Origin of the sequence: Flectobacillus rivi, assembly GCF_030056655.1 — a bacterium.
Taxonomy (GTDB): Bacteria; Bacteroidota; Bacteroidia; order Cytophagales; family Spirosomataceae; genus Flectobacillus; species Flectobacillus rivi.
On sequence record NZ_JASHIE010000010.1, the window covers coordinates 1 to 57,671 of the forward strand.

A 57,671-nucleotide genomic window follows, 5' to 3' on the forward strand; every position below is an offset into this window, starting at 1 on the left:
AGCCCAGTACCGTTGATGATACTGCAATCAAATGCGGGAAAGTAAAAAAGCTCCAAAATATTACAAATTAGAAAAGAAGCCACTCCAAAAGAGTGGCTTCTTTCGTTTTACAAGACTCAGTACTGTTGAGGAGACTGCAGGCTACGCGCCCCGGACTACGCGTCGCGACCAATGCGGGAAAGTAAAAAAGCCCCCCAAAAGTATAAATAAAGATGAAAGCGACTCTTATGGAGTGGCTTTTTAAGGTTATAGTTAGCTTTGTACTCATGCTGAGATGGCAAACAATGCATATCTACTAACAGTGAGAAAGTAAAAGCTTTAACATATTATCTCTATGCCATTTTTCTAGTTTGAGATTTAAGGAATGTAAAGTTTTTCTTTACACTTTATTTATTATAAAATATTATCTATACTTTTACTCAAAATAAATCATGTAAATATTTTCTACCCTTAAAAATATGAGAACAGCCCTTTTCTCATTGTTGCTACTATTATCTTTAGCTTCAAAAACATCGTTAGCTCAGAAACGATATGCTCCCAGATATAGCTATTTAGATGGCTATTCTTTGACAGCTACTGCTGGTATTCCATATATTGTTGGAGAACTTCATGGAATTCAAGCTTTTCCAGCTATTTATAACTTATCATTAGAAAAAGGTTTTTCTCCTAAAGTATCTGGACGATTAACTGTAATGTCTGGAACAGCCCAGAGCCGAAATAGTGCAGAATATCATGCCTTTGCTCAAAATAATTATTGGGGAGTATCAATCGCTCCTGTGATAAATTTGACTGCACTATTTGCTAGAGAACAGGAACTTCGCCTAAAATGCTATATGTCGCTAGGCATAGGGATATTGAGGTTTCATACTGATGTTTATAATACAAATGGTCAGTTATTGCGTACTACCTCAAATAATACAAGTCGCCATACACCTTTGTTTCAACAATATGGTGCTGGGTCTGGGACTTCTGGTATATATTATACAAGAGAAGTGTTTGTCCCATTGACTTTTTCCTGCGATTATAAACTCCTTCCTCGACTTTATTTGAATACTTCATTAGGTATTAATTGGATTAGTACTGATAAGTTTGACGGAACTACTCCGTATAATTTAACAGACCCTTATTTTGTGGAAGGACCGAATTCATATAGTAATACGGCAAATGATGGATGGGTAAATGTGAATATTGGCTTGAAATACAAGTTTATTGCACAACGTTTTATACATCAAAGAGGAATTTAGCAATTCATGCTTCTAATAAGTGAGTTAGTAGATTTTCGGACTATCTTTGAGTGGATTTAGTAACTTTTTAAATTATTCTAAACTTTAATAAAAATCAACACCATCTATGATTAAGACATTATTTTTATTTCTACATGGACTCTGGTTTATTCCCACATTGTTCAACCAGCCTATTTCTTCAAAGATTGAAGCTGTTACTGTATATCCCGATGGGGCTCAGATTACTAGAAAGGCTAAAGTGGATTTACCAGTAGGAAAGACCGAGATACTTTTTTCAGGCTTAGGAGCGACGCTAGATGCTAAAAGTTTGCAAATGAGTGTGGATATGCGGGTAAAGGTATTGGAAGTCAATCATCGACTAAAAGATGTGAAAAAGGAAAATCAGGAGGAGATTAAAAAGCATGAAGATCAAAAGACTGCTATCGATACTAAAATAAAGAATTTCAGAGCTATGCTTACCGTTTATAAACGAGAAGAAGAGTTGCTGATTAAGAATCAAACAATAGGTACTACTTCAACAGCAAAAGTGGAAGAGTTGAAACTGCTCGTTGATTTCCAACGCCAACGTATGACTGATGCACTGAACAAGCAACTGGAAATCGAAAGAAGCATTCAAGCATTAGAGAATGAAAAGAAAAAACATAATCAAGAGCTAACAGAGCTTACAGAAAAGCAAACAGCTAATACTTCAGAAGTGCTAGTAACAGTAGAAACAAAAGAAGCTCTACCCGATGTAACATTCAATATTTCGTATTATGTCAAAGAGGCTGGTTGGATTCCGACCTATGATGTGCGTGTTGAAAATGTACTAAAACCATTGAAATTAGCCTACAAAGCTTATGTATATCAATATTCAGGAGAAGATTGGCGAGCAGTGAAGCTACGTTTTTCAACAGCTAATCCTAAAAAAAATGCTACACCTCCTGAATTGCAAAAATGGTTTTGGGGAGAAGCTAACGACTATTCGTCCTATTACAATGCTGTGGAGAGTAATTCAACTGGTTTGACTGAAGTAAAAGGTTCAGTGAAAGACTTCGCAACTCAAAATGGCCTACCAGCAGTATCTATCTCGTTAGCTGGTACAAACTTTGGAACAGCTACAGATGCTAACGGAAACTATCGCTTGGCGATTCCCTTGAATTTACAAAAGAAAGGTATAGAGTTAGTATATTCTTATATTGGCTATAAAACTCAACGTCAAATAGTTTATGGAAATAAACTTGATGTATTATTGCAAGCTGAGTATAATGAATTAAATGAAGTAGTGGTGGCTGGCTATGGTTATGGTAGGCAACAAAAGCAAACTATCATAGGTGGTATGGCAACAGTTGAAAGAAAAAGTAACTATGCTCCAGCAATAACTAATATCGAAGAGAGTGAAGCTCCTACGAGTTTAAGTTTTGATGTTCTCTCGCCAACAACGATTCCTTCAGATGGCGAAACCCATACAATCGATTTGAAAGAAGAAGATATACCTGCTTTGTATGAATATAGAGTAATCCCTAAAATAGATACAGATGTTTTTTTACAAGCGAAAGTAGTAGACTGGGAGAAATACAATTTGGTTGATGGAGAAGTAAATCTTTATTTAGAGGGTACTTATATGGGTAAAAGTGATTTGTCTTTAAAACAAAATGATACACTTACTTTTGCTTTGGGAAGAGATAAAAATGTGATTGTTACTCGAAAAAAACAAAAAGAATTACAGAAAAAGCAATTTTTAAGTAATAGTAAAATCGATCATATAAGCTATGAGATTGAGCTGAAAAATACGAAAAAGTATCCTATCAATATTTTAGTAGAAGATCAATTCCCCGTAACGCGATTGAAGGAAATAGAAATATACGATAAGCTCGCTCCTGAGGCAGGGGTTGACAATGATTCAGGAAAAATTACTTGGCGATTAAACCTCGTTGCCATGCAACAAAAGAAATTAACCTTTCAGTATTCTGTTAAATCTCCCAAGGGGACAAATAATAGCACCGAATAGTTTTAGAGCCGTATCTCAACGATACGGCTTTTTTTACGTAATTTTGCCCCAAATTTTGCTAAACTAGGCTTAGGTCTATTGCTCAACATAATGAATTATCTATCAGCAGAAAATATTTCTAAAAACTTTAATGAGCGTTGGCTTTTTAAAGGTATCAATTTCGGTATTCTTAAAGGTGATAAAGTAGCCTTAGTGGGTCAAAATGGCTCTGGAAAGACTACTTTAATGAATGTCTTGGCAGGGGTTATTCCTGCCGATGAAGGTACCATTAGTATTCGTAAAGGAATTACGGTGGGGTATCTTTCACAAAACCCTGTGTTTAATGAGTCGTTGTCGGTAATGGATTCCCTTTTTGATGGAGACTCCCCAACGGTGCAAGCCATCAAGGCTTATGAAAACGCCATGTTGCATCACAACGATGACGATTTGACGAGAGCGCTTGAGTTGATGGACAAATACCAAGCTTGGGACTATGAAAGTCGTGTTGAACAAGTTTTAGGAAAATTGGGTATTCATGACCTCGATAAGCCTATTACGTCATTGTCGGGTGGGCAGCGTAAGCGTGTAGCTATGGCCAAAATTTTGATTGAAGAGCCAGATTTAATCATCATGGATGAACCGACCAACCACCTTGATTTAGAAACAATCGAGTGGTTGGAGCAAACTCTTTCTTCCCAAAATGTAACCTTGTTACTAGTAACCCACGACCGTTATTTCTTGGATAGAGTTTGTAATAATATTGTCGAACTAGATAATGGTAAAACTTATCCTTACAAAGGAAATTATGGGTATTTCTTGGAGAAAAAAGCGGAACGTGAAGCCATGGAAGCGGCAAGTATCGATAAAGCTAAAAACTTGTTACGTACTGAGCTAGAATGGATGCGTCGTCAACCTAAAGCACGTGGGACGAAAGCACAATATCGTGTTGATGCATTTTATGACTTGAAAGATAAGGCATCACAAACTAAGGACGATTCTAAAGTACAGTTAAATGTAAAAATGGCTCGTCAGGGTAGTAAGATTTTAGAAATTGATGACTTATCAAAAAGCTTTGGCGAACAAAAAATCGTTGCTAATTTTTCGTATGTCTTCAAGAAAAAAGATAGAATCGGTATCATCGGAAAAAATGGAGCTGGGAAGTCAACATTTTTGAATATGATTACGCAAAACCTTAAACCCGATTCAGGAAATATTACCACAGGCGAAACGGTTGTTTATGGTTATTATCAGCAGGGCGATTTAGAATATAGAGATGGGCAAAGAGTTATTGATATAGTGACCGAAATTGCTGAATACGTTACCTTAGGGAATGGACAAAGTATTACAGCGAGCCAATTTTTGACTCACTTTAAGTTTGAGCCTAAGGTTCAATATACGCTTGTTGAAAAGCTGTCTGGGGGCGAAAAACGCCGTTTGGCTTTGATGCGAGTATTGATTAAAAACCCTAACTTCTTGATTCTGGATGAACCTACCAACGACTTGGATATTCAGACATTGAATATTTTGGAGGACTTCTTAATGGAGTTTGGTGGCTGTTTATTGCTAGTATCTCACGACCGTTATTTTATGGACAAATTGGTTGAACACCTTTTTGTGTTTGAGGGAGAAGGACAAATTCGTGATTTCCCAGGAAACTATACCGATTATCGTGAATGGAAAGATGAATTAGATAAGCAAGAAGCTCAAGCTAAATCAGCACCGAAAAAAGTAGAAACACCAAGTGCTCCAGTTGTTCAAGAAGCTCCTGTTGCTACTTCTGCCAAAAAGAAACTTTCTTACAAAGAGCAAAAAGAGTATGAATCTTTGGAAGGGGAAATCGCTAAATTGGGAGACCGTAAAGCTGAATTGACTGAAAAACTCAATGCTGGGGGTTCTTATGAAGAATTGGCGGCTTGGGCTAAGGAGATAGAACAAATTGCAGACCAACTTGACGAAAAAGAACTTCGTTGGTTAGAGCTATCAGAAATGATGTAGTATTCATAATTCTTTCATCATAAAAGCATTACTATATATTCCAGTGCCACAATTTGTATTGTGGCACTTTTTTTTGTTTAACTTTATCTAAAATTATTTCAAGTCAACAAACCTTCACTACTATTATATGAAAAAAACATTACTCTCGTTGATTTTTATCCTATTAGGGACAATGCTCTCGCAGGCACAGAAAACCTGTTTTTATAATGGTAAAGTTTATACAGTTGATACCAAAAGCTCAGTTGCCGAAGCGGTAGTTGTCGAAAATGGTAAAATACTATTTGTAGGCTCAACCCCCGAGGCTCGTGCTGTATGGTCAGATAGTCGAACCAAGATGGTGGACTTGAAAGGAAAACTAATGCTTCCTGGGCTTATCGACAATCACACGCATTTTGCCGACGGAGGAATGTATCTGTTAGGTGTAGATTTGAGAGGAGCTAAAACGATAGCAGAGTTTAAAGGTATTTTGAAAAAGTATGTGGATAACCACCGTGGAGAGTGGATAACTTCAGGTAATTGGGATCATGAATCTTGGGAAGTAAAGGAGTTACCTACCAAAGAAATGATTGATGATTTTTCGCAAGATACCCCCATTTTTGTTGACCGTTTTGATGGGCACATGGGGCTAGCTAATTCAAAAGCCTTGGCTTTAGCAGGTATTACCAAAGATACGCCTTCGCCTGATGGTGGTGAAATTGTCAAAGATCCCAAGACTGGCGAACCGACAGGTGTGCTAAAAGACGCCGCTATGCCTTTGATTTATAAAATTATTCCAGCGGCCAATGCAGCACAAAAAATCAAATTTGTAGAAAGAGCACTCCAAGAAGCACGAGAAAACGGTATTACTTCTGTTCATGATATTACTTTTCAACCAGATTTGATTGCCTATCAAGATTTGGAAAAAGCAGGTAAACTCACATGTCGTTTTTATACAAGATTGCCAATTAGTACTTATCAAAACTTGGTAAATACTGGTATTCAAGCAGGATTTGGTTCTGATAAAATTAAATTAGGCTCGCTCAAGGCGTATGCGGATGGTTCTTTAGGTTCGAGTACAGCTTTGATGTTTAAGCCCTATACACAAAACCCCAATACCAAAGGTTTGGCTTCAGATATTATCATTAATGGGAGCTTGACTAAATGGGCTGTAGACGCCGATAAAAACCATTTGCAGCTTTCTATTCATGCTATTGGGGATTCGGCTAATTATTTAATGCTAAAGCTTTTTGAAAAAATTACACAGGAAAATCCTAAATGGGATCGTCGTTTCCGTATCGAGCACGCACAGCATGTGAGATTTGAAGATATTCAAGCTTTTGCCAAATTGGGTGTTATTGCTTCTGTACAGCCTTATCACTGTATCGACGATGGCGTTTGGGCTGCTAAGCGTATCGGAGACCGAGTGAATTATACGCATCCATACAAGTCATTTTTAGATGCTGGAGTAAAACTCTGTATGGGCTCAGATTGGTCAGTGGCGCCGCTCAATGCTATTTTGGGGATATATGCCGCTGTAACCCGTCAAACAGTAGATGGTGCCAATCCGATGGGTTGGATACCGAAACAGAAAATATCTGTGGAAGAGGCTATCAAAGCCTATACTATCAATAATGCATACGCAGCTTTTGAAGAAAATGTAAAAGGAAGTATAGAAGTCGGTAAACTAGCTGATATGGTGGTACTTTCAGAGGATATTTTAACAATTCAACCTGAAAAAATAAAAAATGTACAGGTATTAATGACTATTTTTGATGGGAAAATTGTTTTCGAAAGAAAGTAAACCTCGAACATAAAAACTAGGGCATGGATTGAATATTTCCTAATGAAGTTTTAATCCATACACAACGAAAAATTGTAAAAATAAGTCTAATTTGTCGAGGCTATTGAACTAGCTAATCAATAGCAGAAACTGGATTTTAAGTGTTGTGTAGGCTTGTTGTAAAAATTATCCATGGATATAACTCAAATAATAAAATATCTCTCCGATTCAAAAGAGATTATTAATGCAGGTTTGTTCGCCATCACCTTTGTGGTATATGCTGAAAATGGGCTTTTCTTCGCTTTCTTTTTACCTGGCGACTATCTTCTGTTTTTGACTGGAATTTTTGTAGGTAGTAAACTATTACTTTATCCTATCACTACAGTGATATTGTATTTGTTTTTGGCGGCTGTAATAGGCTCATTAACAGGATTCTTATTTGGACGGTATTTTGGTACAACCCTCGAAAGCAGACCAGATACATGGTATTTTAAAAGAAAACACCTAGATGCCACAAAGGATTTTTTCGAAAAATATGGTAGCCAAGCCTTAATTATCAGCCGATTCTTACCATATATCCGTACCTTTGCACCGATTTTGGCAGGTATTAGTAAAATGAGTTATCCAAAATATCTTTTCCTGAATATCGTTGGCGGAGCCGTTTGGGTTGTCTCGTTAGTGGGAGGTGGTTATTGGTTTGGTATCAAGTTTCCTTGGATTATCAATTATGTACATTATGTCATTTTGTTTTTCTTGGTTATTACAACTTTTACCGTTGTCAAAGGATATTTTAATATCAGGAATAAGTCATAAATAGGCAATGAGCCTTCGGCTTTTGGTACTCACTTACTGTTTGTTAATACGAGTGTGTTTCAAACGCTTTTCTAATTTGTTATACGATGCTTAGTGAATTTGGTTATATTTTGTTGTTTATCATCACTGCGATTGTTTTTACGGCGGTAATTCTCTTTGTTGCCAAGCTATTGAGACCCAATCGCCCGAATGTTGAGAAGCTAACTACTTACGAGTCTGGAGAGGAGCCTGATGGTAATGCCAACGTCCGTTTTAACATTCGCTTTTATGTAATTGCGTTGTTGTTTGTGTTATTTGATTTAGAATTAGTGTTCTTGTTTCCATGGGCAACAGTTTTTGGCAATGAAACACTAAACAATTCTACTGATGGGCTTTGGGGATGGTTTTCGATGGCCGAAATGTTTATTTTTGTAGGCATTTTAATACTCGGATTAGCCTATGCATGGATAAAAGGACATTTGGATTGGGTACGCCCAGAGGTACAAGAACCACAGTTTAAGTCGCCAGTACCAGTAAGCAAGTATGAGGCTATCAATAAAAAATATTCTTAGGTTTTAGAGGCAAGTATTTGGTGTAAATTCTTCTATTGGTTTGCTTAATGGCTTTACCCAAAATACATATAGATTTTCATTTGCGACAAGGTTATATATTGTTAACAGTGCCATATCTGCAAGTAGCAGGTATGGCACTGTTTCCTTTTATATTAGTTCAGAAAAGCAATCCCTCGAAAATATTAGTCAACCATGAGCGAATTCACTTGCGCCAACAAATCGAATTAGGAATTGTATTTTTCTATATATGGTATCTTATCCATTATTGTATGAATCGTTTGAAAGGAATGCCTCATAATAGAGCATACCATCAAATCATATTTGAAAGAGAGGCTTACCAAGAAGATGGAAACTTACAATATTTGACAAAAAGAAAATGGCTTGCCTTTTTACGATATTAAGCAAGCCACCTTGTTACCATGAGTTTTGAGGACAAAGGATTTTATGCCTATTGTTCAGCATAACCCCAATCACAATCTCATGAGAGCCTCTAGAGCGTTGATTAATGTCAGATAAAGTAAAGTCGTAGGAATACCCAATATTGAGAAGAGAGCTAATATTAAAACCGACTAAGCCTACAAAAGCATCTTTGTTTCGATAAGAGGCACCAATCCAAAAACGATTATCATACATAGCTTTGAGGTTCACATCATACGTCACAGGTGCCAAATTAACTTTTTTAACTAACACCGAAGGCATTACCGTCCAATAATCGGTTGCGTCAAACCTATAACCAGCCGAAAGGAAATAATGAGGGTAAACACTACCAACCCACGAATAAGTAGATGAGTTATCGCCTGTGGGTTTGAGGTTATAGTTTTCAAAAAGTAGTTGATTGGCTGATACCCCAATGTAATAGTTCATCGAATAATACCATGCGCCGACATTGATGGTAGGCTGAATCGCTGTAATTTTGCCACCTCCCATAATTGCAGGGTCTGGATTTACTTTTACCTGTAAATTCGAAAAGTCTAGTGTATATTGTGTCACACCACCCGATGCTCCAATCGCTAATTTTGAATGTCCTGTAACAGGAATATGATAGGCATAACTTCCTAAAAGACTAATTTGGGAGCTAGGACCCATGTTGTCAGATATTAGTGAAATTCCTACGCCCTGATGCCCTGGTACTCGTGGCTTACCGCTATATTGGCGAGAAGGGGTGATAGGACGACGAATAGTTTTGCTAATATAGGGCGTTGGACCAGTACTGGTACGGTCGGGCTTATCCAAAGCAAAATGTGCCGTTAGGTAGTATGTTGTGGGTGCTCCTTCAAAATTTGTCCATTGATTTCGGTAACCAACCTTTATATCGGTATAATCTTCAATACCTACCACTGCGGGGTTGATTAGATAGGTATTCATCATATATTGACTGTATTGAGGGTTTTGTTGGGCACTTAGGCGATAGCAAAATAAACTTGCTACTAAAAAAAGTATAAATTTTTGCATGACGAGGATTGCGTATGTATTAGCGTAAGGAAAAAACAAGCAAATTTTGTGCCTATTCCTCTTTTGAGGATGTCAATTATGTTGAGAGCGGTTGGCTTGAAGAGGGCGGTTTTTCAACAAGCTCTATACAAATATACTCAATATCTAGCGATGAATAAGGATAGAAATAATTCATTTCAAGGTTTTTAGGATGTTATTGGTCGATAATTTGGTGGTGTTCAGAAAAACATCAAACTTTAAAAGAACGAACTCCACTAACCTTGCGTTAGTATGAAGTTAGGTTTTGTTTTCTATCCAAGACAATACTCCATTCAATCAACCATTAGAAGATATTTATAGAAAAGCCCAACGGGGCATCGCTCATTATGCAAGTACATAGACTACCTTTAAGACAAACCAATCAATTTTCAGCGCTCTTTCTTGATTATATGGACCAAGCTTCGGCTTTGACCGAGTATTCTGGTAACTTCCCTAATTTGGAAGGTTTTGCGAAGCAGATAGAACAAAAATCATTTTCTGACGAAAACAGAAAAGTACTTGTTGAGGTACTAAAGCGACAATACCAAAACCTAACGATTCAGCCAGATCTTGATATTCTTGCTCAACCCAATACTTTTACCGTTACCACAGGGCATCAGTTGAATATTTTTACTGGACCTCTTTATGTGGTTTATAAGATGATTACCGTGATTAATTTGGCTAAATCATTGAAAAAAGCGTATCCTGATTACAACTTCGTACCTGTGTATTGGATGGCTACTGAAGACCATGATTTTGCTGAAATCAATCATTTTTCTTTGTTTGGTAAAAAATACGAATGGAATACCGAACAAAAAGGAGCGGTAGGGAGAATGAATCCTAAAGAGCTTGAAACGCTAATTAATGAGTTTGCGGATTGTCCAGAGATATTTAAAAATGCATATCTCCAAAAAGAAACCTTAAGCGATGCCGTACGATGTTATATTCAAGAGCTATTTGGTGCAGAAGGATTGATTTGTATCGATGCCGATGACCGCCAGTTAAAGACTTTGTTCTCCCCAATTATCAAAGATGATTTATTAAATCATTCGGCTTTTGCCAAAGTACAGGCAACCTCTCATGCGCTCGAAAATTTAGGATATAAAACACAAATTGCTCCTCGCGAAATCAACTTCTTCTATTTGTCTAACGGCGTTCGTGAGCGTATCGTAAAAGAAGAAGGTGTCTATAAAGTATTGAATACTGAGCTTCAGTTTTCTGAAGAAGAAATACTTGCCTTACTCGAATCTCAACCAGAACATTTTAGTCCCAACGTAGTATTGCGCCCTGTGTATGAAGAGGTTATTTTACCAAACCTAGCCTATATCGGTGGCCCATCCGAAGTACCTTATTGGCTACAATTGAAAGGTGCTTTTGATTATTATGGTGTAACATTTCCGATCTTGATGCCACGTAATTTTGCTTTGGTTGTCAATAAGGCATCAGCGAAAAAGATGGAAAAATTAGATTTATCTATCGAAGAGTTATACCATGATGAAATAACGCTACGTAAAAACTTTGTTGAAAAACATTCAGAAAACTCTTTGAGTTTGGCAGAAGAAGGAAAAACCTTTTCAGCCATTTTTGAAGAAATACTTGCCAAGGCTATCAAAATCGATAAAACCTTAGAAGGCGCAGTAAAAGGGGAGCAACAAAAGCTATTGAATAGCCTTGACCATTTGGAAAAACGCTTGAAAAAAGCAGAAGAGCGTAATCAAGAAACAGAAGTAAATCAGTTGTTGGGGCTTAAGCACAAACTTTTCCCGAATGGTGGGTCACAAGAACGTGTGGAAAATCTCATGAATTTCTCGCTCAATAATTCTGAATTTATCTCAACATTGCTCAATACTTTCGATGCACTCGATTTCAGCTATTATACCATAGTTGAGTAAATATAAGTGCTGAATTTTATGCTTACGGCTTAATACCCAAAGCGTATAGCAACAAAAAGCGCGAGCCTTTCTCGAAGGGCTCGCGCTTTTGCATGATTGTTATGATGAAGTTTTTCAAGGTATTGGCAACACCTTACTTTCTTTGAAAGTAGAAAGAATTACCATCGTTTGTGTGCCAGCAACTTCTTCAATTTCGTTGATTTTTTCAAGCATCAACTTTTGGTATGAAGAAATATCTTTAGCAATAATTTTCAATAAAAAGTCACCCGAACCTGTTACGTGATGACATTCGATAACCTCTGGAATATCATTGATTTGGTGTACGAATGATTCAGTAACTTGTTTTTTGTGTCCTGTCAATGAAACTGTAACAAAAGTTGTAACTCCCAAGCCAACTTTATCTCTATTTAATTGAGCGTGATAACTCTGAATAATACCAGATGTTTCTAATTTTTTTACACGTTCGAGGGTAGGCGCTGGCGAAAGGCCAATTTCTTTTGAAAGCTGGGCGTTGGTAATCTTGGCGTTCTGTTGAAGAATTTCCAGAACCTTATGGTCTATCTGGTCTAGCTTAATTGCACTCATCTTATTAGGAGTTTAGTATGGATAGATTTTGAATTTTTACCAGATTGGTCAATGACGCAACCTAAACACTTCAAAATCTTTTACTTCTGACTTGAGTCTGTTTCTTAGTAAGGTTAAGAAATAGAAAGCAAAGTTACAGACTTTCTAGTAAATTTCTAAGAAATTTTACAGAAAAGGAATTTCGTAAAATAAAATTTTTATTAAACGGCATTATCTTATCGAAAAACCTATAATATTTTGCTCAAACGAAATGAGTGCATTTGATATAGAGTCAGTTAAACGTAAGCTAGCTCATAAAATTACTTTCTTTTAGAAATTTTGTTCATTGAGATACTTCTTTGTAAATCGCATTTAAAACGCCCTTTTAAAATTGTACTTTTGACACGATGTTTGGTGGCTCGCCCTTGTACTCGCTCTCTCCACATTTTCCAAGAAGAACGTTTCATCTCTTTTCGCATCAATTCTATTACTTCTTGTTCTTTTAGTCCAAATTGGTCTAAAATGGCATCAAAAGGCGTACGATCTTCCCATGCCATCTCAATAATACGGTCTATGTCTTGCTCGCTTAATATGACTTTTTTCATGAAATGGATAATGTTTTAAAAATACTTAAATGACTTGCAGCAACGCGTAGGCGTTTGAGCATATCATTCATAACTTCTTACAGGCAGAATTGTTGGCAGGAATTCATCACTCGACAGGATTATTCGAGGAATGTGATTTTTGTTTCTCCCATTTCATAAAAATGTGTAAATTCGTATTTAATACAAATCTATTCAATAAGATATTTAGTCCTTTCAGAATGATTTGTCACTGATTTCAAAAACGGATTCAGTACGGAAATGTAAGTAAAATGAAAACTTACAATGACAGAGATTGGTAGGTTGTGGATTATTCCCAAATTGTATATTTCCAATCTTACCTATCGCTTGATGCTAGCACGTATAACCATCAACTAAAATTACACGGTATTCTTACTAAAAATAGGTAGTTCTTTGGAGCTATCAACGTTTTGATTATTTGGTATTATGACAGAAGAAAAAGAAAAATCACAAGAGCGAATTCCCGCTAATTTTCTCGAACAAATCGTTGAGGAAGATATTACATCAGGAAAAAATGGTGGTCGTGTACACACTCGTTTCCCTCCCGAGCCTAACGGTTATTTGCACATTGGTCATGCCAAATCTATTTGCTTGAACTTTGGTTTGGCCGACAAATTTGGTGGAAAAACAAACCTTCGCTTTGATGATACCAACCCTGTAACAGAAGATACAGAGTATGTAGAATCTATCAAAGCCGATGTGCGTTGGTTAGGTTTTGATTGGGAAAATGAGCTATATGCTTCTGACTACTTCGACCAGTTATATGAACTTGCAGTACAGCTAATCAAAAAGGGATTGGCGTATGTAGACGACCAAACATCGGAACAAATTGCTACTCAAAAAGGAAATCCTAATATTCCTGGAGAGGAAAGCCCTTATCGCTATCGCTCAGTTGAGGAAAATCTCGACTTATTTGAGCGTATGAAAAATGGTGAATTTGAGGATGGGGCGAAAGTGCTTCGTGCTAAAGTAGATATGGCGCATCCTAATATGCACATGCGTGACCCGTTGATGTACCGTATCAAAAAAGCAAAACACCACCGCACTGGTGACAAATGGTGTATATATCCAATGTATGACTTTGCTCACGGGCAGTCAGATTCGATTGAGAAAATTACACACTCGATTTGTACATTGGAGTTTGACGTACACCGTCCGTTGTATGACTGGTTTATCGAAAAATTAGATACTTTCCCATCGCACCAATACGAATTTGCTCGTTTGAACCTTACCCATACGGTCATGAGTAAGAGACGTTTGTTGCAATTGGTTAAAGAAAATATCGTATCAGGATGGGATGATCCTCGTATGCCTACTATCTCAGGCTTGCGTCGTCGTGGATTTACCCCAGCGTCGATTCGTAATTTCTGTGATAAAATTGGTGTTGCTAAACGCGATAACTTAATTGATGTTGGAGTGCTAGAGTTCTGCGTTCGTGAGGATTTGAACAAAATTGCAACACGTGTAATGGCTGTACTTGATCCCGTGAAATTAGTGATTACTAATTATCCTGAAGGACAAGTTGAAACTTTACAAGTAGAAAATAACCCAGAAGATACCAACAGTGGTCATCGTGATGTACCATTTAGTCGCGAGGTATATATCGAGCGTGAAGACTTTATGGAAATTCCTCCAAAGAAATTCTTCCGTTTAGGACCTGGTTTAATGGTTCGTTTGAAAGGAGCTTACATTGTAAAATGTGAGGATTTTGTTAAAGACGAATTTGGAAATATTACCGAAATTCACTGTACTTATATTCCAGAAAGTCGTTCGGGTTCAGATACCTCTGGTATTCATGTAAAAGGAACAATTCACTGGGTGTCTGCACAGCATGCGGTACCAGCAGAGGTACGTATTTACGACCGTTTGTTGATTTTGGAAGATGCTTCACAAGTAGGGGATGACTTCAAGAAATTCATTAATCCAGATTCATTAACGATTTTGGATCATGTATTAGTGGAGCCAAGCCTAAAAGAAGCTGAGTTAGGAAAGAACTATCAATTTATCCGTAAAGGGTATTATTGTTTAGACAAAGATTCTACTGGAGATAAATTAGTTTTCAATAGAACCGTTGGTTTGAAAGACGCTTGGGCAAAAGAAAAAAATAAGTAATTCTAATTTTGCCAAAGAATAATTTGATGATTATTCACAAAAAAGTGTGGATAAGTGGTGTTAATAACTCACTTATCCACACTTTTTTATTGCTATTAATAGGCTGCCTGGTAATTAACCACAAAGCTAATAGGCTCGTTTTTCTCTTTTTTTACCTCAAAAGGAAAAATGTTTTCTTCGCCATCAAAGATATTTGCCCACAAACCTTTTCCCTCTTCACGTACCATGATAGAATACTTTCCTTCTGGTAACTCTAGGCAAAAATCTCCATTTTTGTTAGTTAATGTGCTGGTAATCAGCCTTGTCTTGATGTTTGAGTAGAAGCCATTGACCTGTGTTACTTGCTTGAGATTAGTAAGTTCATAAATCAATATTTCTCTTTGAATACCTTTTGGAATTCGAGGTGGACGGTCGGGCGACGGCATTTGATTGCCAGATACCCAAGTGACTTTTCCACACACCTTGTTTTGATTGTGGATAACTTTTGAAAATGATGTGGATTTATGCGAACAAGCCATTGTTGTCAACATGGTAAAGAGTCCAAAGAAAAAGGTTTTTATCATAGCTATAAAAGAAAACATCCTAAACAATGACTTTGCATTATTTAGGATGTAAACGTATCGATAATAAAGATATTTTATGCTTTACGCTTGAAAAGTGAGTTCACAAATTCCTTTTTGTTGAAGACTTGTAAGTCTTCAATTTTCTCTCCTACACCAATATACTTCACTGGAATTTTGAACTGGTCAGAGATACCAATTACTACACCACCTTTAGCTGTACCATCCAACTTTGTGATAGCCAAAGCTGTAACATCAGTAGCCTTCGTAAACTCTTGCGCTTGGATAAAGGCATTTTGTCCAGTCGAGCCATCTAATACCAAAAGCACTTCGTGAGGAGCTTCTGGCAAAAACTTCTGAACAACACGCTTGATTTTAGCCAACTCATTCATCAAGTTTACTTTGTTGTGTAAGCGACCTGCTGTATCGATAATTACTACATCGGCTTGTTGTTCAACAGCTTGTTTTACAGCATCAAATGCTACCGAAGCGGGGTCGGTATTCATACCGTGATCGATTACTGGAATGCCTACGCGCTGTCCCCAAAGTTTGAGCTGATCAACAGCAGCGGCACGGAAGGTATCGCCTGCACCTAATATAACCTTATTGCCAGCTTTATGGAATTGTGAAGCAAGTTTACCAATAGTAGTAGTTTTACCTACGCCATTGACACCTACCACCATGATTACATAAGGCTTAATGTCAGATTTTTTGAAGGCATCGGTAATATCTTCAGATTTATTTTGAGCTAATAGCTCTGCGATTTCCTCACGAAGAATTTCGTCAAGTTCGCTTGTGCTTACGAATTTATCACGAGCAACACGCTCTTCGATACGGCGAATGATCTTAACTGTAGTTTCTACGCCGACGTCTGAAGAGATTAAGATTTCTTCTAATTCATCTAATACCTCATCATCGACTTTTGACTTGCCGACGATAGCACGACTAAGTTTCGAAAAAAGTCCTTCTTTGGTTTTTTCGAGTCCTTTGTCGAGTGATTCTTTCTCTTCAGTATTGAGTGTTTCTTTCTTTTTAAAAAAATCGAATAAACCCATTTGTTGTTATTTTTTTGGTTACTCGTTAAAAGCCTGAAAGTAATCTACAAGAAGAGATACAGAAGACTTTTGAAAACGTAAGGCAAAAGTAAAACAAAAAAAGTCCCGATAAAGGGACTTTTCCTAAAAATCTTAATAAAGGGGCTGAATATTAAGCTTTAAGAGCAGCTTGAACATCTTCTTGAAGAACGATTTCTTCTTTGAAAGAGTAAGCACCAGTAGCTGTTTTAACAGCTTTGATAACTTTAGCGTATTTTACACCACCTTCTTTTTTAAGGGTTGCAACTACCTTCTTTGCCATGTTATTATGATAAGTTAACAGTTATCTGTGAAGATAACCGAGTGAATTACTTGATTTCTTTGTGAACAGTTACTTTTTTCAAGAATGAGTTGTATTTTTTCAACTCAATACGAGCAGTAGTGTTTTTACGGTTTTTTGTAGTGATGTAACGAGACATCCCTGGAACGCCTGAAGCTTTTTGCTCAGTACATTCTAAAATCACTTGGATTCTATTGCCTTTCTTAGCCATTGTGTTATGCTTTATGAATTTTCTGTATCTTACAAATATTTTTTATTCGTTTGATTATCAGAAAATTACAACTTGCTGATAAGTCCGAACGAATATATATTTCCCAAATAGGACTGCAAAGGTAGTAAATGTTTGAGTTTTAGACAAATATGTTTTTGAAAAAACTTATGCTTTGAAGGCGTTTTTTCAGAAAATAAGAGAAATTTTGATGTTTGGGGACTAAATTTGCCCCTTCGCTATTCTTTATCTAAGATAAAATTTACGAATTTTACGACATGAAGCAAATCCAATACCAATACGACCCTGAGCATTTTAGGCGCTCAGACCCCAACAAGTATAATTCCTCGAAACTTAAGTCGGAAGAAATGATTTTGTCGTTGGGTCCTCAACACCCTTCGACTCACGGTGTTTTGCGTTTGGAGGTAATCTCTGATGGCGAGCTGATTGTCGATGTGGTACCACATTTGGGCTATTTGCATCGCTGTTTTGAGAAACATGCTGAATCGTTGGCATTTGGGCAAACAATTCCCTACATCGACCGCTTGGACTATTTGGCAGCCATGAACTCCGAACATGCGTATGTGATGGGGGTTGAGAAAATGCTTGATTTAGAGGGTAAACTTCCCAAACGTATTGAATATATCCGTGTATTGGTAGCAGAACTCAACCGTTTGGCATCGCATTTTGTCGCCATAGGTACGTATGGCTTGGATATTGGGGCATATACTTCGTTTTTGTGGCTCATGCGCGACCGTGAGCATATTCAGCGTTTGCTCGAATGGCTTTGTGGCGCTCGTATGCTTTACAACTATATCTGGATTGGAGGTTTGTTTTATGATTTACCTGTGGGCTTCGAAGAGCGTTGCTTGGAGTTTATCAACTACCTCAAACCCAAAATGGTTGAGATTCGTGAGTTGATTATTGAAAACAAAATCTTTGTGCAACGTACGGCCAATATTGGTGTTTTGCCTTTGGATTTGGCTATTAATTATGGTTGTACAGGGCCAGTCCTTCGTGGTTCTGGGCTAAAATTGGATCTCCGTCGTGTAGATGGTTATTCGGTATATCCAGAACTAGATTTTGAAATTCCAGTAGGAAAAGGAGAAATGGGTACTGTGGGTGACTGCTGGGATAGAAATTTTGTGCGAGTATTGGAATGTGACGAATCTATCAAAATTATCGAGCAATGCTTAGTGCAGCTAATGGGCGACCATAAGCGTACTCGTGATTTTAATCCACAGGCAATGCTTCCTAAAAAAGTGCGTCCTCAGGCGATGGATCTATATTTTAGAGCTGAAAACCCTAAAGGGGAACTAGGCTTTTTCTTCAGAAGCGATGGTCGTTCAGATGTGCCATTACGTGTAAAAGCGAGAGCTTGTTCGTTTCATAATTTATCGGTAGTACCCGAAATCAGCCGAGGAGCTATGCTAGCAGACTTAGTGGCTATCGTCGGTTCAGTAGATTTGGTAATGGGCGAGGTCGACCGATAGTTTTGGTAATTTCTCAACAAATATTTAATATCTCTGCCAAGGCGGAGAACAAACATCAATGTTTAAATTAGACCCCAATAAAGAATATCCTAAAAAGTTACATTCGAAATCACTGATTCGCTTTCAAGACTGTGACCCATTAAAGCATCTTAATAATGCTAAATACTTTGATTATTTCTTCAACGCTCGCGAAGACCACGTAGCCGAGGTTTATAACTTTGATTATAATGACTATTTCGAAAATAATCACACTTCATGGGTCGTCTATAATCATCAAATTGGCTATGTTTCGTCTGCAAAAGTGAGCGAATGGGTAACGATTATCTCATCGACTGTCTATTACAACGAGGATACTTTAGTGACAGAATATGTCATGACAGATGAACATTTGCAGGTATTGAAGGCTGTTTTGTGGACAACGTCAAAGTACATAGATGTACGTACTGGAAAGAAAACGCCACATCCTCCAGAGGTAATGGAGTTTTTTGAGAAAGTGTGTCTTGAGGGAATTGACTTTGAGCATACATCATTCAATGCACGTATCAAGGTAATTAAACAAGAGCTGAAAGAAGGGAAATTTGTTTGAGAGATTAAACAAAAACTCTGAGCTAAAGCGTATTTATAATCATAAAAATCCCCCATTTAATGACTAAATTGAATGGGGGATTTTTATTTAAATTTTAGCAATTTGTACACGAACGTTACCAATTGCACCACTATCATTACCGCCATCTAATTGAATTAGGTATTGATTGGGATGACTTATTTCTGAAATTTCTAATGTATTACTACGTGAGCCCCAAGGACAACTCCAGTAGATACTTGCAATTTTAGTATCTCCAGTATAAAGATCGAATTGCCCTTCAGTACCTGAGGCTGAGCCTGGTGCTCCACAAGAAGTAAATGTCTTGGATTCTTTTGCAGCAATCGTAAGATTGTTGATTATGTCACTAGAAATAGATACATCCTTATCGTTATTAGCATAGAAAATACCAAAATTTAATCTTGCATTTTTAATTTTAACATCAAGGTTGTGAGGACACACTTCTACCGCAATCCATTGCGCTTTTGCCATTTGATTATTTTTTTAAGAGTTCGAATTCAAAGCTATGGTTTATATCTCATGGACATATATGCTCATTATATTATGCTTACAATGAGTGAAAAATAGTCATTTATAGCCCTAATTTTTAACAAGTAGTCTGTATCTACCAGATAAAATAATACCTAATGATAGATTACTGAACTGTGTTGGAAACTTCCTGAGAAGTGAATATTAATAAGGATATTTTCTGAGACATATCACTATACGTATATGCGAAAATTATGCCATTTTTTGTATTTAATTGTAGAAAATATTATTTTAAATAATGCATTGTTGGTTAATATATTGACTTTCAGTGTAATTGTTTTTTGGATATGTCGAAGAAATAAGAGAATATTCGTATTGAAAAAAATAAAATAGAGTAGGAGTCTTTTGCGTTTTAGAGGGGTATTTGAAAACCAAAATTCGAAAAATTACAATCTAGCGTGTATTTTTACTTTTAACTCATTTGTTAAAAGGTTTAATACTACAATTACTCATGAAAAAAATCTCTTTCTTATTCATTATACTGTTAACTTTTGTGGCGCAAGGTATTGCCCAAGACCGCTTGAAAACGCTTACTGAAGAGCGTCAGGTTTTGTATAGTAAATTCAAAGAATCAGAAAGTCAGTCTTCAGGAATTTTTGGGAATCGTACCAAGGATGATATGCAAAGCTCAATCGAGGCTTTGAAGGAGATTATGGCGAAGGATAACGAGATTTTGGACGAGTTGAATAATCTTAGCGAAAAATCAAAATCTGATTTTACGGAACAATACAATGATTTAATTCAGCAGAATAATGAGCTTCGTGAAAAAAACCGAGAGCTTACCGAGCTATCTGAACGCCATAAAGGATGGTCAAAAGAAAACCATACTATTTTGGAATCGGTAGAAGAGGAAAAGACCTTTACGTTGTCAATCTCGGCAGTTGTAGCTTTTTTATTAATTGTGTACGTCATTAAGTTTTATACGCTAAAATCTAAATACAACGAATTGAAGAAACAACAGCGTTTAGAATAGTTTTTTCCACCCATAGCGAATGGCTAAGAGTAACACAATAAAGCCGACTACGATATAGTGAAACGGAATGTAGGTAATAGCATAAATACGTAGTCGGTCTACAAACCACAAAATTCCTATCAAAGCGGTGAGTATAGTCATAAAACCCGATAATCTACCTAGTTCAGGAACAGCTTCGAAAGGGATTTTCCACTTGATTAGCATCAGCGTGATAGCCATCGAAACAATCGGCAAAATCTGGATAATCAAATTCATTTGCCAAATACTTTGACGCTCAAACAAAAAGAGATAAACATCTAAAGTCAAGGCAAAAATTCCTGGAATACCAATCATATAAGCCAACACCATGTAGCTATAACGAGTCAGAACAGAAGGTCCATTGACTGGATTGGTTTGCCATAATCCTATCAAAAATGTAATAGCAGGCACAAGTAGTAAATAATATAGAAGCAAATAAGGATTTTGACTGATACTGTCAAATAGTTGTTGTAACGTCATGGATTTGTTGGTAAGAGGAAAAGAAAAATGAAAAACTATACTGATAAATTTCCTTCCGAATCTACTCTAATTTGTTGATTTTCTATCATTTCTCGCACAATTGCTTTAAAAAAATCTGCGCTGTTGGGCTGCATGATTTTGAGTAATAATTCAGGCGATATACTGCCATTGCTCAACAAAGCTTTTACCTTTTCTTGTGTTTGAAACTTGTATTGTAACTCTTGCTGGTAAGTACCTTCTTCTCGTTTTTTCTTGATACAAACATCACAAACACCGCAAGTGGCGTCGGTATGTTCGTCGAAGTATTCCAAAAGCAGTTGCGTTCTACAGCGTTTTTGGTGCTCGATATAATGTTTTACGGCTAAGGCTTTTTGTACATCATACTCACGTCGTTGTTCAATATCCTGAACTTGCAAAGGCAATTGTTGTGCATCATATCGACCTGTCAAAAATGTGAGTTGAGGTTTATCCTTATGTTTGTCGTACTGAATAATTTCAAACTTTTCAAGATTAGATAAAAGTAATTCTACCTCAGCTTGAGGAGCCGAAAACACCTTTGAAATGGTAGCCTCCGAGATATTGAGGTAACCTGTAAAAAGCTCTCCACCATACATTCTCAAAAGTAACTTTACAAAAGTATCATATTTGGGGTTTCGTAATTGAAAATCATACAGTTGACGATTATCTACCGAAAAAGTAATACGAGAGGGATGATGAACCGCCTCAGAAAGCGTAATGAACCCTTGATTTTCTAGAATTTTAAGGGCGAAATAAGTGTCGGGTGAAGGCAAATCAAATCGTTGTTGGAAAGTCGACAAGTCCAAATCATAGCATGCGAATTCGCCAGCACCTACTGCCAATTGAAAATAATTACCCAAACACTGATACACCCTGCGAATCAACTGGATAGGAGGATATTTCTGCGCAGTATTTACTTCTAAATTTTGAATATCTACTTTATCATACAAAACGGTTGCAAAAGCCTTTTGTCCATCTCGTCCTGCACGACCAGCCTCCTGATAATAGGCTTCGAGTGTTTCGGGTAAATCTAAATGTACCACCAAACGCACATCAGGTTTGTCTATTCCCATCCCAAAAGCATTGGTTGCCACCATCACACGAACTTGATTTTTAATCCATTGTTCCTGCTTTTGACTACGTTCTTGCGCACTTATTCCTGCATGATAAAAAGTGGCAGATATACCAGATTTTTGAAGAAATTGAGCCACTTCCTGCGTTTTCCGACGATTACGAACATATACAATGGCCGTTCCTGCCACTTTTTGAAGCATAGCTACCAGACGTGCTATTTTGTTTTCTTCATAAAGCGTAGAATATGACAAATTAGCCCTAGCAAAACTCTGTTGAAACACTTGAGGGTTTTGCATGGCGAGCTTTGCCAAAATATCTGCTTTTACTTCTTTGGTAGCGGTTGCGGTCAGTGCAATAGTACGAAGTGTGGGGAATAACTGTCGAAATTCGGCTATTTTCAGATAGGGAGGTCTAAAATCATATCCCCATTGCGAAATACAGTGTGCTTCGTCGATAGCTAGTAAACATAACTTCATGACCTTGACTCTTTCGAGAAAAAGAGAAGTCTGTAGTCTTTCAGGAGAAATATACAAAAACTTTACATCGCCATAAATACAATTATCCAGAGCAATATCTATTTGATTTCGGTGCATTCCAGCATATATCGCCACCGCCGAAATACCTCTTCTACGCAATTGTGCTACTTGGTCTTGCATCAAAGCAATCAACGGCGTTATGACCAAACACACGCCTTCCATTGCCATAGCAGGCACTTGAAAGCAAATTGATTTTCCGCCTCCAGTGGGCAATAATGCCAAAGTATCGTTACCTGCTAAGACAGACTGAATAATGTCTTCTTGTAGGGGACGAAAAGAGCTATAGCCCCAATATTGTTGAAGTATTTGATGAATCGGATATTGCATTCGTAAAAGCAGGTGTCAGATGTTGATAGTGGATAACTTCAGCAAAAGTATAGTTACCGTAGCCAAATGTCAAGTTTCGTTCGTATATCCAAGACTGTGGCAAAGACAGAAAGATGTATCTGTTTTTTTCTTATATTTAAACTTTTGTAAAAAGTGTTATTGTTTAACTGTATTTCTATTATCGGAGCATGTTAAAATCGAGTATTCTGGATAGTCCAGAGATACTTTTATTTTCTATCTCCATTTTATTTTTAACAACAAACTATGAAAAAACGCTCAATAATAGGACTTGTGATAGGATGTGTTATTAGCTTGACAGCATGTCAGACTAGCAAGTTGAGTAGTAAAAAGTTAGGAAAGTTATTATCCGAATCTAGTACATTTTCTCAAAATCATACAGGGTTTGTTTTATACGATTTGTCTGAACAAAAGGAGGTTTTTAATTACCAAGGAAATCGTTATTTTCAACCTGCTTCTAATACTAAAATTTTGACCTATTATGTAAGTCAGCGAACATTGGGTGACTCGCTACCTGCTTTAAAATATGTCACCAATGCCGATTCTTTGATTATCTGGGGGACAGGCGATCCCAGTTTCTTGAGTCCAAGTATGCCAGCGTCAAAGGTTTTAAATTTTTTGAAAAATAGTCCACAAAAAATCTATTTCTCTGCCAATAACTTTACTGGAAAACACTACGGACCAGGCTGGGCATGGGATGACTATAACGATGATTATGCCTCAGAAATCAGTCCTTTGCCCATTCATGGCAATGTAGTCGGTTTTAAGGCAAACGGTAATGGCTTGTTGGCAAAGCCAGCCTATTTTCAGGATAAAATCGTAAGCGTCAAAAGTGCTAATAATTTTGGCGTGACTCGTGTTGAATCAAGCAATACATTTGAAATACCTCAAGGAAAAGCTCCCAAGGCTAATTTTGAGCAAGAAGTACCCTTCAAAACCTCAAATACATTAACGGCTGAACTATTAGCGAGTGTTGTTGGAAAACCTGTAACGCTCATCGATGCACCTCTTCGTAGCAACGCACAGACCATCATGAGTTTGCCAGTCGATACCGTATTTGCTAGAATGCTTCACGTCAGCGATAATATGATGGCAGAGCATCTGATGCTGATGTGTGGACAAATTTTGGCAGGAGAATTGAATGTAAAAAAAGGAATAGAAAAGGCTAAAACCAATTATTTGAGTACACTGCCTGATGCTATAACATGGGTAGATGGCTCAGGGCTTTCGAGGTATAACATGATTACGCCAAGAGATTTGGTGATGGTTTTGCGCCAGATGTATCAGGAAGTGCCACAGGAAAAGTTGTTTAAAGTTCTGCCTGCTGTAGGACAATCTGGCACGCTTAAATCGCTGATGCCTAAAACAGACAAACCCTTTATTTTTGCCAAATCGGGCTCTTTTAGTAATAATTATAACTTGAGCGGATATTTGGTTACCAAACAAGGAAAGGTACTTTGCTTTTCTTTGATGAATAACAATTTTGTAAAACCAATGTCGGAGATTCGTAAAGAGGTGGTGAAAATTTTGACAGAAATTTACCAATATTGAAGCTATTCATGACTCGTATATTTGTTGTTACCTTACTTAAAATGAAGAACTTGTTTAAACTTTCTCGTCATTGGTGAATAAATTCACCCGCTAAGTGGAATCGTTGGACAAGAACAGGTCATATTTGATGTAAGACTTGTGTAGGTATTTAAAACAAGTGTTTTTTCTCAAAATTATAAAGTTTAAATAGTTGTAATCTAAGCCAATAACGGGTAGACTATTAACTAATAACTTCTTTTTACTTACTGCTCTAATAACTGATATACTATTAACAGGAAACTTTCTAAAGACTAACTACTATGAAAAAATGGTTTATTGTTCTGCTTGTCATAGGTTTGAGCCAAAAGCTATTAGCTCAGGAGACGCTTTATTTCAATCCGATTTATGTGCCTTACGCCGATACAACCTTAGTATTTACGCCGAAGGAATATACTCGCAATACGACAAAGCGTTTTCCTATGGTGTATCTTCTACATGAGCAAGGAGGGAACTTTAAACAATGGAGTAACTTTCTGAATGTTCAAAAATATGCAGATGCTTATGGTTTTGTCATTGTTTGTCCCGACGGCTTGAATGATTCGTGGTATATCAATAGCCCACGAAAAGCTACGAGTAAGTTTGAAGATTTTTTCTTTAAAGACTTACATACAACCATGATGGAAAAATACCGAATAGATACTGATCAAGTATTTATCACTGGCGTAGGTATGGGTGGCTTTGGCGCAATGTATTTATTTTTGAAAAAGCCTGATGTTTTCCGCTCAGTGGGTAGTTGTGCCGGTATTTTGGATATGCAAAACGAAGTAGATAACGCTCGTTTGAGAACACTATTAGGCAATACGGATTTTGAAACATTACGTAACCTATCGATTATGAGTAATATAGGTAAGTTTGTAAGTACTCAAAAAGAAATCATTTTTGACTGTGGTATCGATGACCCTCAATATGAAAATACCAATTTTTTCAAAAAACGTTGCGATGAATTACGTATCCGAGCAACTTATGTATCTCAACCTGGCAAACACGATAGAAGCTATTTTCAAAAGGCCATCCGCTGGCATTTTGATTTCTTCAAAAGACTCGCAAAAGACAACTAATTGAGTGATGAGTTAGTAAGGATTTCGGATTTGTGATTTCAGATTTCGGAAACATTGCGAAATATCCCACAAGGAAGTAGATTACAATTCCGCAATCCAACATCCGATATCCCAAATCCTCCCTAACTCAAAACTCTTCACTCTTAGGAGGCTTGTCCTCCGTTTACACCTAATACTTGACCGTTTACGAAGCTGGCTTCTTCCGAAGCAAGATATAGATAAGCATACGCAATATCCTTTGGATCTCCCATGCGTTTGAGTGGGATTTGGCTAATCATAGCTTTCTGAACTTCCTCGGGCATGGCTTCTGTCATTTCTGTTCTGATAAAACCTGGTGCTACAGCATTTGAGGTGATACCGTGCTTTGCCAATTCCTTTGCCCACGTTTTTACCATACCTATCAACCCTGCTTTGGCTGCTACATAGTTGGTTTGTCCAAAGTTTCCATGAACCCCTACTATCGAAGAGGTACAAATAATTCTACCATATTGTTTTTCGACCATATAAGGAGCCACGGCTTTGGTACAATTAAAAACTCCCGTAAGATTCACGTCAATCACCTGTTGCCATTCGTCGTGCGACATTTTTAACAGCGTTTTGTCGCGTGTAATACCAGCATTATTGATGAGAATATCAATTTTTCCAAAGCGCTCAAAAACCTCTTTTGTCGCAGATTCAATACCACTAACATCTGTTGTACTGACTTTCATAAACTCACAATCATAACCTTGGGCACGTAGATTTGCCGCAGTTTCTTCACCTAAGTCTAATAAGTCCCAAATAATTACGGTAGCACCTTCTCGACAGAATACCTCTGCCGCTGCTTTTCCGATACCCCTAGCGGCACCCGTTATAATAGCAACACGATTTTGTAATCTCATAGTTGAAATAGTTTTAAGTATTTGCTTCAATTCATAGCTAATAGACAAATTAATTAAATTTTCACAAAAAAAGCCCCTTGTTTTACAAAACAAGAGGCTTTGCTAAATATAAAGAGAATTGCGGATTGAGAATTTTAAAGAGGTTTGAAAGAGAAATATCTTAAAAAGTTTTTATCAAAGTATGGATTATAATTCAGAAAGCTAGGTATTTAGTTTTTGCCAAAGCTAAAGCTCACATATACTTGCGCTGAGGTGTTCTTTATCGATAGGTAGTCTGACAAATTATTATTGTTATCGATTTGGAAATCTTTGTTAACATTGGTCAAGCCCAAGACATAACGTCCTCCTAAAGCAACTTTATCGGAAACTTTGTATTCCAATCCACCAGCAAGCCCCAAATCAATATCTTTGAAAAGACCATTGTAGTTAACTGAGAAAAATCCGTTTCCAATCCCAATTTTTGTATTAGTCAAATAACTTACTTGTGGACCAGCTAATAAAGAAAGTTCTTCGGTAACAGGGAATTTTAATAAAATAGGCAAAGAAAGATAGTGCATACCAATCGAGCCTACACTACCAATCTTAAAGCCTTGTTGTGAATAAATAAGTTCGGGTTGAATTCCTATTTTGTCTGAAAGCATTAAATCTTGCAATACAATACCTGCATGAAAACCCGCTTTACCATCGATTATATCAACAGGTTCTGGTGACATGATAGCATCAGAATAAGTGAATCCTCCTTTGAAGGCAATTTTTTGAGCATTAGCAAACGATACTACACTTAATACGATAGCTAGGGAAGCAAGTAATTTTTTCATATTAGAAAAGTTAAATTTCTTGAAAGATGCGTTTAATAAATTATGTACTTATAACGGCAAAGCCTTCCGAAGGTCTCATAACAAAATGTTAATACTTGTTAAGGTTTTGTTAATACGCATTAGAGCCCAATAAAAAAGGTCTTAGCTTTTGGGGCTAAGACCTTCATAATCATTTTGATACTGTTTAGAGGCTTATTTTTTATTTTTTTCTGAAAAAAATAAAAAATATCTATTCGTATGTCGCTTACTCTTCTTTGTGTTGCTGTTTTTCATTAATCTTCATCTGGAGAAAGTAAGAAGACAAAAGTCCAATTCCACCAAATACAAAAATCATAGAGAAATACGCTACTTCGTCGTCGAAGCCTAAACTTGTTTCAAGGAAATGTCCAATTAACAAGCCCAAGCCAACACCAATTGCCAACAAACCCCAACGTAGAGAATTGGCAGGATTGATATTGATAGACTTACTTGGAGGCATCATTCCTTTGGCAATCATTGCCATTTTTTCGTCGTTGTCAAATTTTCTTAAAAATACAATCATCGTAAATAAGCCTACTGTACCAACGATTGGTATTAAGAGCGCAACCATTCCTTCTGAAACCATGTCTTTATAAATGTTTTAATTGTTAAAATCTGTTTTCGTCTCAGGCACCTCCATTGCTAGCATCTATGTCGGTGTTTGCTGATTATTTGACTATAGGATGAAGGTTTTAGAAGAAAGGTTACAGGGGATAGGAATTTTTTTTTTTGAATTTTAAAAATAGAAATAGTGAACAAGCACAAGAGGCGTTTTGAGTTTTGAGTGCGGAGTTAGGAGTTAGGGAGGATTGGAGATTTGGGATGTTGGATTGTGGAAGTACAAATTCCTTTCTTGTCTCATATTTGGCAATATTTCCGAGATCAGAAATCCCAAATCCGAAATTATTTGACACTCTCAAGAACTTTTTTGTCTAAAACTAAGGGCAACTCAAAACTCTCCCCTCTTCCCTTGTGCCTGATCCCTGTTTAAAATAAAATTTAATCTACAAATAATATTGTTTTTTCTGAGAAAATTATAAATTTGAGCTATATGAAAAAATGGTACTATATATGCATTTGGTTGGGACTTTGTTCGCTTTGTGGTTGCGAGATAAACGACTATGTAGAACCACAAGCATTGCCTGACGCAACGCATGAAGGATTACAGACTTTTGGAACTAAAATCAATGGAAGTTTGTGGGTGCCATTTCAGAAATATCGTAATAGCCCTAATTTTAAACCCGCACCTGTGATTTGGGGAAAACTACAACAACAAACCTTACGGATTGCAGTAACAAATCAACAAACGCTCGAATCCATTAGCTTGATGGTTGGCGAAATACATGGTGTTGGGACTTATCGTTTTATGAGCTATTTCCCAAAAAATGCCTTGGAATTTACACCCTATGCTAGTTTATATCAGCGCTGTGCCAATGGCGATTGCTCGCAATATGTGGTTTGTAATACTTGTGAAAACAAGGTAAATATTACGTATTGTGACACGACAAGAAAGATATTTTCAGGAACATTTGAGGTAACATTCCAAAAAAAGGATAGCCCTTCTGAGAGAGTTACCCTTTCTGATGGTCGTTTTGATATAAGAGACTAAAGTGCTTTTTTCACCTTCCTAAATCCCCAGTACCCTAATCCTCCCAATATTAGTAACATCCAGAATCTAGTAAAGAATAAAATTAGGTCTTGAAATAAATACCAGCCTTGATTTATGCTTTCGATTAAACTAACCCCAAAATTTGGTCTTTTAAAAGCTTCACTTTCAAGATTAGCAATCACTTCCCTATGTACTTGTGCAGGCTGATAGATATGTATATTGATGGTACTGTAGGCAACTTGGTCTTTCAATGCTAAAGTCTCTATCTGGCGAGTATCTGCTTGCGACTGTATATTATAAAGATTTTCTGTAGCAGGAGCCGTTTCCTTTAGGTTGGTTCCCTTCTTGATTTCCTGATTGTATTTCTTTTCAAAATTGCTAAAGCGGCTTTTCCGTACTTGACTTGCTAGTAATTCCAGACTAACATCGTTCGCTCCAATTGATTGACTTTCCATGAACAACACATAAGGTTGTAGAGCTACTAGAGCCTCATCAAAATATACAGTAGGTATGCGTAAGGTAATTTGATTGGAAAGCTCAAAGGTTTCATTTTTCATCAAGGAGTCTTGGCTGATTGCTACATCTTGACTACTAATTACATTCGAACTCATAGTTGAGTTTGTCACAAATCCTCCCCACTTCTTGGTCAGTTCTGTAATATCATTGGTCGTTTTTTGAACATCTTTTACTCTAAAATTAAGCTGGGCAGTTCTAACAAATTGACGTTTGGCAGGCAAGGAGAGGTCTCCTTCCATAGTACTCGAAGCAGAGTCTAATGTAGCCGTTCCATACGATTCTGCTCCCGATTCTGATTTGTGCTCGTCACATGAAACTAAGCCTATAGCAAGGCTTATGGCGCTAATAATGATGTACTTTTTCATAGTTGTGGAAATGGTTGTTTGGAAAAGGTGAACTGGTAGAAATATCTTAGAAACTTGATGTATTCACTTAACGTGGAGTGAGATTCTATTATTTTGAATAATTAAAAAATAATTAAAAAAATATAAATAAATTTTTAATTATTAGGTTAATGAGTTAGCACCAAAATAAAATTTAATTGGTGTGCTTTAGGCAACAGGCAAAGAGTTGTGCTTGTCTAATGCCTACGGCTTACAGCCTAAAGCACAAAATTATTTTCAATATTCCTTGAGTTCCTGATTTTATCAAAGCTGAAATAGGAGAGTATTAGAGATATACCTTAACTTGCGGAGGAAAGTGTAGAGGGGGATGTTGATTTTATTCAAAACTATTTTTACATAACAAAACAAAAATGGCACTTATTAAACCAGTAAAAGGTATTTCGCCTGTATGGGGCGAAAATTGTTGGATTGCAGAAAATGCAACGGTTGTAGGAGATGTAAAAATGGGCGACAACTGTACGATTTGGTTCAACGCTGTGGTGCGAGGCGATGTCAATGCGATTGAAATTGGTCATAACACCAATATTCAAGATGGGGCAGTAATACATTGTACCTACCAAAAGACTAAAACGATTATTGGCAATTACGTTTCGATAGCACACAATGCTGTGGTTCATGGTTGTGTAATTGAAGACCAAGTGTTGATTGGCATGGGAGCGATTGTCATGGATGGTGCCGTAATAGAATCGGGTTCAATTATTGCTGCGGGTGCAATCGTTACACAAAATACTCGCGTACCAGCAGGCTCAATTTATGCGGGTAATCCTGCCAAATTGTTAAAAGAAGTGTCACCATCAGCAGCGGAGGTATTTATGCGTACAGCCAATAATTATTTGATGTATGCCGAGTGGTTTAAAGAGTAAAAGAAGTTTACTTATCCTGATATGATGAAGATAGGTAGATTGAAAACAGATATTAATCCTTGATTCCTAATAACCAAGAACAATTATAAAATGGCAACTATTTTCACAAAGATTATTAATGGCGAGATTCCTTGCCACAAAATTGCAGAGGACGAAAACTATCTAGCATTTTTGGACATTATGCCTTTGGCAGAAGGACATACTCTCGTAATTCCGAAAAGAGAGATTGATTATATATTCGATATTGAAGACGAACTACTATCAGGCTTGATGCTATTTGCTAAAAAAATTGCACCAGCTTTATCTCAAGCGTGTCCAAGTAGACGTATTGGCGTGTCGGTAATTGGTTTGGAAGTGCCTCATGCTCACGTGCATTTGATTCCTTTGAATACGATGAATGATATTAACTTCACTCGTGAAAAGCTCAAGCCCACACAAGAAGAATTAACAGCTACGGCAGAAAGAATAAAATCATTTTTGAAATAGCTTTTGTCTTTGTTGAAGAAAACTTAAGTGCATAAAAAAGCGGTCGGAAAACATTTTCCGACCGCTTTTTTATGCTACCGTGCGAGATATGATTTGGCTTAAGACGTAAAGTATTACGTCTCTACATCAAGAATATAAATCTTTTAAAAATCACTCAACCACTCAATCTCAAATCACTCAATTTAAGAACCTACTTCAAGAATGTTCTCAAAGTCATAATCTCGTTGGCAGGGATAGCTTTTTCGTATAAAATATTGTAAACGGCATCGATAATTGGCATCGATACATCGTATTGTTTGTTGACTTGGTGAATACTTTTTACCGCATAATAACCTTCCGCTACCATGTTCATTTCGATTTGTGCTGATTTGACAGAATAGCCACGTCCAATCATGTTACCGAAAGTACGGTTACGAGAAAATTGCGAGTAGGCAGTTACTAGCAAGTCACCCAAATATCCAGAGCTATGAAGGTCACGATAAGGGTCAGGGTAAACTATGTCTAGAAAACGTTTGATTTCCTGCATCGCATTGGATACCATTACCGCTTGGAAGTTGTCTCCGTAACCTAGTCCGTGGGTAATACCACAAGCCATGGCAATAATATTTTTGATCACGGCACAGTACTCTACACCATACAAATCGCCAATAGGATTGGCCTGAATGTAGCGACAACTCATAAGGTTGGCATAATCCTGAGCCACTTGAAGGTTAGGAGATGCAATTGTCAAATAAGATTGTTTTTCGAGGGCTACCTCTTCGGCGTGACAAGGACCTGCAATCGCAGCAAGCATATTTTGAGGAACCCCAAATACCTTTTCCATCCAGTCTGTAACCAGCATATTTTCCTCAGGAATCATTCCTTTGATGGCAGAAACAATCTTTTTACCAGCAAAATGATTACGGTTAAGGTTTTTGAGTGCATCAGGAATAAATGCCGCAGGTACAGCCAAAATCACGTATTCTACGCCATTGAGGGCGTCGTGCATCTTATGATAAGCACGCACCTTACGAGGATTCAAAGGCGCATCGGTTAGGTAACTAGGATTATGATTGTATTTTTTGATAAAATCCACATCCGATTTGCGACGCAACCACCACTTGATTTTAACGTTGTTTTCCGACAAAATCTTAATAATTGCTGTAGCCCAACTGCCACCACCCAATACTGCGATTTGAGTAGGCAAATTTTTCTTAAAAGCTGGAATTTCTGTCATGGGAGTAAAGTTACATACTTCTGTGAATTTTGGAGTTATGTGATTCCGAGGTTTTTTTGCTAATTTGTTATGCGTATTGGCAAATGTACTTGCCACACAACATTTATCTCAACAATAAACGCTTCATCTTACATGAAAAAAATCTATTTCTTCATTTTTGCTTACCTCTGTTGTTCGATGACTTTTGCCCAAAAACTAAGCATCGAAAGTATCATGCAAGACCCCAAGAATAGTATCGGAAGTTTGCCTTCCAATATTTTCTGGTCGGAAGATAGCAAAACTATTTATTTTAACTGGAATCCTGATAAAAATAAGGCAGACTCTCTGTACGGATTATTAGTTTCTGACAAAAAAATCTTCAAAGTATCACCTAGCGTGCGCCGTGGATTGCCTTCTGCTTTTGGCGTGTATAGCAAAGACCGTTCAAAGAAAGTATTTACTCGTAACGGAGATATTTTTTTGATGGATACTCAAACACAAGCAATACGCCAAATTACGAATACTTTGGAATATGAATCTGATGCGGAGTTTTCGGGAAAAGAAGATAAAATCATTTTTACAAAAGCCAATAACCTATTTAGCTTCAATTTGTCTAATGGTGAAATCGTCCAGCTAAGTAATTTTATTGCAGGTGCAAAAAGACCAGACGCTAAGCAGAGCGAACAAGATAAATGGTTGAAGCAAGACCAGTTATCGATGTTTGAAATTTTGAAAGAACGTGCTGATAAAAAGAAAGAAGGTGAAAAAATTAGTAAAGCCGATTTGCCAAAGCGTCCAAAGGAATTTTATTTAGACGAAAAACGTATCGATAACCTCGTGTTGAGCCCTGATGGCAACTATATTACTTTTCGATTGACCAAATCGGCTACGGGAAGTAAATCTACGATTGTACCAAATTACGTGACAGAGTCAGGCTTTACCGAAGATATTCCTGCTCGCACCAAAGTAGGAGCTCCAGCGGCTAGCTATGAGTATTTTGTGTATCAAATAGCAAAGGATACCATTCTTTCTATGCCTACCAAAGGTATTGATGGTATTTATGACCAACCCGCGTATTTGAAAGATTATGCTGTAAAAAAAGATACTGCTAAAGCCAAGAAGCCAGAGGCGAGAATGGTACTCATGAGTGGTCCTGTATGGTCTGAAGATAGTAAATACGCTGTCATGGTGGCACGTAGTACTGATAATAAAGACCGTTGGATTTTAAAGTTTGACCCTATTACCCTCAAATTCGAAACCATCGACCGTCAACATGACGAGGCATGGATTGGGGGACCCAATATCGGTTTTGGTACAGGAAGTTTAGGCTTTTTAGCAGATCAAAAAACTTTGTATTTCCAGTCAGAGGCTGATGGCTACTCACATATTTACACTGTGGATTTGTCAAATAATCAGAAAAAACAGTTGACTAAAGGAAAGTTTGAAGTACAAAGCTTACAACTTTCAAAAGACAAAAATTTCTTTTATATCACTACCAACGAGGTACATCCAGGCGAGCAGCATTTTTACAAAATGCCAGTTGCAGGTGGTGAGCGTACTCGCTTGACGAAATTGGTAGGTTCTAATCAAGTGGTATTGTCGCCAGACGAAACCAAATTAGCTTATTTGCATTCAGAGAGTACCAAACCTTGGGAGTTATACCTGCAAGACAACTCATCTACTGCGACTGCAACACAATTGACACAATCCACTAGCGAGCATTTTAAGGCATACAAATGGCGTGACCCACAAGTATTGACCATCAAAGCTAGAGATGGCGAAGACATTTATGCGCGCTATTATGAAGGAAAAGGAACAAAGGGTAAAAAGCCAGCGGTAATTTTTGTACATGGTGCGGGGTATTTACAAAATGCACACAAATGGTGGAGCCAATATTTCAGAGAATATATGTTCCATAATTTCTTGGTAGACAATGGCTATGATGTATTGGATATTGATTACCGTGGTTCAGCAGGCTATGGTCGTGATTGGCGTACAGGAATCTATCGTTTTATGGGTGGCAAAGACCTTACCGACCACGTAGATGCTGCTAAATGGTTGGTAGAAAAACATGGAGTCGATGCCAAAAAAATCGGTATTTATGGCGGTTCTTATGGAGGATTTATGACCTTGATGGCATTGTTTACTACTCCAGATACGTTCAAAGCAGGTGCCGCTTTGCGTCCTGTAACTGATTGGGCGGCTTACAACCACCCATATACGGCTAATATTTTGAACGAACCTCAAAAAGACTCTATTGCTTATCGCCGTAGCTCGCCGATTTATCATGCAGCAGGTTTAAAAAATCGCTTATTGATTTGTCATGGTATGGTCGATGTCAACGTTCATTTTCAAGATGTAGTTCGTCTTTCACAAAGACTAATTGAGTTGAAAAAAGAAAATTGGGAGTTAGCAGCTTATCCAATGGAAGATCACGGTTTTGTAGAACCAACTTCCTGGATGGACGAATACAAGCGCATTTTTAAACTATTTGAAGAAGAGTTGAAAAAGTAATATCTATAAAAGAGAATAGGCACGCAGTTGGGTAGGTATTCTCCTTGACATAATCGTAATTTAATCATGCAGGTACTTGAAAAATTAGCTTCTTTACAAAACCCTGAGAGGGCTAAATTGATGGCTCGATATTTTAAAACGGGCAAAGGTCAATATGCTGAAGGGGACACTTTCTGGGGATTGTCGAATCCGCAAGTGAGAGGAGTTGTAAAAGAGTATTACAAACAAGTGTCCATAGAGGAGGTTACGGCAATGGTCGAGCATTCGATACACGAAGTGCGTGCCTGTGGATTACTGATGTGGGTAGAACAATTCAAGAAAGGTTCAACGATACAGCGTTCTCGTATCGTTGAACTTTATCTGAGTCATTTGAACTATATCAACAATTGGGATTTGGTCGACCTTACGGCGCATTTTATTCTAGGCCCTTGGTTGCTCGACAAAGACCGTGATATTTTGTACGAATTAGCGCAACGCAATCATTTGTGGTCACAGCGAGTGGCCATTATCACCTGTTTTGCTTTCATTCGCAAAGGGCAATTTACGGATGCAATTCACCTATGCGAAGGTTTTCTGACACATCGTCATGATCTTATTCACAAAGCCACAGGGTGGATGCTTCGAGAAATAGGTAAGCGAGATGAGTTAGTGTTAAAAGAGTTTTTGGATGAACACGTTTTAGCAATGCCTCGTACCATGTTGCGGTATGCTATCGAAAAGCTACCTCCAGCCGAGCGAAAAGCCTATCTTCTTGCTAAATAATGGCGGATATGTAGTTTGGTTTATAAACATGACTCATCCCGAATTGAGTGATTGAGCGAGTGAGTGGTTGAGTGATTATTTTTAATCTACATTTTACTAGTAGAGACGCAATGCTTTGCGTCTAAAGAGGTGTCATGTTGAAAAATAGGATGCAAACATGAGTCATCCCGAATTTTTAGGATTGGGATTGTTTTCCAAGTCTTTATCAAAAAAGCGGTCGAAAAATATTTTTCGACCGCTTTTTTGATGCTACTATGCTAGATTTCACTCAGCTTAAGACGCAATCATTGCGTCTCTACTGATGGAATACAAATTTTAAAAATAATCACTCATGCACTCAATCACCAATCACTAAATATATTTTTTCCCTGTAACTCCAACTGCTAGAAATTAAATTGTGCTTGCAATCTCAATAGATTACCGATTTGATGATTGTCAGGAAGATTAGCATCTTCGTAAGTTCTATTTGAAATGGTATAAGTAGCTGTAAATTCAAAATAGTTTTTCAGTTGCCATTCAGCACCTATTTCCAAATCTTTTACCAAGTAGCTACGAGCATCGATTTCATGTTTTTTACCGCCATTATAGTACTGATACTTGATAAATGGCGTAACAAAATTATCATTGACCTTTTGTCTCCACATTACCTGCGCATAGCCTCCATGTAGATTTCTTACTTCGGTCGTCATTGTTTCTGGATTAAATTCTGGTCCTTGTCCCACATTATATTCAGCTTGAAAACCCAAAGGTTGTGGGTACACTACCACCGTTGCGCCAACACGGCGATCTATAAAGTCTGAGACCGTAGCCTTATTTTTCGTGTTTTTTTCAATCACATATTTCCCAGTATATGCCTGCAAACTTGTTTCTATAATTTGTCCGTTTTTCAACTGAAAAGGGTAGGTAATTCTTGAAACTACGTGTGGCTCGTTATTAGCTTCGGTTCTGTTGGAGTTTTGTCCATTATAAAAACCCAAAGCAAATACCCCATAATCGCCACTACCTTTGAGACCTGAAGAAACCAAATAAGCAAAACGCTCACGGATTTTGGCTGGTGCCCAGTAGAAAAACACGCCCAAATCTCGTTCGTTAGCAACAGGGCTATTGGTTGGATCGGCACGGTCGAGCGAAAGACGGTTTTGAGAAGATTGCATATTTTCAAAACCATAAGGTACTTTGCTTTGCCCAAAGCGCAAGCGATATTCTTTTTTGGCGTCAAGCGCCAAATCAAAATACGCATCACGGATTTGTAAAGCATGTTGGAAACTGCCGCTTACATTTGAAGCAAAATCGGGCTGGACATAGATATACAATCTTTCAGATACATCACCCGAAATAATCACACGTCCACGACGGATAAAGAAACCTCCATTTTTGCCCCAAGACCTATCACATTGCTCGCATTTGAGTTTTTCGTTGGTTTCTAATAAACGATTGTAACGTACTTGTGCATAACCTCTAATCGAGATTTTTTCATACCATTTCTTTGGTGCTACTGTTTTCTCTGAACTTTGAGCTAGTGAGATAGTAACATTGCATAAAATAATAAGGTAAACAAGGGCTTTTGACGTTTTCATAAAACTTGAAAATCCTACCGTAAAGACATAGCAATGCCATAGAATTGAGCTCCAGTTTTTTAATAAAACAAATGCTAATTCACCAGAATTGCTGATTTTGTCTATAATTACTTACTGTAAAACAATGAGCAATCATACACGAAAATAGATTTCGATACGGGAAGAGAATAAAATTAATTGTATGTGATTTGTGGTAAAGGAGCTATAGGTTTAGGCAACAGGCTGATAACCAAATAGCGTTATCTCTATTGCCTTACCTATAGCTTATAAAATTCAATTGCTTACTTTTTACTAAATAATTGCTCAAAATTGCTAATTGCTAAATTGAGTTGAAGAATATTATTAATCTCAACATTGTCTTTATTAGCGTTGTTGAAACGGAATACTGTTTGTTGCATATAGCCTGCTTCAAGTGCTAAAAACTTGTTGAATTTATAGCCAATACCTATTAATACACGGTTTTGATCCAATAAGTTGATGTTCGAAACCTTTTCACCTGTATTCACAAACACTTCGTCATAAGCTTGTGCATAAAGCGTTTTATCATCCATTTTAGCATGGTTGATAGGAAGTGTCATCTTTACTTGGTAGCGGAAACGATTCTTGAAAGTAGCATTTGTAAAGTCTCCACCGTATAAAAAGCTCTTGTCGTCGATACTTTGATTTTGTCCTAACCAACGAAACTCATAACGAAAACGGTTGTCGATACGTAAACGACCGATATTTTGAGTCAAGATAACCTGTGGTGATATACGATATTCTGAAAAGAAAGCGGAAGGAGAGCCATTGCTGAAACGATTGGAACCAATCCAGCCAAATGGCATTAATGAAAATCTTACGTTTGGATTAAGTTGAAAATGCACCCATGGACGAAAAACGTGCTGATTAAGATTATGATAAGGGTTTCCAGTAGTAGTACTTTCGTTGTAATCCCCTTGCATATCTTGGCGACGTTGTTGGTTTTCCAACTGCCAAGTGAATTTTCCTGCAATTTTTCCCGAAATATTTAAGTCTGTCCAACCATTAGAAATATGATAATAACTTCTTGGACTTTGGGAAAAAGACAAAGCAGTAGCTAATAACGACAAAACTGCCGTCATGATAAACTTTTTCATAAATTTGGATTTTCTATATTGGTAGTATATGTTGAAATTCAATCTTGTACTAAAAGAGTCTCATGGTTTTCAACGACCATGAGACTCTTTTAAAAATGATGGATTAACCAATAATCCAACGGAAGAAAACAAACAATGTAGCTGATAAAAGAATCGTAACAGGCAATGTCAATACCCAAGCCATTACGATGTTTTTCACTGTACCACCTTGTAAGTTTTTGATACCTTTTGAAGCTACCATCGAACCAGCGATACCCGATGAAAGTACGTGAGTAGTAGATACTGGCCATTTGTAAGCTGTTGCCAAACCGATTGTGATAGAAGCAACCAACTCAGCCGAAGCACCTTGAGCGTAAGAAAGGTGTTGCTTACCGATTTTTTCACCGATAGTTACTACAATTCTTTTCCAACCAATCATTGTACCTAAGCCTAATGACAAGGCAATCATCCACATTACCCAAGCTGGAGCAAAGTCTGTTAGTGATGAAAGTCCTTTGTTTGAGTTTCCGAATGAGAAGAAAGGAGCTTTATCACCAGCTGTAGCTTTTTTCAATTCTTTTTTGTCGTCAGCGCTCAAACTTACAGCGTCACTTTCAGACAATTTTTTTGTATGCTTATTAATGGCTAAAACGTCTTTACGAATCTCTAATTTTTTCTCAGTAGACAAATGGTTAATTAATGATTTGTCTGTCAAAATTGTATTCAAAGCCGCAGTAGCTTTCATTACTTTCGTATAACTTTCTTTTTCAGTAGAAGAAAGTTTATTTGTATCAATTTTAGCGATGATAGTCTGAACTTTTACTACAGCACCTTGCAATTTGAATGGGTCAACATCGGTGTTGATTGCAAAATAGCTTGGTAAGAAAGCAATCAAAATCATCATTACAAGACCGATACCTTTTTGACCATCGTTACGTCCGTGGAAGAAACTTACCAATGTACAAGTCAAAAACAAAATACCACGAATCCACATTGGAGGAGGAGTATCTTTTTTCGGCTCTTTAAAGATTTCTTTGTTAGCAACTGATTTTTTCAAAATGTACATAAATACAATTGCCACAGCAAAACCAAACAATGGAGACAACAAAAGTGCCTGACCAATTTCGGTAGCTTTGTCCCAGTTTACTGTTGATAAACCAGCTTTATTTTCAGGTAAAAGAGCGTATCCAACACCGATACCAATGATTGAACCAATCAATGTGTGAGAAGAAGACGCAGGAATACCGAAGTACCATGTTCCTAAGTTCCAGATAATAGCGGCACCTAACATGGCTAGGGCCGTGGCCATGGAGTGATAGACGTTGGGGTCTATAAGTAGCTCCGTGGGTAATAATCCAATGATTGACATCGTTACACCAACACCACCAGTCAACAAACCAATAAAGTTCATAAAACCAGACCATACAACTGCTTGAGTTGGCTTCAATGAGTTTGTGTAAATAACAGTCGCAACGGCGTTAGCTGTATCGTGGAAACCATTAACGAATTCAAAAGCACAGGCTAAGAATAAGCAAAGGAAAAGAAGAATGAACAAGGACGTATCTAATCCGAACATAGTTTTTGTGAATTAATTATATGATATAAGAACGTACGCGTAAAAGTAATTAGTGAATCAGGTATTTTGTCGTTTTTCTTATATCTCAAGTATTATTAAGACTTTTCATATTGGTAATTATCGCACAAAAGTAAAAATACTTATTTACGTCAATGTTAAGGAATTGTTAAATTTGGTAACATTGGGATAATTGCTTGATATTTAAGAATTTGTTATAATTTTTCCGAGTTTGGATATTACTTTGCTGATAAATATAAACTAAATACCTGTATCACCACCACGAACCTACATGAACAAACCCATAGGATTGCTATGTCTTCTTTTGTCTGTATTACTGTTGTTTGACACCTCAGTAATGGGGCAAAATGCTTCAAAAATTACGATCAGTGGCTATATCAAAGAAGCTGGAAGCGCCGAGTTGCTCCCAGGGGTACATGTTATGCTAAAGGGTACCCGTATTGGGACTCAAAGTAATAATTATGGTTTTTACTCCTTGAGTTTTCAGGCTCAAGACAGCATTGAGGTAGTTTATAGTTTTGTAGGCTATCAGGTTTTTTCTCAAAAAGTACACGCAAAATCAAAATCAGTTACCATCAATGTTGATTTAAAACCTAGTAATCAAGATTTGGAGGAGGTAAAAGTTGTAGCCAATAGTATTGAGCAACAAAAGCTTTCGGAGCAGGTACAGATGTCGCAGATTTCTATTCCGATTCAGCAAATCAAAGAAATCCCTGCCTTTATGGGGGAGAAAGATGTGCTAAAAGTCCTTCAACTAATGCCTGGCGTGCAAAAAGGGTCAGAAGGTAATGCGGGTATCTATGTGCGTGGGGGTGGACCCGACCAAAACCTTTTGATTCTGGATGATGCTCCTGTATATAATGCTTATCACTTATTTGGATTTTTCTCGGTATTTAATGGCGATGCCCTCAAAAGTGTTGAACTAACCAAAGGTGGATTTCCTGCTCGTTTTGGTGGGCGGTTGTCGTCAGTGATTGAAATGCAAATGAAGGAAGGAAGCAAGCAAGATTATCATGTAGAAGGAGGGATTGGCTTAATTGGTGCAAGAGTAGTGGCCGAAGGTCCTATTGATAAGCAAAAACGTTCTTCATTTTTAGTTTCTGCCAGACGTACTTATCTGGATATCTTGACTCAGCCGCTTATTCCCAAAGAGCAAAAAGGAAGTCGCTATTATTTTTATGATTTCAATGCTAAATTGAATTATGATTTTGGACAAAAAAATCGACTATTTCTAAGTGGATATTTTGGACAAGACCGACTTTATGTGAGAGATATGCAATTGCAATCTAAATTAGAATCGTCTATTGAGTGGGGCAACCAAACAGCCACTATGCGTTGGAATCACCTCTATAGCGATAATCTATTCAGTAATCTCTCTCTGATTTATAGTAAATACGATTTTACGACATCAAGTCTACAGTCTAATCTCGATGCGATAGGTATCAATAATTTCAGTCTGTATTATTCTTCTGGTATCCGAGACCTTGGTGCTAAGTTTGATATTGACTTTTTGCCTAATCCTATTCATACTCTCAAAGCAGGGGCGCTAGTTACCATGCACCGTTTTACACCATCAGCCATTGAGTTACAAGACGATGTGGCTTCTCGCTATAAAGATGCCGTCGAAAATATCGATGCGCTTGAGTTGGGTGTTTATGTGGAAGATAACTACAAGCCTCTCCCCAATCTACGATTTAATGTAGGCTTACGCTATTCGAGTTTTAGTACTTCCGAGAAAGAATATCATAACTGGGAGCCTCGTGGGGCTATGGCATGGACATTGCCTAAAGACTGGGCCCTGAAAGCATCCTATGCCGTAATGAATCAATATATTCATTTGGTGTCAAACTCAGGTGCAAGTTTACCTACAGATTTATGGGTACCATCTACCAATTTGATAAAACCACAGCGCTCGCAACAGGTAGCCTTGGGTTTTGCCAAAGATTTCCCTGAGCGACAGTTTAGTATCACGTTAGAAGGTTTCTATAAAACCATGAATCAAATCGTGGCGTTGAAAGAAGGTAGCTCTTTTATTCTGAATGGAAGTATTCAACGCTTTACTCAAACCAAAACACAGGAATCTCCATGGGAAAGTAATATGACTGCAGGCAAAGGGCGTTCTTATGGGGCAGAGTTTTTATTACAGAAAAAAACAGGTAAGTTTTCTGGCTGGATAGGCTATACCTTATCTTGGATTTTTCATCAGTTTGATGAGTTAAACTTCGGGAAAGAATTTTATCCCAAATACGACCGTCGCCATGATTTGTCATTGGTGGGTATTTACCACTTAAAACCAAATGTTACCTTGTCGGCCACTTGGGTATATGGAACAGGCAATGTGTTTACGATTCCGATTTCTACTTATGAAGTTTATAGTCATATCCCAGGTTTGAATCAAACTGGCGTAAATCAATACTATAACAGTGCCCGTGAAATACCTGATTATCGCGAAAGAAATAATTTTCGTGCACCACCTTATCATCGCTTAGATGTGGGGGTACAATTTCATAAAAAAATGAAAAAAGGACATACCCGTACTTGGGAGTTTGGCGTGTATAATCTTTACAATCGCAAGAATGCTTATTTCTATTCTTTCAAAAGCACCTATAATACTACAACTGACCAGACAACTAAATCTTTGGCGCAGTATGCTTTGTTTGGTATTATACCTTCTGCTACATATAGTTTCAAATTTTAATCTAACAGACCATGAAATTCTTTCAATTTTGGCAAAAAATAGTTGTGGCAATAGTGGCTCTGTTATCACTTAGTTCTTGTGAAACTTTAGTCAATGATATAGCACTTCCTTTTGAAGAAAAACTGGTGTTACAAAGCTTTATTTGTCCACAAGATACGATGATTGAAATCTCTTTGACCACCAACCAACCTGTGATTGGTGTTATCAACGAAGGTGAAGACCGTTATCCTGTATTAAAGGATGCTGTGATTACACTTTCGGATGGAACAAGAACTGTGACAGCTAAATACCAACAAATTACTTATCTCGATTACATCGAAGTAGATAGTACGGGACATTATAAAGAAAACTTTTTAACGAAAGATAGATACGTTATCTCAACCAAAGATATTCCAATAGTAGGAGGTACAACGTACACCATGATAGCTAAAGCCAAAGGGAAAGAAGTAAAAGCCCAATGTACTGTACCTACCCAACGAGTACAACGAACGGCTATTAATCCATCATTGACAACAGGTTATGACCGAAATAATAAGGCTTATCCCGCTCTTATTGTACGTGTATTAGACTTTGCCAGTACTGTTAATTACTATGCTGTGGGTGCATTTTATTATGAAAATATGAGAGTATTAGATGCTCAAAATCGCTTTGTGGTAGTTCGCCGTTTTGTCAATAGTCGTCAAGAATATATGACCGACGCTGGACAAGACGGAATGACCTTGGCTACACAGCCTATGTTGCTCAATGCTACCAACGATTTGAATGTAGTTAGTCGAAATGCTGAAATTTATGTAGCAGTAACAGATTATCCTTATTATCAGTTTAATATCTCTGTCGATAAAGTACGTCGTAGCGGACGAAATCCATTTTCTGAACCCGTACTTACTTATACTAATGTGGAGAATGGCTTAGGCGTATTTGCTTCTTATCAACAAATTAGAACGGCTGTAACGGTAATTAAATAATGATATGAATAGTGAATGATTAATTGTAATGTAGTAGTGAGGCATAGAACTCAAATAGTATATTTTACCAAAAGAAATTTTAAAAAACACTACATCTTCTGTGTACAAATCCCTCATTCATCCATTCACTCAATGACTAATTCCTTACCTTTGTGGCACTAAAACTTACGAACAGAGGTTTTTTCAATAAACGCTAGTAAAAACGCTAGCTTGAAAGTATGCTAAGAAGACCAAGAAGAAATCGTCAGTCTTCGGCTATCCGTGCAATGGTCGAAGAAACAACAGTCTCAGTCAATGATTTGATTTATCCTATGTTTGTCATGGAGGGTCAAAATCTGACAACAGAAGTAAAATCAATGCCAGGTATTTTCCGCTACTCACTAGACAAATTGCTTGATGAATTAGCGGTAATACAAGATTTAGGTATCCGTTCTATTGCCTTGTTCCCTCAAATTCCTGAAGCGAAAAAAGATAAATACGCAACCGAAAGCCATCGCCAAGGTAATATTTATCTCGAATCGATTAATGCCATCAAAAATGCTTTTCCAGAAATCTGTATCATGTCAGACGTAGCTATGGATCCATACAGTGCGGATGGACACGATGGTATTGTCGAAAACGGACAGATTCTCAACGATGAGTCATTGGAAGTGTTGGCTAAAATGGCCGTAGCACAAGCCGAAGCAGGTGCCGACATTGTTGGACCGTCGGACATGATGGATGGGCGCATAGGATACATTCGTGAAGCATTGGACGACAAAGGCTTTATTAATGTAGGAATCATGGCTTATTCGGCCAAATACGCTTCTGCTTTTTATGGACCGTTCCGTGATGCCTTGGATTCAGCACCTAAGTTTGGAGATAAGAAAACTTACCAAATGAACCCTGCCAACATACGTGAGGCGTTAGTCGAAGCTGAGCTAGATTACTTGGAAGGAGCAGATTATTTGATGGTAAAACCTGGCTTGGCATATCTTGACGTTATCAAAACCTTGAACGATAATTTCAATATCCCAATTGCAGCCTATAACGTATCAGGCGAATATGCGATGGTAAAAGCCGCTGCTCAGAATGGTTGGTTGGACGGTACTCGTACAATGGTTGAGTGTTTGACTTCGTTGAAACGTGCAGGTTCAAAAGTAATTTTGACCTATTTTGCCAAAGAATACGCAGAGTTAGTGAAATAATAGTGGGCTTTAGGCATTAAGCTCTATGCGGTAGGCTAAATATTTTAAGAAACCATAAACATATTTTTCCGAGCGCTTATAGCTTAATGCAAAAAGCCTAATAAGGCAATATTATTTTACCTTATTACCAACTACAAAGCCTCTCACCAGAGGTAGGAGGCTTTAGTCATTAACCTTTTCTATTATTTGATATTTTTAAGTTTTTGTCATTTCTCAGATGCAAGCATAAGCTTTTCTAAGAGATTGTTTTTTAACAGAAGAAAATTGCAAAGCGTACCTTGCTTATAAATTTATATAGTATTAAATGTCTACACATAATCAAAATACCTTGTACCCTCTAGCTTACCGAATCATATATTTTTCAAAAGAATAAAATCTCTTTGTTCTTCAGAGCCAAGTACGAAGGTATGTACACCTACATTTTCAAACCCCCATTTAGTATAAAAAGCAATAGCTTTAGGATTATTTTCCCAGACGCCTAAGCCCATTTTTTTGAAACCTTGCTGTTTGGCAAAATCAATACAAGCTTTCATAATTACCGAGCCAAGTCCTTTGCTATGATAGCTTTTATCAACGTAAATACGCTGTATTTCGGCTGCCTCCGAGTCCTCTAGAATAGTATCTATAGTTCGAATCTTCGCAAAAGCAATCATCGTATCTTCTTCAAACCCTACCAAATATGTACTTCCTTTTTCTGATAATTCTTTCGCCATTGTTTCTGGCGTAAAATTAGTGTCCAGATATAATTGCAGATTCTCGGGAGTATTATAAATGGCATAAGTATCTACGAAGGTGCGAATGGCTAGTGCAAGGAGTGCCTCTATATGTGAAGTATTGGCTATTTGTACTTGCATGGCGTTGAGTAATGTTTTGATAGTACAAAGAAAATCTTTTGAACTTATAAGAAAAAATACTTATTTTATATTAAATAATGCTTTTTTGTTATAAGTATGGATATTCGACAATTAGAATATTTTTTGGGTGTAGCTTCTGAGTTGCACTTTTCGAAGGCTGCCGAAAAACTTTATGTAGCACAGCCAGCCTTGAGCCGACAAATTCAACAGTTAGAAAATGAATTAGATGTAGTACTTTTTGAACGTGATAAACGAAATGTAAAATTGACTCCCGCAGGTGAATACCTTCAAAATGAGGCATCAAGAATACTTTCTCAACTCGAATATGTTCGATTACGTACGCAACTTATTCATAGGGGAGAAGAGGGTGATTTGAGAATTGCACACCCAGGGTCGGCAGTATTCTCGGTTTTGCCAACTTTATTGTCAGCACTAAAATTATACTTCCCCAAGATTCGAGGAGTGTTATCGGAAGTATTAGAGAACAAATTGTTTGAGTCATTACAAAACTATCAGGTAGATGTGGGTTTTGTAAGAGAGCCTATTCCTGATAAATATTTGAATTCGAGGCTCATTTTTGAGGAATGTTTTTCGCTAGTCGTTCCTCCAAACCATCCTTTGACTAAGGAAAACTTTACGGGACTGAGACAAGTACAAAACGAATCGTTTATTTTACCTCCAAGGCATGCAGGCTCTACCTATCATGATATTTTGTTGAGAATGTGTGAGCGGGAAGGTTTTTTACCCAATATTATTCACGAATCAAACTTTGGAACTACGATTTTGAAGTTGGTAGAACACAACCTCGGCGTAAGCCTATTGCCATCGTCCTATCGCATTAGTTCGCCAGTCAACGTGCGATTTATAGACTTAGACCAATTACCTGAAAGAACACAGTTATCAATGGTTTGGAGAAAAGACGATACCAATCCGATTTTGCATAACTTTTTGGATACAGCTAGCTCGGTAGATTTTAGGTATGATTGATGGTAGGGAAAAAAAATAGGCATAAAGGAGCGAGTTACACCTTTATGCCTGTTTGCATCAACGAAAATCATTATGCCGCTGTGCGGTAATAATTTGTTGGGTTTCTTTGTTTACGATATATGCCACACAAGCTTGGTGTATCGCCAGAGCTTAGGTCCATGATTTGAATTTCGAATACAGCAGTATTTTTTTCTAAGCTTTTTGACGCAGCTAGTAAATGATTCCAGTCGGCATTGACGACAAGGCGCAACTTACGGTATCTTGAGACTTCTTCACGATTGCTTAATTCAATGAATTGGACTTCTTCAAAATGCTTTTGAAGCGTGTTCATCAATAAATGAACGGTGAAGTCGTTGTCCTGAAAGCCGAGTGTGAGAAGGTAAGTTTCCATAAGCCTATAATTATTTATGATGACAAATCGTACTAGTGCTGCGTTCTGAATATTTTCGAGCTAACTAGTATTTATTTTTATCAAATTTAGAAAATAAAGAATGATAGTCCAATATTTATATCTATATTAGAATATGATTCTTTTTATGCTTGTTTTTGTAGATTATTAGTGCTTTAAGGTTGATGATTTAATCTCAAAAAAGATTTTTATTCTATGGCTTCGTTAGATAATACCGATTTAAGAATATTAAAATTGTTGCAAGAAGATGCTTTGATGACCAATAAGGAAATTGCAGCAAAGCTTAATTTGACAACAACGCCCGTACACGAGCGTATCAAACGCCTTGAGCAAGATGGGATTATTGAGAAATATACAGCTATTCTCAATAAATCTAAATTAGGAAAAGGCTTGGTTGTATTAGTAGACGTGACCCTGAAAGAGCATGCCGCAGAGTTTCTGGCTCAGTTTGAGCGAGATGTATTGTTATTGCCCGAGGTGGTCGAATGTTATTGTATTTCGGGAGGAGCTGACTTTTTGTTGAAGGTATTGGTCAAAGATATGGACGAGTACCGTCAGTTTATCTTACATAAATTGGCGACTTTAGCCAATATTGGAAATGCACAAAGTAGGTTTGTTGTAAACGAAATCAAAAGCCAAACGCCCGTACCGATACAAGTCTAATAAGTGATGAATTGTGAGTTTTGAGTTCAGAATACTGATAGTAGTAATCAGCATCCCGAACTCAAAACTCACAATTCATCATTACTTCACCGCTGGTGGAGGTGTTTTTTTGCCAAAAACAGATATGTTTACATAGCGTTTTGGTGCCAAGCGGAAGTCAATGAGAAGTTTGTCCAAATCAACCATCGTTTTGTTGAGGTTGGTATATAAAGAATCGTCTTTCAAAATTTTTCCGAGACTTCCCTGACCTGCCTGAATTCCTGCCATTACTTTTTGTAGTTCATCCAACGACTTTTGTGTACTTGCCAATGCTTGATTGATTTTGAGTGCGTTAAGCGAGTCAGCCATTTTGTTGAATTTGCCTAAAAGAGGCTTGAACTGCTTTTCAGTTTCAACTAAATTTCCTGAAAGAGTTTTCAAATTGCCAGTGATGCCATTAAGATTCGAACGGTTTTCAGCAATCGTACTGTTCATCGAAGTACCAAGCGTCGTAATGGTAGAATTGGAATTTTTGAGCAATATATTCAACGCTGCTGAAGTTGATTGGAAGCCCGCCACCACAGTTTTGAGCGTAATCAATAGAGAGTCTACGTGTGAAAGTGCAGGTAAAGCCTTTTCTTTTAAAACATCTGTCAAACCTGTTTCTAAAATACCTTTAAGTTTACCTCCATCAGCAATAGCAGCACCTTTGCCCATCTCTAGACGAATGAGCTTTCCGCCCAATAAACCATCAGAGGCTAACACAGCTTTTGTTCCTTGGGGTAGGATCAAGTCTTTTCTAATACTCAAAACTACTTGGATTGAGTGTTGTGCATTGTCTTGGAGTATTACGTCTTTCACAATTCCGACCTTAAGACCGCTTAATGCCACTTGGCTAGAAGGAACCAATCCTTGTACGTCGTTGAAAGTAACGTAATAGGTTTTTTCTGAAGAGAAAAAGGAAGAGCCCTTCAGAAAATTAAATCCAAGATAGAGTGCTGTAAATGAAATTATAGCTAAAATGCCGACTTTCGCTTCTTTTGATATATTCATTGATGTAAGAAATGGTAAAGAGCGTGATTTTATAAAAACCACTATTTACTAAATTAGAGTTTTGAATCAAACTCTTTGACTAGAGTATTATAAAGCAATGACAAAGGAAACACCTTTTCCCACTAGCTTAGTTTTCAATTTCTTCTTTGTAGGACTTAAATGCTCTGAAAATAGATTTAGCCACTTCATCTTGCCCATCTGAAGATGAAAGATAATCTTCCTCGTTAGGGTTGGTCAAGAAGCCTACTTCGACCAATACACTTGGCATAGCCGTTTCCCACAAAACCAAAAAACCTGCCTGTTTTACGCCATAACTCGTGCGGTCGCTATATCTTTTGAACTGACGTTCGATTTTTTGAGCAAATTTAAGACTATTATTCATAAAGGCACTTTGGTAATTTGCCATCATGATATGTGCCAAAGGCGAGTTAGGATCAAAGCCATTATAGGTCTTTTTATAGTCCCTTTCTTGCAAAATTACAGAGTTTTCTCTTTTGGCAACATCTAAGTTTTCCCCTGTTTTATGTAACCCCATCGTATATGTTTCAGTTCCTTTGAACTTTTTGGAAGGGTGTGAATTACAATGAACAGAGATAAAAAGATTAGCTCTATTACGATTAGCAATTGCCGAGCGCTCGTGTAAATTTACAAAGACATCGGTCTGGCGAGTATAATACACCTTGATATTAGGATATTCTTCCTTAATTTTTTTACCAAGCGCCAACACAATTTTCAAGGCAATATTTTTTTCTCGTACCCCCGATGGCCCTGAGCACCCAGGGTCTTTGCCTCCATGACCAGCATCTAGTACAATGGTACGAATATTGGTGCTTGCTGATGCAACAGCAACTGAGTCGGGTTCAATCCCTATTTGTGGCAAACTGAAGCCAGTTAAACCACCAATCATTAGTATTAGAAGGAAACCTTTAAGAAAGTTTAACATTATTTTCAGGCTGGTTCGTTAACAAGAACGTTATATAAAGTAATTTTGTATTTTAAATCTTTTACGAATTGATAAAATTGGAATGCTTCAAAGTAAAGAAGACTTTATTTCCAATAACTTATTAGAACGCGTCCTATACAATGGATAATTCCTATAGAACAGGCAAATATAATTTTTTAAGTCTTTCAAAAAAAGTCCTACTCTTAATCGGTACGATGTTCGTGCTAGGTTTTGCGTATTCGGCAAATGCACAAAGACTTCTCAAAGGTAAAGACAACAGTAAATCTACCAAAACCACTGCAACTTCGACCAAAGCTTTGCCAGTGGATACTTTGCGTAAAAACAATCTTGATTCTTTGGGAAAGAAAGGTACAAAAACTGTTCCTGATTCACTCAAAAAGCCAGATGAACTAGAAACCACCGTGCAGTACATGGCAGAAGATTCGACCATCATGGATACCGAAAAACAAATCGTGTATCTCTATGGTGATGCCAAAGTAACGTATGGGAATATTTCCTTACAAGCAGATTTTATCAAGCTTAATTGGGCTATAAATCAAGTAGATGCTCATGGGACGATGGACTCTACTACCAAAAAAGTCAAAGGAAAGCCTGTATTTAAGCAAGGAAGTGACGAATACAATGCCGATGAAATCAAGTATAACTTCAAGTCGAGAAAAGCTCTAATTCAAGGGATTGTTACTCAACAAGGAGAAGGCTATGTACAAGGGAAGAAGGTAAAAAAGGATGATGAGGATAACCTATATATCCGAAATGCTATTTACACGACCTGTAATTTGGCACAACCACACTTCCATATCAATGCCTCTAAAATTAAAATTGTAGGGAAAAAAGAAATCGTAGCAGGACCTTTTCACGTCGAACTCAACAATATTCCCTTGCCAATTGGGTTACCTTTTGGTTTTTTCCCTTATCGCCCACCACAAGAATCAGGTACTTCGGGGATTTTGATGCCTACCTATGGCGAAGAACCTTCAGGTCGTGGGTTCTACTTGCGTGATGGTGGTTACTACTTTGCTATAAGTCCCAATATTGGTGTACGTGCTACAGGAGAAATTTATGCTAATGGTAGCTGGGGGCTTGGTGCCAATTCGCAATACGTGAAACGATATCGTTATAGTGGTAATTTTAACTTACAGTATCGTAAAGGAATTAGTGCTGACGAATCGACACTTAACCCTACTGTTCGTAATGACTTTTCGATTCAATGGTCACATTCACCACAAAGTAGAGGTAATTCGAGTTTCTCAGCATCTGTTAATGTTGTGAGTAATAGCTATAACCAATACAATAGCTTTGTTACCTCTAACTATACCTCCAATGCTACGAACTCATCTGTACAATATTCTAAAAACTTTGGACAGACGATTCGTACAGGGGCAAGTATGAACATCTCACAGAATACCACAACCAAGGAGATTACTTCTGCTATTAATTACAACTTTGGTCTAAATCAAATCCAACCATTTAAGAAGAAAAAGGCTGTAACCGAAAGATTGATAGACCAATTCCGTTTTGGCTTAGATTTTACAGGCTCTACAAGTATTACCAACAAAGTGGCACTAGACAACCGTTCGTATTTGTCGCTTCCTTATACCGTATATCGTAGGGTTGACCCTACAGATACAGATCTTAATAAACCTGTAACTGTAACTAATTCCACTTCAACAAATTTGGAAAGAGATGGGGTTATTGGTTTCAATTTTGCCAATTTAGGTACTATCTTGAGTAAGGGGCAAACGAAAATGCAGTATTCTATCCCTATTTCTTTGCCGAATATCAAACTTGGTCGTTATATCAACCTTACCCCTGGGATGAGCTTATCAGGAAATGTTTATACTCGAAAGTATAATTACCAATTCTTGAATTTTAACAACTATGCTACCTCGGATTCATTACGAAGACTTGGAGCTGTGAAAATAGATACGACCAATGGGTCATTTATAGACTACCAATACGCATTTACGATGAGTATGAACACTCGTTTGTACGGAACACTAAACTTCAAAAACTTTGGGCGTTTGGCAGGTATTCGTCACGTAATGACACCGTCGGTTAGTGTGAGCTACACTCCAGATTTCACAGATACAAAATATGGGTTTTATCAAGACGTAGTGCTAACAAATAGTAGTACTGGAAAAAAAGATACACTTAGAATATCTTCATTTAATCCAACATTAACAAACGTAGGAAGTAGATCGGGAGGTATTAACTTTAGTTTAAACAATACGATAGAAGCGAAAGTAAAAGCAAAGTCGGATACAGCCGCTAAGGAGTTTGAAAAGATCACCATTATCGATAACCTTTCGTTATCGACCAACTATAACTTTTTTGCTACTAAGTACAAATTAGCTCCTGTATCTTTTGGGGCAACTTCAAGAGTCAAAAAATTTGATGTTAATATCGGAGGTACACTCGACCCTTATGTATATCAAGTCAATTCCAACTACGGTTCAGTCGGAGAGCAATTGGATGAATATATGTTTTCGACTGGAAAAGGTTTAGCTAATCTTTCAGCCTTTAATATGTCAGTAAGTAAAAGCTTTAAACCTGGTGGGAATAAGCCTAAAACCAGCGCCAATGGTACAGAAGGACAAATGAAGCAAATCAATCGCAATATTGATTCCTATGTAGATTGGAGTGTGCCTTGGGAATTTCAGTTTAGTTATCAATACAACTATGCTAAACGTGGTTTAGCACCTGCCGTAACAGTAAGTGCAGTCACCTTCTCTGGCAGTGTGAAGATGACCGAAAAGTGGGATTTTAAAGTTCAGTCAGGTTATGACTTTATCAACAAAGGTGTTTCTTTAACCAATATCAGTATCCATCGCGATTTACACTGTTGGGAAATGCAGTTTAACTGGACACCAGCAGCCAGTCCGTTGTATGGTCGTGGTGGTAGCTACTCGTTCGACTTACGTGTGAAGTCGTCCTTGTTACAAGAACTTAAGCTCTCACGTCGTCGTTCATTCTACGATAGTGGAGGTTTCTAAAAATATCTATAAAGCCGTTGCATGCAACGGCTTCTTTTTCTTATGATACGTGTTCCTTCTTTCATACATGCAGGAGAGTTTCAGTCCTTAAAAATTAAGGATATGACTTTTGTTGCCTATCGGAATCAGGATCCACCCCTCAGAAACGAAGTGTTTTTTGAGGAGCACGCCTTGATATTTGTGCTTGAGGGTGAAAAGAAGTTTGTTACGCCTGAACAAGATATTCGTGTCAAAAAAGGCAATGTGGTATTCATTCCTCGTGGTTATTACACCATGCAGGAAGCGATTAATAAACAATACCGAAGTTTGGTTTTCTTTTTTAATGAAAAGTTACTCAAAGAATTCGTAGCAGGACACTTGAGCCTTTTTCAAGAAAACTCTCTAGTCGAACCAGATCCCAATCAAGGACTATTGGTGTTTGGTATTAATGAAAGTTTGGAGAAATATATCGACTCAATTTTCCCTTATTTTCATCTCGAAACCCAATATCTCAATCACTTTCTGAACCTAAAGCTTCAAGAGTTACTATTGCATTTGCTCGAGATAGACCCTACTGGCAAGCTCAAATCGATTGTGTATAATATTTACAAAGGAGAAAAAGCCGATTTGGAATTTCTGATGGATAGCTATTACCTCAAACCGCTATCGATGGAGGAGCTTTCGAGACTTTCGGGAAGAAGCTTGTCGGCATTTAAAAGAGATTTTCAGAAGCAATTTCAAACCTCACCAGCGCTTTGGCTCAAAAACAAAAGATTAGAACATGCCCGACTTTTGTTAGAAAATACGGGCATGAACGTTTCAGAAATTAGTATGGAAATTGGCTACGAAAGCGTTTCTCATTTTATCAAAGCCTTCAAAGAGAAATACCATGTCACACCAAGCCATTATAAAGAAGGAGAAAGAAGCTAGCCTACGAGATTCGTTGGCTTTCTTTTTGATGTTTCCATAGTTCTTGGAAAATAGCACTGTTGGCTAGCAGATACTCAAAACTGCCCTCATCTACGATATGTCCTTTTTCGAGGATATATACATAATCAAACTGGCTCAGCAAATGCAATCTGTGCAAAGTGGATAGCACCGCTTTTCCTTCAAATTCTTTAAATAATTGCTGATAAATCAAGACTTCTGTTTTTGGGTCAACACTACTGGTTGGTTCGTCGAGCAGTATAATTTGTGAGCTACGTGCTGCCAATACCCCGCGTGCTAAAGCCAAGCGCTGTTTTTGTCCTCCCGATAGATTTACGCCCTTTTCTTGAATATTGGACTGTAAGCCATTTGGCAATTGCTTGATAACATCGGCAAATTGCGCTACCTCACAAACTTGTAAAATATCAGACTCCTCAAATGGCAAGCCTAGCGTGATATTGTATTCGATGGTATTCTCAAAAATTTCTGGTTCTTGTGGAAATAGCGTAACCGTTTCGGCCAAGATACCAATATCATCTTTCAAACGACCATCTAGGTCGATTTGAACGCCATTTTCTGGTTCATACAATCCTCGAAGCAATGCCAATAGGGTACTTTTCCCTGATCCACTTTCTCCAATAAAAGCAATACGTTTTCCTTTGTTGATTTGAATTTTGAGCTGATGTAATGCCTGAGATTTGTTTTCTAAACTGTAATTTTCTTGATGCGAAAAATTTAGATTTGAAATTGTCAGAGCATTCCAATTATTGGACAAGGTTTCAACCTCTTCAGGACGATGATGCTCCCGATACGCCTGCGAAATGGTACGGGCTGTTTGCACATCGGTATTATGCTGGATGATTTGAGTATAAAGCCAAGCCACATCATGAAATACACTCGTAAAGTTGTTGACATAGCCCAGCAGAGTCACCAAACCTCCTACCATAAAGACTTTACCAACTTCCCAATTTTGATAAACATAACCTACCGTAATTACAACATAAATCAATCCTACAAGCATATCTGCCACAAACCATTTCCACTCGTTGATAACAACCTGCTTACGGAAGGGCGCAAAAACATATTTGATTTTGTCGCTTAAACTTTGCTCCATTTGTTTCTCTAAACGAAGCGTAATTACTGTAATAATATTCGAAAGACTATCAAAAAGCGTTGAGGATACCACGTGCTCACGTTCGTTGGTTTCGTCGAGTGCTTTGATAAAAGGTTTATCAAACTGAGCAATGACCCAAATGGTAAAAATGCCCAAAAGCACACCAATGGCACCAAACAGAGGCGAAAAGTAAAGCATCGCAATGAAAGAAAAGAAGAATTTGGAAAAAGCGTGCAAATACATAAATCCATCCTGAAAAAAAGTCTTTAGGGCTTCGTATGCTTTACGGATACGGTTGATGGTAGCGCCACTATGATTATCCTGATGCCACTTTACAGGCAAATGTAGAGTTTGGTGATAAAGCTCATGCAAAAAGTTACGGCTAAGATTAAAAGCCAAACTGCGTTCCATTACCCGTGCTGTACCATGAAACGACCACTCCACAAAGCGTAAAAGCAAAAAGCCTATGCCATAAATCCATGTGTCTTTGAGGACATCTACCCCTTTGAGCTGAATTTTATCAATAAACCAACCGTACCAGATTGGATTGAGAGAAAAAATAATATTTGCTACAATGAAGAGTGCATATACCAACAAGAAGCGTTTTTTCTCTTGTCGAGCATATTGCCACGCAATTTTTAAAAGAGAAATATAAGGATTGTTTGCCATAATGAAAGAGGAGGAAAATCTCAAAAGATAATCGATTTGCTTTTACTCCTTTATTTTTGAAATCTTAATAAAATACAATTTTTATTGAAAAAGTAAAGTTTCAAAAAAAGAATGAATTCTGAATAAGTTTGAGATAATAAAAAAGTTAAGAATCGAAAAAAAATCTTATTTTTACATAAAGAATAGTTTTTAATAATAATCTTTTTAGAATTTTATTCTAAAAAGATAGCCAATTTGGCATGTATAATAGAATTTTATTCTTTAAAATAATTAAAAATCCAATCTTTTTTATCCTTCCTTACAAACCAGATTTTTGTATAGTCAATAATTTTATATAGTTTTGAGATATGGAAAATAATAGCACAAATAAATTTTTTATCATCATTAAGCTTCTCGCTGATTAGTGAGACAAGGTTTTTTTGTGCAAATCGAAGCCTTTTCTCACAACCAACTGAGGAAAGGTTTTTTTATACCCATTGCAACGACTATTTTGTAACCAAGAAACAACATTTAACAAATCATCAATCCCTTTAAAAGTCATGAGTCAAAGAATTCAAATATTCGACACAACATTGCGTGATGGCGAGCAAGTTCCGGGCTGTCAATTGAACACTGAAGAAAAATTGCAGGTTGCTGAACAATTAGAATTACTTGGGGTAGATATTATTGAAGCTGGTTTTCCAATTTCATCTCCAGGTGATTTCCGTTCTGTAGAAGAAATTGCTAAACTCGTGAAGAATGCCACAGTTTGTGGTTTGACTCGTGCCAAAAAAGAGGATATTGATGCAGCTGCTGCAGCTTTGAAACATGCCAAAAGACCACGTATCCACACAGGTATTGGTTCTTCGGATGTACACATTCAGCACAAATTTAATTCCACTCGTGAAAAAATCATCGAACAAGGCGTTTGGGCAGTAAAATATGCCAAAAGCTTTGTTGAAGATGTAGAGTTTTTTGCAGAAGATGCTGGTCGTGCAGACTTAGCATTTTTGGCTCAATTGACCGAAGCTGTTATTGCTGCAGGAGCTACAGTAGTAAACTTGCCAGATACAACAGGTTATTTATTGCCAAACCAGATGCACGAGCGTATTAGCTACTTATTCGAAAACGTTTCGAATATTCACCAAGCTACGATCTCTATGCACAACCACAATGACTTAGGCTTAGCTACTGCTAATACGATTGCAGGTATCCAAGCGGGTGCTCGTCAGGTAGAAGTTACTATCAACGGTATTGGCGAAAGAGCTGGTAACACTTCATTGGAAGAAGTTGCGATGATTTTGAACGTACATAAAGGCTTAGGCTTCGAAACTGGTATTAACCCTAAATTCTTGTACCCAACTTCATTAATGGTTTCAAATTTGATGGGTATGCCAGTACAGGCAAACAAAGCGGTAGTTGGTGCTAATGCTTTTGCTCACTCGTCGGGTATTCACCAAGATGGTTTCTTGAAGCACGCACAAAACTACGAAATCATGAATCCTGAAGATGTAGGTGTACCTTCTTCAGCCATCGTATTGACTTCTCGTTCGGGTCGTGCTGCTTTGCGTCACCGTTTGCAATTATTAGGTTTTGCTTTTGAAAAACCAGAACTTGATAAATTGTATACTCGTTTCTTGTTGATGGCCGATGAGCGTAAACAATTAAACGACGAAGATTTGAAAGAATTAGTAGGATAATATTACCTACTTAAGTTAGCGAGCAAAATAAAAATAATTTTACCCGCTTTAAGCTTTATGCGGTAGGCTAAAAGTTAAATAGTATTTCTCATGAAGTAATAGAAACTTTTTGCCTAGTGCTTACTGCCTAAAGCATATTAATGAAACTTTATTTTGCATTGATACTTAAGAATAAGTAAAAAAGGTCTTTGTGATGAACATTTTGTTTGTCACAAAGACCTTTTTTATTTTACTAACCATTTGATAATTTTTTGATTAAAACCTTTGATAATTGAGCGTTCACTCAATTTCTTAACGTATATTCAAAGTCTAAAGTACTAGCCTCTTAAAATTACTTCTCAAAATCAAAACTCGATCCCAATCCTTAAT

50 protein-coding genes are annotated in these 57,671 nt (G+C 37.4%); 27 read left to right on the forward strand and 23 right to left on the reverse strand.

Going from position 1 to position 57,671, the window contains the following annotated elements; translation table 11 throughout:
• The first annotated feature begins 458 nt into the window (after positions 1 to 458).
• The 7 genes from QM481_RS14365 to QM481_RS14395 all read left to right on the forward strand — a co-directional run bounded on the left by QM481_RS14365 (position 459) and on the right by QM481_RS14395 (position 8,732).
• A complete protein-coding gene (locus QM481_RS14365; protein ID WP_283382246.1) occupies positions 459 to 1,244 on the forward strand; it encodes a hypothetical protein in 786 nt (261 codons plus the stop codon).
• A gap of 106 nt (positions 1,245 to 1,350) precedes the next feature.
• Positions 1,351 to 3,234 (forward strand): mucoidy inhibitor MuiA family protein, encoded by a 1,884-nt coding sequence (locus QM481_RS14370; protein ID WP_283382247.1) that lies wholly within the window; start codon positions 1,351 to 1,353, stop codon positions 3,232 to 3,234.
• Between the two features lie 90 nt (positions 3,235 to 3,324).
• The gene (locus QM481_RS14375) at positions 3,325 to 5,208 is read left to right on the forward strand and encodes an ABC-F family ATP-binding cassette domain-containing protein (protein WP_166549843.1); all 1,884 of its coding nucleotides are present in this window, start codon (positions 3,325 to 3,327) and stop codon (positions 5,206 to 5,208) included.
• A 127-nt stretch (positions 5,209 to 5,335) separates the two neighbouring features.
• Positions 5,336 to 6,988, forward strand: coding sequence for an amidohydrolase (locus QM481_RS14380; protein ID WP_283382248.1), 1,653 nt, complete (start codon positions 5,336 to 5,338; stop codon positions 6,986 to 6,988).
• Between the two features lie 171 nt (positions 6,989 to 7,159).
• Positions 7,160 to 7,780, forward strand: coding sequence for a DedA family protein (locus tag QM481_RS14385; protein ID WP_283382249.1), 621 nt, complete (start codon positions 7,160 to 7,162; stop codon positions 7,778 to 7,780).
• A gap of 86 nt (positions 7,781 to 7,866) precedes the next feature.
• Positions 7,867 to 8,331 (forward strand): NADH-quinone oxidoreductase subunit A, encoded by a 465-nt coding sequence (locus QM481_RS14390; protein WP_166549846.1) that lies wholly within the window; start codon positions 7,867 to 7,869, stop codon positions 8,329 to 8,331.
• A 107-nt stretch (positions 8,332 to 8,438) separates the two neighbouring features.
• Positions 8,439 to 8,732 carry a hypothetical protein gene (locus tag QM481_RS14395; RefSeq protein WP_283382250.1) on the forward strand — a complete coding sequence of 98 codons (294 nt, stop codon included), beginning with the start codon at positions 8,439 to 8,441 and terminating at the stop codon, positions 8,730 to 8,732.
• Between the two features lie 13 nt (positions 8,733 to 8,745).
• Here QM481_RS14395 and QM481_RS14400 read toward each other — a convergent pair whose 3' ends face one another.
• Positions 8,746 to 9,783 (reverse strand): PorP/SprF family type IX secretion system membrane protein, encoded by a 1,038-nt coding sequence (locus tag QM481_RS14400; protein ID WP_166549847.1) that lies wholly within the window; start codon positions 9,781 to 9,783, stop codon positions 8,746 to 8,748.
• A gap of 365 nt (positions 9,784 to 10,148) precedes the next feature.
• On the opposite strand from QM481_RS14400, the gene bshC reads away from it, so the two are divergent.
• The gene (gene bshC, locus QM481_RS14405; protein ID WP_283382251.1) at positions 10,149 to 11,693 is read left to right on the forward strand and encodes a bacillithiol biosynthesis cysteine-adding enzyme BshC; all 1,545 of its coding nucleotides are present in this window, start codon (positions 10,149 to 10,151) and stop codon (positions 11,691 to 11,693) included.
• Positions 11,694 to 11,807: 114 nt separating this feature from the next.
• Here bshC and QM481_RS14410 read toward each other — a convergent pair whose 3' ends face one another.
• The gene (locus QM481_RS14410; RefSeq protein WP_095161194.1) at positions 11,808 to 12,278 is read right to left on the reverse strand and encodes an Lrp/AsnC family transcriptional regulator; all 471 of its coding nucleotides are present in this window, start codon (positions 12,276 to 12,278) and stop codon (positions 11,808 to 11,810) included.
• A gap of 299 nt (positions 12,279 to 12,577) precedes the next feature.
• Positions 12,578 to 12,862 (reverse strand): TIGR03643 family protein, encoded by a 285-nt coding sequence (locus tag QM481_RS14415; RefSeq protein WP_283382252.1) that lies wholly within the window; start codon positions 12,860 to 12,862, stop codon positions 12,578 to 12,580.
• A 444-nt stretch (positions 12,863 to 13,306) separates the two neighbouring features.
• On the opposite strand from QM481_RS14415, the gene QM481_RS14420 reads away from it, so the two are divergent.
• Positions 13,307 to 14,992 carry a glutamine--tRNA ligase/YqeY domain fusion protein gene (locus QM481_RS14420; RefSeq protein ID WP_166549850.1) on the forward strand — a complete coding sequence of 562 codons (1,686 nt, stop codon included), beginning with the start codon at positions 13,307 to 13,309 and terminating at the stop codon, positions 14,990 to 14,992.
• A gap of 95 nt (positions 14,993 to 15,087) precedes the next feature.
• Here the strand turns inward: QM481_RS14420 and QM481_RS14425 are convergent, their stop codons facing one another.
• The 4 genes from QM481_RS14425 to rpmG form a co-directional block, all read right to left on the reverse strand.
• On the reverse strand, positions 15,088 to 15,555 hold the full coding sequence (locus tag QM481_RS14425; RefSeq protein ID WP_283382253.1) for a carboxypeptidase regulatory-like domain-containing protein: 468 nt from the start codon (positions 15,553 to 15,555) through the stop codon (positions 15,088 to 15,090).
• Between the two features lie 74 nt (positions 15,556 to 15,629).
• The gene (gene ftsY, locus QM481_RS14430; protein WP_095161198.1) at positions 15,630 to 16,607 is read right to left on the reverse strand and encodes a signal recognition particle-docking protein FtsY; all 978 of its coding nucleotides are present in this window, start codon (positions 16,605 to 16,607) and stop codon (positions 15,630 to 15,632) included.
• A gap of 151 nt (positions 16,608 to 16,758) precedes the next feature.
• Positions 16,759 to 16,908, reverse strand: coding sequence for a DUF4295 family protein (locus QM481_RS14435; RefSeq protein WP_095161199.1), 150 nt, complete (start codon positions 16,906 to 16,908; stop codon positions 16,759 to 16,761).
• 46 nt (positions 16,909 to 16,954) lie between these two features.
• A complete protein-coding gene (gene rpmG / locus QM481_RS14440) occupies positions 16,955 to 17,137 on the reverse strand; it encodes a 50S ribosomal protein L33 (RefSeq protein ID WP_095161200.1) in 183 nt (60 codons plus the stop codon).
• A 275-nt stretch (positions 17,138 to 17,412) separates the two neighbouring features.
• Here rpmG and QM481_RS14445 point away from each other — a divergent pair, with 275 nt between their 5' ends.
• A complete protein-coding gene (locus tag QM481_RS14445) occupies positions 17,413 to 18,627 on the forward strand; it encodes an NADH-quinone oxidoreductase subunit D (RefSeq protein ID WP_283382254.1) in 1,215 nt (404 codons plus the stop codon).
• A gap of 58 nt (positions 18,628 to 18,685) precedes the next feature.
• Positions 18,686 to 19,213 (forward strand): acyl-CoA thioesterase, encoded by a 528-nt coding sequence (locus QM481_RS14450; protein ID WP_166549855.1) that lies wholly within the window; start codon positions 18,686 to 18,688, stop codon positions 19,211 to 19,213.
• An 87-nt stretch (positions 19,214 to 19,300) separates the two neighbouring features.
• Here QM481_RS14450 and QM481_RS14455 read toward each other — a convergent pair whose 3' ends face one another.
• Positions 19,301 to 19,702, reverse strand: a complete 402-nt coding sequence (locus QM481_RS14455) for an aegerolysin family protein (RefSeq protein ID WP_283382255.1) — start codon at positions 19,700 to 19,702, stop codon at positions 19,301 to 19,303.
• Positions 19,703 to 20,210: 508 nt separating this feature from the next.
• Here QM481_RS14455 and QM481_RS14460 point away from each other — a divergent pair.
• Positions 20,211 to 20,732 (forward strand): hypothetical protein, encoded by a 522-nt coding sequence (locus QM481_RS14460; protein ID WP_166549856.1) that lies wholly within the window; start codon positions 20,211 to 20,213, stop codon positions 20,730 to 20,732.
• On the opposite strand, the gene QM481_RS14465 is transcribed toward QM481_RS14460, so the two are convergent.
• Both QM481_RS14465 and QM481_RS14470 read right to left on the reverse strand, forming a co-directional pair.
• The gene (locus QM481_RS14465; RefSeq protein ID WP_283369794.1) at positions 20,724 to 21,230 is read right to left on the reverse strand and encodes a hypothetical protein; all 507 of its coding nucleotides are present in this window, start codon (positions 21,228 to 21,230) and stop codon (positions 20,724 to 20,726) included. The genes QM481_RS14460 and QM481_RS14465 overlap by 9 nt on opposite strands.
• Before the next feature lie 35 nt (positions 21,231 to 21,265).
• Entirely contained in the window at positions 21,266 to 23,185 is a 1,920-nt protein-coding gene (locus QM481_RS14470; RefSeq protein WP_283382256.1) for a RecQ family ATP-dependent DNA helicase, read from the reverse strand.
• A gap of 264 nt (positions 23,186 to 23,449) precedes the next feature.
• On the opposite strand from QM481_RS14470, the gene dacB reads away from it, so the two are divergent.
• A complete protein-coding gene (gene dacB / locus QM481_RS14475) occupies positions 23,450 to 24,754 on the forward strand; it encodes a D-alanyl-D-alanine carboxypeptidase/D-alanyl-D-alanine endopeptidase (protein WP_283382257.1) in 1,305 nt (434 codons plus the stop codon).
• A 299-nt stretch (positions 24,755 to 25,053) separates the two neighbouring features.
• Positions 25,054 to 25,851, forward strand: coding sequence for an alpha/beta hydrolase (locus tag QM481_RS14480; protein ID WP_283382258.1), 798 nt, complete (start codon positions 25,054 to 25,056; stop codon positions 25,849 to 25,851).
• 143 nt (positions 25,852 to 25,994) lie between these two features.
• On the opposite strand, the gene fabG is transcribed toward QM481_RS14480, so the two are convergent.
• From fabG to QM481_RS14495, 3 genes are all read right to left on the reverse strand, one after another.
• Entirely contained in the window at positions 25,995 to 26,732 is a 738-nt protein-coding gene (gene fabG / locus QM481_RS14485; RefSeq protein ID WP_283382259.1) for a 3-oxoacyl-ACP reductase FabG, read from the reverse strand.
• 209 nt (positions 26,733 to 26,941) lie between these two features.
• Positions 26,942 to 27,550 (reverse strand): porin family protein, encoded by a 609-nt coding sequence (locus QM481_RS14490; protein ID WP_166549862.1) that lies wholly within the window; start codon positions 27,548 to 27,550, stop codon positions 26,942 to 26,944.
• A 244-nt stretch (positions 27,551 to 27,794) separates the two neighbouring features.
• Positions 27,795 to 28,154 (reverse strand): DUF6249 domain-containing protein, encoded by a 360-nt coding sequence (locus QM481_RS14495; RefSeq protein ID WP_283382260.1) that lies wholly within the window; start codon positions 28,152 to 28,154, stop codon positions 27,795 to 27,797.
• Between the two features lie 465 nt (positions 28,155 to 28,619).
• Here QM481_RS14495 and QM481_RS14500 point away from each other — a divergent pair, with 465 nt between their 5' ends.
• On the forward strand, positions 28,620 to 29,177 hold the full coding sequence (locus QM481_RS14500; protein WP_283369801.1) for a Riean_0653 family protein: 558 nt from the start codon (positions 28,620 to 28,622) through the stop codon (positions 29,175 to 29,177).
• Here the strand turns inward: QM481_RS14500 and QM481_RS14505 are convergent.
• Entirely contained in the window at positions 29,174 to 30,058 is an 885-nt protein-coding gene (locus QM481_RS14505; RefSeq protein WP_283382261.1) for a DUF4349 domain-containing protein, read from the reverse strand. The two genes, QM481_RS14500 and QM481_RS14505, sit on opposite strands and share 4 nt — an antisense overlap.
• Before the next feature lie 389 nt (positions 30,059 to 30,447).
• On the opposite strand from QM481_RS14505, the gene QM481_RS14510 reads away from it, so the two are divergent.
• Both QM481_RS14510 and QM481_RS14515 read left to right on the forward strand, forming a co-directional pair.
• Positions 30,448 to 30,960 (forward strand): gamma carbonic anhydrase family protein, encoded by a 513-nt coding sequence (locus QM481_RS14510; RefSeq protein ID WP_283382262.1) that lies wholly within the window; start codon positions 30,448 to 30,450, stop codon positions 30,958 to 30,960.
• A 90-nt stretch (positions 30,961 to 31,050) separates the two neighbouring features.
• Positions 31,051 to 31,446, forward strand: coding sequence for an HIT family protein (locus tag QM481_RS14515; RefSeq protein ID WP_095161214.1), 396 nt, complete (start codon positions 31,051 to 31,053; stop codon positions 31,444 to 31,446).
• Positions 31,447 to 31,636: 190 nt separating this feature from the next.
• On the opposite strand, the gene QM481_RS14520 is transcribed toward QM481_RS14515, so the two are convergent.
• Complete coding sequence (locus QM481_RS14520; protein ID WP_166549866.1) at positions 31,637 to 32,662, reverse strand: NAD(P)H-dependent glycerol-3-phosphate dehydrogenase; 1,026 nt, start codon at positions 32,660 to 32,662, stop codon at positions 31,637 to 31,639.
• 132 nt (positions 32,663 to 32,794) lie between these two features.
• Between QM481_RS14520 and QM481_RS14525 the strand changes: the two genes are divergently transcribed.
• Together QM481_RS14525 and QM481_RS14530 are read left to right on the forward strand one after the other, a co-directional pair.
• Positions 32,795 to 35,155, forward strand: coding sequence for a S9 family peptidase (locus QM481_RS14525; protein ID WP_283382263.1), 2,361 nt, complete (start codon positions 32,795 to 32,797; stop codon positions 35,153 to 35,155).
• Between the two features lie 66 nt (positions 35,156 to 35,221).
• On the forward strand, positions 35,222 to 35,917 hold the full coding sequence (locus QM481_RS14530) for a DNA alkylation repair protein (protein WP_283382264.1): 696 nt from the start codon (positions 35,222 to 35,224) through the stop codon (positions 35,915 to 35,917).
• 383 nt (positions 35,918 to 36,300) lie between these two features.
• Here the strand turns inward: QM481_RS14530 and QM481_RS14535 are convergent, their stop codons facing one another.
• The 3 genes from QM481_RS14535 to QM481_RS14545 all read right to left on the reverse strand — a co-directional run bounded on the left by QM481_RS14535 (position 36,301) and on the right by QM481_RS14545 (position 40,164).
• Entirely contained in the window at positions 36,301 to 37,494 is a 1,194-nt protein-coding gene (locus QM481_RS14535; RefSeq protein ID WP_283382265.1) for a porin, read from the reverse strand.
• Positions 37,495 to 37,775: 281 nt separating this feature from the next.
• Entirely contained in the window at positions 37,776 to 38,609 is an 834-nt protein-coding gene (locus QM481_RS14540) for a DUF2490 domain-containing protein (RefSeq protein WP_283328022.1), read from the reverse strand.
• Between the two features lie 103 nt (positions 38,610 to 38,712).
• Positions 38,713 to 40,164, reverse strand: a complete 1,452-nt coding sequence (locus tag QM481_RS14545; protein WP_166549871.1) for an inorganic phosphate transporter — start codon at positions 40,162 to 40,164, stop codon at positions 38,713 to 38,715.
• A gap of 289 nt (positions 40,165 to 40,453) precedes the next feature.
• Here QM481_RS14545 and QM481_RS14550 point away from each other — a divergent pair, with 289 nt between their 5' ends.
• From QM481_RS14550 to hemB, 3 genes are all read left to right on the forward strand, one after another.
• The gene (locus tag QM481_RS14550; RefSeq protein WP_283382266.1) at positions 40,454 to 42,880 is read left to right on the forward strand and encodes a TonB-dependent receptor; all 2,427 of its coding nucleotides are present in this window, start codon (positions 40,454 to 40,456) and stop codon (positions 42,878 to 42,880) included.
• Positions 42,881 to 42,891: 11 nt separating this feature from the next.
• Positions 42,892 to 43,845, forward strand: a complete 954-nt coding sequence (locus QM481_RS14555; protein ID WP_283382267.1) for a DUF4249 family protein — start codon at positions 42,892 to 42,894, stop codon at positions 43,843 to 43,845.
• 218 nt (positions 43,846 to 44,063) lie between these two features.
• Positions 44,064 to 45,032 (forward strand): porphobilinogen synthase, encoded by a 969-nt coding sequence (gene hemB, locus QM481_RS14560; protein ID WP_095161222.1) that lies wholly within the window; start codon positions 44,064 to 44,066, stop codon positions 45,030 to 45,032.
• Between the two features lie 350 nt (positions 45,033 to 45,382).
• Here hemB and QM481_RS14565 read toward each other — a convergent pair whose 3' ends face one another.
• On the reverse strand, positions 45,383 to 45,886 hold the full coding sequence (locus tag QM481_RS14565) for a GNAT family N-acetyltransferase (protein WP_283382268.1): 504 nt from the start codon (positions 45,884 to 45,886) through the stop codon (positions 45,383 to 45,385).
• A gap of 96 nt (positions 45,887 to 45,982) precedes the next feature.
• Here QM481_RS14565 and QM481_RS14570 point away from each other — a divergent pair, with 96 nt between their 5' ends.
• Positions 45,983 to 46,873 carry a LysR substrate-binding domain-containing protein gene (locus QM481_RS14570; protein ID WP_166549876.1) on the forward strand — a complete coding sequence of 297 codons (891 nt, stop codon included), beginning with the start codon at positions 45,983 to 45,985 and terminating at the stop codon, positions 46,871 to 46,873.
• Between the two features lie 70 nt (positions 46,874 to 46,943).
• Here the strand turns inward: QM481_RS14570 and QM481_RS14575 are convergent, their stop codons facing one another.
• On the reverse strand, positions 46,944 to 47,264 hold the full coding sequence (locus QM481_RS14575) for a hypothetical protein (RefSeq protein ID WP_166549877.1): 321 nt from the start codon (positions 47,262 to 47,264) through the stop codon (positions 46,944 to 46,946).
• 213 nt (positions 47,265 to 47,477) lie between these two features.
• On the opposite strand from QM481_RS14575, the gene QM481_RS14580 reads away from it, so the two are divergent.
• The gene (locus QM481_RS14580; protein ID WP_166549878.1) at positions 47,478 to 47,945 is read left to right on the forward strand and encodes an Lrp/AsnC family transcriptional regulator; all 468 of its coding nucleotides are present in this window, start codon (positions 47,478 to 47,480) and stop codon (positions 47,943 to 47,945) included.
• An 81-nt stretch (positions 47,946 to 48,026) separates the two neighbouring features.
• Here QM481_RS14580 and QM481_RS14585 read toward each other — a convergent pair whose 3' ends face one another.
• Complete coding sequence (locus tag QM481_RS14585; protein WP_283382269.1) at positions 48,027 to 48,977, reverse strand: MlaD family protein; 951 nt, start codon at positions 48,975 to 48,977, stop codon at positions 48,027 to 48,029.
• 127 nt (positions 48,978 to 49,104) lie between these two features.
• Entirely contained in the window at positions 49,105 to 49,920 is an 816-nt protein-coding gene (locus QM481_RS14590) for an N-acetylmuramoyl-L-alanine amidase family protein (RefSeq protein WP_205690788.1), read from the reverse strand.
• 140 nt (positions 49,921 to 50,060) lie between these two features.
• On the opposite strand from QM481_RS14590, the gene QM481_RS14595 reads away from it, so the two are divergent.
• Together QM481_RS14595 and QM481_RS14600 are read left to right on the forward strand one after the other, a co-directional pair.
• On the forward strand, positions 50,061 to 52,934 hold the full coding sequence (locus tag QM481_RS14595) for a putative LPS assembly protein LptD (RefSeq protein WP_283382270.1): 2,874 nt from the start codon (positions 50,061 to 50,063) through the stop codon (positions 52,932 to 52,934).
• Positions 52,935 to 52,976: 42 nt separating this feature from the next.
• On the forward strand, positions 52,977 to 53,843 hold the full coding sequence (locus QM481_RS14600) for an AraC family transcriptional regulator (RefSeq protein ID WP_095161645.1): 867 nt from the start codon (positions 52,977 to 52,979) through the stop codon (positions 53,841 to 53,843).
• Between the two features lies 1 nt (position 53,844).
• Here QM481_RS14600 and QM481_RS14605 read toward each other — a convergent pair whose 3' ends face one another.
• Complete coding sequence (locus QM481_RS14605) at positions 53,845 to 55,623, reverse strand: ABC transporter ATP-binding protein (protein WP_283382271.1); 1,779 nt, start codon at positions 55,621 to 55,623, stop codon at positions 53,845 to 53,847.
• Positions 55,624 to 56,162: 539 nt separating this feature from the next.
• On the opposite strand from QM481_RS14605, the gene QM481_RS14610 reads away from it, so the two are divergent.
• A complete protein-coding gene (locus tag QM481_RS14610) occupies positions 56,163 to 57,302 on the forward strand; it encodes a 2-isopropylmalate synthase (protein ID WP_166549883.1) in 1,140 nt (379 codons plus the stop codon).
• Positions 57,303 to 57,671: the final 369 nt, after the last annotated feature.

What these genes read in the sequence shown, in the direction of transcription:
- QM481_RS14365 (WP_283382246.1), top strand. Translation starts at nt 459, where the DNA reads ATGAGAACAGCCCTTTTCTCATTGTTGCTACTATTATCTTTAGCTTCA.
- QM481_RS14370 (WP_283382247.1), top strand. Translation starts at nt 1,351, where the DNA reads ATGATTAAGACATTATTTTTATTTCTACATGGACTCTGGTTTATTCCC.
- QM481_RS14375 (WP_166549843.1), top strand. Translation starts at nt 3,325, where the DNA reads ATGAATTATCTATCAGCAGAAAATATTTCTAAAAACTTTAATGAGCGT.
- QM481_RS14380 (WP_283382248.1), top strand. Translation starts at nt 5,336, where the DNA reads ATGAAAAAAACATTACTCTCGTTGATTTTTATCCTATTAGGGACAATG.
- QM481_RS14385 (WP_283382249.1), top strand. Translation starts at nt 7,160, where the DNA reads ATGGATATAACTCAAATAATAAAATATCTCTCCGATTCAAAAGAGATT.
- QM481_RS14390 (WP_166549846.1), top strand. Translation starts at nt 7,867, where the DNA reads ATGCTTAGTGAATTTGGTTATATTTTGTTGTTTATCATCACTGCGATT.
- QM481_RS14400 (WP_166549847.1), bottom strand. Translation starts at nt 9,783, where the DNA reads ATGCAAAAATTTATACTTTTTTTAGTAGCAAGTTTATTTTGCTATCGC.
- bshC (WP_283382251.1), top strand. Translation starts at nt 10,149, where the DNA reads ATGCAAGTACATAGACTACCTTTAAGACAAACCAATCAATTTTCAGCG.
- QM481_RS14410 (WP_095161194.1), bottom strand. Translation starts at nt 12,278, where the DNA reads ATGAGTGCAATTAAGCTAGACCAGATAGACCATAAGGTTCTGGAAATT.
- QM481_RS14415 (WP_283382252.1), bottom strand. Translation starts at nt 12,862, where the DNA reads ATGAAAAAAGTCATATTAAGCGAGCAAGACATAGACCGTATTATTGAG.
- QM481_RS14420 (WP_166549850.1), top strand. Translation starts at nt 13,307, where the DNA reads ATGACAGAAGAAAAAGAAAAATCACAAGAGCGAATTCCCGCTAATTTT.
- QM481_RS14425 (WP_283382253.1), bottom strand. Translation starts at nt 15,555, where the DNA reads ATGATAAAAACCTTTTTCTTTGGACTCTTTACCATGTTGACAACAATG.
- ftsY (WP_095161198.1), bottom strand. Translation starts at nt 16,607, where the DNA reads ATGGGTTTATTCGATTTTTTTAAAAAGAAAGAAACACTCAATACTGAA.
- QM481_RS14435 (WP_095161199.1), bottom strand. Translation starts at nt 16,908, where the DNA reads ATGGCAAAGAAGGTAGTTGCAACCCTTAAAAAAGAAGGTGGTGTAAAA.
- rpmG (WP_095161200.1), bottom strand. Translation starts at nt 17,137, where the DNA reads ATGGCTAAGAAAGGCAATAGAATCCAAGTGATTTTAGAATGTACTGAG.
- QM481_RS14445 (WP_283382254.1), top strand. Translation starts at nt 17,413, where the DNA reads ATGAAGCAAATCCAATACCAATACGACCCTGAGCATTTTAGGCGCTCA.
- QM481_RS14450 (WP_166549855.1), top strand. Translation starts at nt 18,686, where the DNA reads ATGTTTAAATTAGACCCCAATAAAGAATATCCTAAAAAGTTACATTCG.
- QM481_RS14455 (WP_283382255.1), bottom strand. Translation starts at nt 19,702, where the DNA reads ATGGCAAAAGCGCAATGGATTGCGGTAGAAGTGTGTCCTCACAACCTT.
- QM481_RS14460 (WP_166549856.1), top strand. Translation starts at nt 20,211, where the DNA reads ATGAAAAAAATCTCTTTCTTATTCATTATACTGTTAACTTTTGTGGCG.
- QM481_RS14465 (WP_283369794.1), bottom strand. Translation starts at nt 21,230, where the DNA reads ATGACGTTACAACAACTATTTGACAGTATCAGTCAAAATCCTTATTTG.
- QM481_RS14470 (WP_283382256.1), bottom strand. Translation starts at nt 23,185, where the DNA reads ATGCAATATCCGATTCATCAAATACTTCAACAATATTGGGGCTATAGC.
- dacB (WP_283382257.1), top strand. Translation starts at nt 23,450, where the DNA reads ATGAAAAAACGCTCAATAATAGGACTTGTGATAGGATGTGTTATTAGC.
- QM481_RS14480 (WP_283382258.1), top strand. Translation starts at nt 25,054, where the DNA reads ATGAAAAAATGGTTTATTGTTCTGCTTGTCATAGGTTTGAGCCAAAAG.
- fabG (WP_283382259.1), bottom strand. Translation starts at nt 26,732, where the DNA reads ATGAGATTACAAAATCGTGTTGCTATTATAACGGGTGCCGCTAGGGGT.
- QM481_RS14490 (WP_166549862.1), bottom strand. Translation starts at nt 27,550, where the DNA reads ATGAAAAAATTACTTGCTTCCCTAGCTATCGTATTAAGTGTAGTATCG.
- QM481_RS14495 (WP_283382260.1), bottom strand. Translation starts at nt 28,154, where the DNA reads ATGGTTTCAGAAGGAATGGTTGCGCTCTTAATACCAATCGTTGGTACA.
- QM481_RS14500 (WP_283369801.1), top strand. Translation starts at nt 28,620, where the DNA reads ATGAAAAAATGGTACTATATATGCATTTGGTTGGGACTTTGTTCGCTT.
- QM481_RS14505 (WP_283382261.1), bottom strand. Translation starts at nt 30,058, where the DNA reads ATGAAAAAGTACATCATTATTAGCGCCATAAGCCTTGCTATAGGCTTA.
- QM481_RS14510 (WP_283382262.1), top strand. Translation starts at nt 30,448, where the DNA reads ATGGCACTTATTAAACCAGTAAAAGGTATTTCGCCTGTATGGGGCGAA.
- QM481_RS14515 (WP_095161214.1), top strand. Translation starts at nt 31,051, where the DNA reads ATGGCAACTATTTTCACAAAGATTATTAATGGCGAGATTCCTTGCCAC.
- QM481_RS14520 (WP_166549866.1), bottom strand. Translation starts at nt 32,662, where the DNA reads ATGACAGAAATTCCAGCTTTTAAGAAAAATTTGCCTACTCAAATCGCA.
- QM481_RS14525 (WP_283382263.1), top strand. Translation starts at nt 32,795, where the DNA reads ATGAAAAAAATCTATTTCTTCATTTTTGCTTACCTCTGTTGTTCGATG.
- QM481_RS14530 (WP_283382264.1), top strand. Translation starts at nt 35,222, where the DNA reads ATGCAGGTACTTGAAAAATTAGCTTCTTTACAAAACCCTGAGAGGGCT.
- QM481_RS14535 (WP_283382265.1), bottom strand. Translation starts at nt 37,494, where the DNA reads ATGAAAACGTCAAAAGCCCTTGTTTACCTTATTATTTTATGCAATGTT.
- QM481_RS14540 (WP_283328022.1), bottom strand. Translation starts at nt 38,609, where the DNA reads ATGAAAAAGTTTATCATGACGGCAGTTTTGTCGTTATTAGCTACTGCT.
- QM481_RS14545 (WP_166549871.1), bottom strand. Translation starts at nt 40,164, where the DNA reads ATGTTCGGATTAGATACGTCCTTGTTCATTCTTCTTTTCCTTTGCTTA.
- QM481_RS14550 (WP_283382266.1), top strand. Translation starts at nt 40,454, where the DNA reads ATGAACAAACCCATAGGATTGCTATGTCTTCTTTTGTCTGTATTACTG.
- QM481_RS14555 (WP_283382267.1), top strand. Translation starts at nt 42,892, where the DNA reads ATGAAATTCTTTCAATTTTGGCAAAAAATAGTTGTGGCAATAGTGGCT.
- hemB (WP_095161222.1), top strand. Translation starts at nt 44,064, where the DNA reads ATGCTAAGAAGACCAAGAAGAAATCGTCAGTCTTCGGCTATCCGTGCA.
- QM481_RS14565 (WP_283382268.1), bottom strand. Translation starts at nt 45,886, where the DNA reads ATGCAAGTACAAATAGCCAATACTTCACATATAGAGGCACTCCTTGCA.
- QM481_RS14570 (WP_166549876.1), top strand. Translation starts at nt 45,983, where the DNA reads ATGGATATTCGACAATTAGAATATTTTTTGGGTGTAGCTTCTGAGTTG.
- QM481_RS14575 (WP_166549877.1), bottom strand. Translation starts at nt 47,264, where the DNA reads ATGGAAACTTACCTTCTCACACTCGGCTTTCAGGACAACGACTTCACC.
- QM481_RS14580 (WP_166549878.1), top strand. Translation starts at nt 47,478, where the DNA reads ATGGCTTCGTTAGATAATACCGATTTAAGAATATTAAAATTGTTGCAA.
- QM481_RS14585 (WP_283382269.1), bottom strand. Translation starts at nt 48,977, where the DNA reads ATGAATATATCAAAAGAAGCGAAAGTCGGCATTTTAGCTATAATTTCA.
- QM481_RS14590 (WP_205690788.1), bottom strand. Translation starts at nt 49,920, where the DNA reads ATGTTAAACTTTCTTAAAGGTTTCCTTCTAATACTAATGATTGGTGGT.
- QM481_RS14595 (WP_283382270.1), top strand. Translation starts at nt 50,061, where the DNA reads ATGGATAATTCCTATAGAACAGGCAAATATAATTTTTTAAGTCTTTCA.
- QM481_RS14600 (WP_095161645.1), top strand. Translation starts at nt 52,977, where the DNA reads ATGATACGTGTTCCTTCTTTCATACATGCAGGAGAGTTTCAGTCCTTA.
- QM481_RS14605 (WP_283382271.1), bottom strand. Translation starts at nt 55,623, where the DNA reads ATGGCAAACAATCCTTATATTTCTCTTTTAAAAATTGCGTGGCAATAT.
- QM481_RS14610 (WP_166549883.1), top strand. Translation starts at nt 56,163, where the DNA reads ATGAGTCAAAGAATTCAAATATTCGACACAACATTGCGTGATGGCGAG.